The organism is Streptomyces sp. NPDC088707, assembly GCF_044752725.1.
In the GTDB taxonomy this organism is placed as follows: domain Bacteria; phylum Actinomycetota; class Actinomycetes; order Streptomycetales; family Streptomycetaceae; genus Streptomyces.
This window is the reverse complement of record NZ_JBIVLV010000011.1, coordinates 282,293-338,256: the sequence shown is the minus strand read 5'-3', so window position 1 is coordinate 338,256 and position 55,964 is coordinate 282,293. Positions and strand designations below refer to the sequence as shown.

Sequence of the window (55,964 nt, the reverse complement as noted above, 5' to 3'; positions counted from 1 at the left end):
CGTACGCGCTGGGCGACGAGGACCTGGTGGAGGGCGTGTCCCGGCTGCAGAAGCTCCTCGCCGAGGCGACGGACTGAGCGGGACCGGCAAGTAACGTTCCTAGGTGATGGCGGGCCCCCGGTTCTTCGGAGCCGGGGGCCCGCTTTTGCGTTCTAGCAAGGTCCCGATCGGGGAAACGGGGTGCCTTCGTCCATTCGGGTGCGGCAGGATCAGCCAATGGAGCACGTTTACCGCGATCTCACCCAGCTGCCCAAGGCCCATCTGCACCTGCACTTCACCGGTTCGATGCGGCCCACCACCCTGATCGAGCTGGCCGACAAGTACGGCGTGCATCTTCCCGAGGCGCTGAGCAGTGGTACGCCTCCGAAGCTGAGGGCGACCGACGAGCGCGGCTGGTTCCGCTTCCAGCGGCTGTACGACATCGCCCGCTCCTGCCTGCGCGCCCCCGAGGACATCCAGCGGCTCGTCCGCGAGGCGGCCCAGGAGGACGTCCGGGACGGGTCGGGCTGGCTGGAGATCCAGGTCGACCCCACCTCGTACGCCCCGCACCTCGGCGGGCTCATCCCGGCCCTGGAGATCATCCTCGACGCGGTCGACGCGGCATCGCGGGAGACCGGGCTCGGGATGCGGGTGCTCGTCGCGGCGAACCGGATGAAGCACCCCCTGGAGGCGCGGACGCTCGCCCGGCTCGCGGTGCGGTTCGCGGACCGGGGTGTGGTCGGCTTCGGGCTCTCCAACGACGAGCGGCGCGGCCTGGCCCGGGACTTCGACCGGGCCTTCGCCATCGCGCGCGACGGTGGCCTGCTCGCGGCCCCGCACGGCGGCGAACTGACGGGTCCGGCGTCCGTACGGGACTGCCTGGACGATCTGCGGGCGTCCCGGGTCGGCCACGGAGTCCGGTCCGCCGAGGACCCGCGGCTGCTGCGCAAGCTGGCGGAGCGCGGAGTGACCTGCGAGGTCTGCCCGGCGTCCAACGTGGCCCTCGGGGTGTACGAGAAGCACGAGGACGTCCCGCTGCGGACGCTCTTCGACGCGGGGGTGCCGATGGCCCTCGGTGCGGACGACCCGCTGCTCTTCGGCTCCCGCCTGGCGGCGCAGTACGAGATCGCCCGCAGGCACCACGGCTTCACGGACCCGGAACTGGCCGAACTGGCCCGGCAGTCGGTCCGCGGCTCGGCGGCGCCGGAGGACATCAGGGAGAAGCTGCTGGCCGGGATCGACGACTGGCTGGCCGTCCCGGCGGGGTGAAGCGGTGCAGCGGGGGCCGGGCCTGAAACCCGATGTCCACCTCGGTGCGGTCCCACCCGGACGCGGGCTGCTCCAGGAACGGGGTCAGCGAGGCGAGCAGGACGTCGTGGCCCTTGGGGGCCCGCTCGTGCAGCGGCCCGTGTCCGGCCGCCACGGCGAGCTCCCCCGCGGCGGCCGAGAGCACGTCGCGGTCGCCGAAGAGGAAGAGGGTGCGGGCGTGCACGGCGGGCCGGAGCCGTCCGGCGACCCGCTCGGGGGCCGCCTCCCAGGCGGCGGCGCGGTCGGCGGTGCGCCGCTCGTCGGTACGGAGGGTCAGCGGCCGCCCGTCGCGGAGCCGGCCGCGCAGCGCGGGCCAGGCGGAGGGGCGCAGGCCGCCGGTGTCCCGGTGGGCGAGGACGAGGTCGACGGGGGTGCCCGGCGCGTAGGCGCGCGGCAGGCTGTCGCGCAGCGGGACGTGGACGACCGTGTGCCGGGAGAACGCGGCGAAGGAGAAGAGCGCGGCGAGCCGGGAGAGGCCGTCGTGGTCGCCGACGAGGTAGCCCCAGCGGTCGTGGACGGGCGAGTTGACCGTGGTGTGCCGCAGCGGGGGCCACGGCCGGACGACTCGGTGTTCGCGCTCCCCCGCGCGGATCCGGTACTCCCGGGCCTTGAGGCGCATCCGGAAAGACTGCGGGTCCGCGCGGCTCCCGCGCAACCGCTTCAGAGGCTGACGCCGACCGTCACGGGCTCGTTGACCAGCGTGATGCCGAAGGCCTCGTGGACCCCGGCGACGACCTCACGGGCCAGTGCGAGGAGGTCCTCGGTGGTCGCCTCGCCCCGGTTGGTCAGCGCGAGCGTGTGCTTGGTGGAGATCCGCGCGGGCCCGGAGCCGTATCCCTTGGTGAACCCGGCCTTGTCGATCAGCCAGGCGGCGGAGGTCTTCACGGCGCCGTCCTCGCCCGCGGGGAAGGCCGGCGGGGTGACGTCCGCGCCGAGGCGCCCGGCCACGCGTGTGAGGAAGGTCTCGTACTCCCCCGCCGTGAGGATCGGGTTGGTGAAGAAGGAGCCGGCGGACCAGGTGTCGTGGTCCGCCGGGTCCAGGACCATGCCCTTGCCGGCGCGCAGCCGCAGGACGGTCTCGCGGGCCTGCGCGAGCGGCACCCGGTCGCCCGCCTCGACGCCGAGGGCGCGGGCGGTCTCCGCGTACTTGATCGGCGCGGAGAGGCCGTCCGCGTCCTCCAGCTCGAAGCGGACCCGGAGCACCACGTACCGCTCGGGGTGCTCCTTGAAGAGGCTGTGGCGGTACGAGAAGGCGCACTCGGCGTTGGTGAGGGTGACGGTCTCCTCGGCGCGCCGGTCGTAGGCGACGACTTCGGTCACGGTGGCGGAGACGTCCTGCCCGTACGCGCCGACGTTCTGGATCGGGGTCGCGCCGGCCGAGCCGGGGATGCCGGCCAGGCACTCGATGCCGGCGAGCCCGGCCTCGACGGTGCGGGCGACGGCGTCCGTCCAGACCTCGCCGGCGGCGAGCTCCAGCGTCGTCCCGTCGAGGGCGAAGCCCTCGGTCGCGATCCGCAGGGCGGTGCCGTCGAAGCCCTTGTCGCCGATGACGAGGTTGGATCCGCCGCCGATGATCAGCAGCGGCGTCCCCGTGGCGTCGGCCTCGCGTACGGCCGCGACCACCTCGTCGTCCGTGGTGGCGGTGACGAGCCGGGCCGCGGGACCGCCGAGCCGGAAGGTGGTCAGGGGCGCGAGGGGGGCGTCGAGAAGAGGCTGCACGGGCTCAAGAGTACGGGGCGGTGCTGATGGGGAGACGTTTCGTCTCCCCATCAGGACGGCGCGGGGCCGCTCAGGCGGCGACCAGGTCCTTCTCGCCGGCCTCCGCCTCGGCGGCCGCCTCCGCCTTCCGCCGGGCCTCCTGGCGCCGCGACGGCGCGAACAGCACCGCCACCGCGCCGAGGGCCACCGCCCCCGCGCCGACCCACAGGGCGGGCAGCAGGCCGTCGACGAAGCTCTGGCCGGTCGCGTAGCCGCCCTGGGCGGCGAAGATCGAGGCCATCACGGCGACGCCGAGCGCGCCGCCGACCTCACGCAGCGCGTTGTTGGCGCCGGAGGCCATGCCCTGCTCGGACGGCCGGACGCTGGACATCACGAGGTTGGCCGCCGGTGCGAAGTACAGGGCCATGCCGATGCCGCTCACCACGAGGGCGGGGAGCTGGGCGGCGTACGAGGCGTCGGGGGTCAGGACGAGCGCGAACCAGGCGAGGCCGACCGCCTGGAGGGCGAGGCCGGCGGCGACGACCGGGCGGCCGCCGATGCGGTCGGAGAGGGCGCCCGCGAGCGGCGCGACGATCATGGGCATTCCGGTCCAGGGAAGCATCCGCAGCCCGGCCTCGGTGGGCGAGTAGCCGAGGACGCCCTGCATGTACTGGCTGAGCAGGAAGATCGAGCCGAACATGCCGAGGAACATCAGCAGGCTGGCCGCGTTGATCCCGGCGAAGGCGCGGTTGCGGAAGAGCCGCATGGGCAGCATCGGCGCCTTGGCGCGTATGCCGTGGCGGATGAATCCGCCGATGAGCGCGGTGCCGGCGATCAGTCCGGTGAGGACGGTCAGGGAGGTCCAGCCGTCGATCGGGCCGCGGATCAGCGCGTACACGATGCCGAAGAGGCCGCCGCTGGCGAGGAGTGTGCCGGTGATGTCGAGGGGGGCGCCGGTGCCGTGCGACTCGGCGAGGCGCAGCCGGGCGAGCGGCAGCAGGGCGAGGCCGAGCGGGACGTTCAGCCAGAAGATCCACTGCCAGGAGAGGTGCTCGGTGAGGACGCCGCCGATGAGGGGGCCCGAGGCGACGGCGAGTCCCTGGACGGCGCCCCAGACGCCGAAGGCCGTACCGCGCTTGGCGGCCGGGACGGCCGCGGTGAGCAGGGTGAGCGTGAGCGGCATCATGATCGCGGCGCCGACGCCCTGGACGGCGCGGGCGGCGATCAGCGCGTCGATGCCGGGGGCGAGGGCGGCCGCGGCGGAGGCGCCGGTGAAGACGGTGAGTCCGACGAGGAAGAGGCGGCGCCGGCCGAAGCGGTCGCCGAGGGCGGCGCCGAACATGAGCAGGACGGCGAAGGTGAGGGTGTACGCGCTCACCGTCCATTCGAGGTCGTGCAGTGCTCCGCCGAGGTCCTCGCGGATCGAGGGGAGGGCGGTGGTGACGACGAGGTTGTCGAGGGCCGCCATGAAGCCCGCGGCGCTGGTGATGACGAGTGCCCAGGCGGCGGAACCGCGGCGGGCTGCTGGCTGGTTCATTACTGCCCCTCAGATCTCAGGTTAGTTATCACTGACTAACTTTCGCCCCCATGAAAGAGCGGGGACGGACGGGCGGGACCCGCGAAGGCGGGCGGTGGCGCTACTCCTCCGAACCGCCGGGGCGCCGGACGGAGGGGTAGAACCCCTCCCAGACCCGGTGCTCGGGCGGGAAGCCCATGGCGACGAGGGTGTTGATGAGCATCCCGTACGCCAGGAAGGTCGTGGTCTCGTCGGCGTCGGCGCCGAGCGCGAGGTGGACGGTCTCCCAGAGGGTCGTCCAGCCGGCCCGTACGGCCTCGCCGAACTCGTGGTCGCCGGCCGCCTCCGCGGCGGCGACGGTCACGTACACCTGCATCTGCATGAGGAGCCGGTCGGGGTCCTCGGTGATGATCCGGGTGTATGCGGAGGCCATGGCATGGAGGGCCTCCTGGCCGGTCAGCCCCTCCGAGGCCTCCTCGAAGACACGGATCGTGTCGCTGATGCAGCGCTCGGAGGCGGCGAGGAAGATCGCCTTCTTGCCGGGGAAGAGCCGGAAGAGGTACGGCTGCGAGACGCCGACGCGCTTGGCGATCGCCTCGGTGGACGTGCCGTAGTACCCGCCGCGGCTGAACTCGCTCATCGCCGCTCGAACGACGCTCTCGCGCCGCTCCTCCGCACTCATCCTGACCATGGACACCAAGTTAGTGCTCACTCACTAACTTGGCAAGCGGAAAGGCGGGCGGCCGCTCTCCGCGGCCGCCCGACCCTGCCCTGCTCTGCTCTGCCCTGCTCTGCTCTGCTCTGCGATCGAGGGGTTCGGCTACGCGAGCCGGACCACGGCACGGGACATGCCCAGGACCTTCTGGCCGGCGCACATCGCGGTCAGGTCGACCCGCACCTGCTGGTCGTCCAGCTTCGCGGCGACCTTGGCACTGACCTCGATCAGCGCGCCGGTCCCGTCGTTGGGCACGACGACCGGCTTGGTGAAGCGGACGCCGTACTCGACGACGGCGGCGGGGTCGCCGGCCCAGTCGGTGACGACGCGGATCGCCTCGGCCATGGTGAACATGCCGTGGGCGATGACGTCGGGGAGGCCGACCTCCACCGCGAACTTCTCGTTCCAGTGGATGGGGTTGAAGTCCCCGGAGGCGCCGGCGTACCGGACGAGTGTGGCGCGACTCACGGGAAACGTCTGCGCGGGCAGCTCGGTACCGACCTCGACCTCGTCGTAGGCGATCTTCGCGGTCATGGTCAGGCCCCCTCGGGTGCGCGGGAGACGAGCTTCGTCCAGGCGGTCACGACGTGCTCACCGGACTCGTCGTGGACCTCGCCGCGGATGTCCAGGATGTCGTTGCCCGCGAGGGACTTGATCGCCTCGATGGTGGAGGTGACCGAGAGCCGGTCCCCGGCGCGCACCGGCCGCGTGTAGACGAACTTCTGGTCGCCGTGGACGACCCGGCTGTAGTCGAGACCCAGCTGGGGGTCCTCGATGACCGCGCCGGCCGCCTTGAACGTGATGGCGAACACGAACGTCGGCGGAGCGATCACATCGGGGTGCCCGAGTTCCTTGGCCGCTTCCTGGTCGACGTAGGCGGGATTCCCGTCCCCGATCGCCTCGGCGAACTCGCGGATCTTCTCGCGGCCGACCTCGTAGGCCGGGGTGGGCGGATAGGTCCGGCCCACGAAGGACTGGTCGAGCGCCATGGACTCGATACCTCCTGGTTTTGTTGCCGACAAACGACACGAGGCCGCCCCCGAGTGGGGACGGCCTCGTGTACGAGCCTGGTTAGCGCGTCTCGCGGTGTGCAGTGTGCGAGTTGCAGCGGGGGCAGTGCTTCTTCATCTCAAGACGGTCCGGGTTGTTACGCCGGTTCTTCTTGGTGATGTAGTTCCGCTCCTTGCACTCCACGCAGGCCAGCGTGATCTTCGGGCGGACGTCGGTGGCAGCCACGTGAGTGCTCCTTGGACGGATGGGACGGATGAACGCATAAAAGAGTAGCCGATCGAAGGACCGACCCCACAATCGGCTACCGTGTGTAGCGGTGACCGGACTTGAACCGGTGACACAGCGATTATGAGCCGCTTGCTCTACCGACTGAGCTACACCGCTTTGATGATCCGGATCCGCCCGAAGGCGGTTCCTTCTCACCAGAGCCCCAATACGGAATCGAACCGTAGACCTTCTCCTTACCATGGAGACGCTCTACCGACTGAGCTATTGGGGCGAGCGAGGAAGACATTACACGGTCTCCGGCCCATCGCCCAAATCCGTTTCCCGGGGCCCTCGCGACGGCCCTCACCAGGCGTCCCGTACGCCACTCGTGGCCTCATCGGTACGACTATTGCGCTCCTCCTCGAAGCTCGGTCCGAGCGCCCCTAGGCTCTGCCCCACGCTTCGTGATCTTGATCTTGAGGAGCCTTGAGGAGCCCCGATGTCCGCCGAAAGCAAGCAGCCCCAGCCGCCCGAGGACGGGGCCGCCACCAGGGCCGACTCGACCTCGCTCCTGCTCTCCCACGCACGGCTCACCGACGGGCGGACCGTGGACGTACGGCTCGTCGGCGGCCGGATCGAGGCGGTCGGCACGGCCGGCAGCCTCACCGCCGTGGGCACGCGCGTGGACCTCGCCGGCTATCTGCTGCTCCCCGCCGCCGCCGAACCCCACGCCCACGCCGACACCGCGCTCTCCGCCGACTCCCCCGGGCCCGTCTCGTACGCCCCCGAGGAGGTGCAGCGCCGGGCCACCGAGGCGGCGCTGCTCCAGCTCGGCCACGGCGCGACCGCGCAGCGCGCGCACGTCCGGATCGGCGACGTCCACGGACTCGGCCCGCTCGAAGCCGTCCTCCAGACCCGGCGCTCGCTGCGCGGCCTCGTGGACCTCACCGCGGTCGCGGTGCCGAGGCTGCTCACCGGGGTGGCCGGCGCGGACGGGCTCGCGATGCTGCGGGACGCGGTGAAGATGGGCGCCGGGGTGGTGGGGGGCTGCCCGGACCTCGACCCGGACCCGGCGGGGTACGTGGAGGCGGTCCTGGAGGTCGCGGCCGAGCACGGCGTACCGGTCGACCTGCACACCGACGGGGACGACCCGGCCCGGCTCGCCCGGCTCGCGGCGATGGCCGGCGGGCTGCGGCCCGGCGTGACGACCGGACCGTGCGCGGGCCTCGGCCGGCTCCCCTCCGACGTGGCGCGGCGGGCGGCGGACGGGCTCGCGGCGGCCGGCGTGACCGTGGTGTGCCTGCCGCAGGGCGGCTGCGGGGGCACGGAGTCGCGCGGCGCGGCGCCGGTGCGGCTGCTGCGGGCGGCCGGAGTGCGGCTCGCGGCGGGCAGCGGGGCGATGCGGGACGTGGCCAACCCGGTGGGGCGCGGTGATCCGCTGGAGGCGGCGTACCTCCTCGCCTCGCTCGGCGGCCTGCCGGCGGAGGAGGCGTACGCGGCGGTGAGCGCGGAGGCGCGGGCGGCGATGGGGCTGCCGGAGGTGCGGGTCGAGGCCGGTTTCCCGGCGGAGCTGCTCGCGGTGCGCGGCGAGCGCCTGTCGGGCGTGCTGTCCCTCGCGTACAGCCGGATCGTGGTGCACCGGGGGCGGGTGGTGGCCCGGACGAGCGCGGTGCGCGAGTACTGCGACTCGGCGGCGGCGCTCGACCTGCCCCGCCAGGCCCGCCCGGAGCGGCCGCCCGAGCCGGGAAGCCCTCCGGCCGGTCCCGTCGTACGGTCGTGAGTATGCGCATCGTCATCGCTGGAGGACACGGACAGATCGCCCTGCGTCTGGAGAGGCTGCTCTCGGCGCACGGGCACGAGGTCGCGGGCATCATCCGCAGACCGGAACAGGCGGGGGACCTGCGGGACGCGGGGGCCGAGCCCGTCGTCCTCGACCTGGAGTCGGCGTCGGTCGAGATGGTCGCCGCCGTGCTCCAGGGCGCCGACGCGGCCGTCTTCGCGGCCGGCGCGGGCCCGGGCAGCGGCGTGGACCGCAAGGACACGGTCGACCGCGCGGCGGCGGTCCTGTTCGCCGACGCGGCCGAACGCGGGGGCGTGCGCCGGTACATCGTCATCTCGTCGATGGGCGCGGACGCCACGCACGAGGGTGACGGGGTCTTCGACGCCTACCTGCGCGCCAAGGGCGCGGCCGACGACGAGATCCGCTCCCGTACGGCCCTGGACTGGACGATCCTGCGCCCCGGGAGCCTCACGGACGACGCGGGCACGGGCCTGGTCCGCCTGGAGGCCCGCACGGGCCCCGGCACGGTCCCCCGCGACGACGTGGCGGCGACCATCGCCGAACTCCTGGACACCCCGGCGACGGCCGGCCTGACCCTGGAACTGATCTCGGGCTCGACCCCGGTCTCGGTCGCGGTGAAGGACGTGGCCGGAAACTGACGGGTCCTGCACCACCCGCGGAAACGAAGGAAGGTCCCCGGTGCAAGCACCGGGGACCTTCCGTTTCGCGTGGCGACGCCAGGATTCGAACCTGGGTAGGCTAAGCCGACGGATTTACAGTCCGCTCCCATTGGCCACTCGGGCACATCGCCATGAGATCGCTGCCGTGGAGCCGCTTTTCGGCGGTGTTCCGTGGCAACGACGTAAACGATACCTGATCCCGGGGGGTGGTTCGCCACCCGGTTGATCAGCGGTTCGGGCCGTGGCTCACCCCCTAGGCTTTGGGCTGTACCCAAGCATCCGAGCAAGGAGCCACGAGTCATGGCCGACTCCAGTTTCGACATCGTGTCCAAGGTCGAGCGGCAGGAGGTCGACAACGCCCTCAACCAGGCCGTGAAGGAGATCTCGCAGCGCTACGACTTCAAGGGAACCAACGCCTCGATCTCGTGGTCGGGCGAGAAGATCCTCATGCAGGCCAACGGCGAGGAGCGCGTCATGGCGATCCTCGACATCTTCCAGACCAAGCTGATCAAGCGGGGCATCTCGCTGAAGTCGCTGGACGTCGAGGGTGAGCCGCAGCTGTCCGGCAAGGAGTACAAGCTCTTCGCCTCGGTGACCGAGGGCATCTCCCAGGAGAACGCCAAGAAGGTCGCCAAGGCCATCCGCGACGAGGGCCCCAAGGGCGTCAAGGCGCAGGTCCAGGGTGACGAGCTGCGGGTCAGCTCGAAGAGCCGGGACGACCTGCAGGCCGTGCAGGCGCTGCTCAAGGGCAAGGACTTCGACTTCGCGATCCAGTTCGTGAACTACCGCTGACCCCGTAGCGGGTCGCGAGGCTCGTGTCCGAATACCGCCAGCCCGAGGCGCGGCGGCCCCCGCACACTGGACGTGGAAGACCCGTGCGGGGAGAGGAACCAGCCATGACCGTGTACGCGTACGTCGACGGCCCCCTGGGCGAGATGCTGCTTGTCGGACAGCTCGCCGGAGGGGGCCGTGCCGTGCTGCGCTCGCTGTCCCTGCCGGGGCAGAAGGGCGCCGTCGTGGTCGAGGCCGGCTGGACCCTGGCACCCGAGGCCTTCGCCGAGGTCGCGGCGCAGCTCGACGAGTACTTCGCCGGGCGGCGCGACCGGTTCGACCTGCCGCTCGACGGCGACGCCGGGACCGAGTTCCAGCGGCGCGTCTGGCGGGCCCTGGAGGAGATCCCGTACGGCACGACCGTCTCGTACGGGGAGATCGCCCGGCGGGTCGGTTCCCCGGGCGCCGGTGTACGGGCCGTGGGGACCGCGATCGGGCGCAATCCGCTGCTCGTGGTGCGGCCCTGCCACCGGGTGATCGGGGCCGACGGCGGTCTGCGCGGGTACGCCGCGGGGCTCGACCGCAAGGAGCGGCTCCTCGGCCTGGAGGGAGCCCCGGTGTGACCGAGGGGCTGTTCCCCCGCGAGCGGGCCACGATCGCGCCCGGCGCGGTGCACGTGCCCGCGTGGCTCCCGCCCGCGCGGCAGCGGGAGTTGGTGGACGTCTGCCGGGAGTGGGGCCGGGGCCCCGTGCCGTACCGGCAGACCGTGCTGCCCGGCGGCGGGGTCATGTCGGTGCGGTCGCTGTGCCTGGGCCGGCAGTGGGTGCCGTACCGCTATCTCGACTCCGTCGGCATTCCGTTGCCCGACTGGCTCGTGGACCTGGGCCGGGAGGCGCTCGTCGAGGCGTACGGGGACGACGGCGGGTTCACTCCCGACACCGCGCTCGTGAACTTCTACGCGCCGGGGGCGCGGATGGGCATGCACCAGGACCGCGAGGAGCGCTCGGGGGCGCCGGTGGTGTCGCTGAGCCTCGGGGACCGGTGCGTGTTCCGCTTCGGCAACGAGGAGAGCCGGGGACGTCCGTACCAGGACGTCGAGCTGGCCTCCGGTGACCTGTTCGTGTTCGGCGGGGCTTCGCGGCGGGTCCATCACGGGGTGCCGAAGGTCTGGCCCGGAACGGCCGACCCCGCACTCGGGCTTGCCGGACGACTCAACATCACCCTCAGGGAGACGGGGCTCTAGGCTGCGGCGCATGAGTGCTGAGCTGCGCCGGTCCCTGGGCGTGTTCGACGCGGTCGTGATCGGGCTCGGCGCCATGGTCGGGGCCGGGATCTTCGTCGCGCTCGGGCCCGCCGCGGGGGCCGCCGGGTCCGGGGGCGGGCTGCTCCTCGCGCTCGGGATCGCCGCCGTCGTCGCGTACTGCAACGCCATGGCCTCGGCTCGGCTCGCCGCCCGGTACCCCAGTTCGGGCGGCACCTATGTGTACGGTCGCGAATGCCTCGGATCGTTCTGGGGGTACCTCGCAGGCTGGGCGTTCGTGGTCGGCAAGACGGCCTCCTGCGCGGCGATGGCCCTGACCGTCGGCGCCTACGTGTGGCCGGAGCACGCGCACGTCGTGGCGGTGGCCGCCGTCGTGGCCCTGACAGCGGTCAACTACGGGGGAGTTCAGAAGTCGTCACTGGTCGCAAGAGTGGCCGTGGGCATCGTCCTCGCCGTCCTCGCCGCGGTCGTCGCGGTCGGCCTCGGGGCCGGCGGGACGACCCCGCTCTCGCTCGGCTCCGAGCTCACCACCGGCGGGGTGCTGCAGGCCGCGGGTTTGCTCTTCTTCGCATTCGCGGGGTACGCGCGCATCGCCACGCTCGGCGAGGAGGTCCGCGACCCGGCCCGGACGATCCCCCGGGCCGTACCCCTCGCCCTGGGCATCGCGCTCGCCGTCTACGCGCTCGTCGCGGTCAGCGTGCTCACCGTCCTCGGCCCCGAGGCACTCGCCGACTCCCCCGCGCCACTGACGGACACCGCCCGGACGGCGGGCGCCGCGTGGCTGGTGCCGGTGGTCGCGGTGGGCGCGGCCGTCGCGGCCCTCGGCTCGCTGCTCTCACTGATCCTCGGGGTGTCCCGTACGACCCTCGCGATGGCCAGGGACGCCTACCTGCCGACCGCGCTCGCGGCCGTCCACCCCCGCTTCCAGGTGCCGCACCGCGCCGAGCTCGCGGTGGGCGCGGTGGTCGCCGTCGTCGCGGCGACGGCGGACGTGCGGGGCGCGATCGGCTTCTCGTCCTTCGGGGTGCTCGTCTACTACGGCATCGCGAACGCCTCCGCCTGGACCCTGGGACCCGCGCGCCGGCCGCTCGCCGCGCTCGGGCTCGCCGGCTGCGCGGCGCTCGCCTTCGCGCTGCCGCTCGGCGCCGTCCTCGCGGGGTCCGGGGTGGTCGCCGCGGGCGTGGTGGCGTGGGCGATCAGTCGAGGACGAGCCGTACCCCCGCCTTCCTGAGGGCGTCGGCCAACTCCGGGAAGGTCGCGGGACGCCGTCCGCGCCACGGCTGGACACCCAGGCAGGCGCGGGCCACGTCGGCCCGGTGCCAGACGAGCGTGACACCCGCCCACTCCTCCCCGAACACGCCGGCCTCGGCACCGGACCCCCGGCCGGGGCCGTACACGGCCTCCCCGAGGGCGCACAGGAAGGACGTCTCGTCGACCACGTCCGTCCCGTCCAGGTCGTACGTGCCCTCCGGGATGATCTCCGGGGCGCCGCGCGGCCGGCGGGCCGCCTGTCTCAGCCACTCGCCGCGCGGCTCGCAGCCGCGGAGCTCGTAGCGCAAGGCACCGGCGCGGGCTCCCCGTACAGGCCGTCGACGTCCGTGCAGAGGGCGACGGCGTACGAGCCGGAGAGGAGCGCGTAGCGGGGGTTCTGCACTCAGCGGCCCGCGTAGCCGTAGGCCTGGTCGGTGGGGACGATCTCCTTGCCCAGCGGCAGCAGCGAGACCGGGATCATCTTGAAGTTCGCGATGCCGAGCGGGATGCCGATGATCGTGATGCAGAGGGCGATGCCGGTGGTGATGTGGCCGAGGGCGAGCCACCAGCCGGCCAGGATCAGCCACAGGACGTTGCCCACGAAGGAGGGCGCGCCCGCGTCGCGGCGGTCCACGACCGTGTGCCCGAAGGGCCACAGCGCGTAGATCCCGATCCGGAACGCGGCGAGTCCGAAGGGGATGCCGATGATCGTGATGCAGAGCAGGACGCCCGCGAGCATGTAGCCCAGGAACATCCAGAATCCGCAGAGGATCAGCCAGATGATGTTGAGGATCGTCTTCACGGGCGTCGTCCTGCCATCTGTTCGAGCCGGGCGATCCGCTCGGCCATCGGCGGGTGGGTGGAGAACATCTTGGACACGCCCCTTCCGGGCCCGAAGGGGTTCGCGATCATCATGTGGCTCGCGGTCTCGATCCGGGGCTCCGCGGGCAGCGGCAGCTGCTTGGTGCCGGCGTCCAGCTTCCGCAGCGCGCTGGCCAGGGCGAGCGGGTCGCCGGTGAGCTGGGCTCCGGAGGCGTCGGCCTCGTACTCGCGGGAGCGGGAGATGGCAAGCTGGATGATCGAGGCCGCGATCGGGCCGAGGATGAGGATCAGGAGGTAGCCGAGGATGCCCGGTCCGTCGTCGTCGCTGGAGCGGCCGACCGGGATCAGCCAGGCGAAGTTGACCAGGAACATGATCACGGAGGCGAGCGCCCCGGCGACCGAGGAGATGAGGATGTCCCGGTTGTAGACATGGCTCAGCTCGTGGCCGATGACCCCGCGCAGCTCGCGCTCGTCGAGGATCGCCAGGATGCCCTCGGTGCAGCAGACCGCGGCGTTGCGCGGGTTGCGGCCGGTCGCGAAGGCGTTGGGCGCCTGGGTCGGGGAGATGTAGAGCCGCGGCATGGGCTGACGCGCCTGCGTGGAGAGCTCCCGCACCATCCGGTAGAGCGCGGGGGCCTCGAACTCGCTGACCGGGCGGGCCCGCATGGCCCGCAGCGCCAGCTTGTCGCTGTTCCAGTACGCGTACGCGTTGGTGCCGAGCGCCACGAGCAGCGCGACGATCAGTCCCGTACGGCCGAAGAAGCTGCCGATGACGATGATGAGGGCGGAGAGCCCTCCGAGAAGTACGGCGGTCCTCAGCCCGTTGTGCCGGCGGTGCACGGTACGCCCTCCAAGTGGTGCGGCAGGGGAACCCTTTGCTTCGTGGTCATATCCACTCGTCCAGTGGACCCTTCCGTACTGGTCAACGCCAGGCGGGAGGTTCGGGTTCCCCCGGCCGTACCGGGGGCGCCGGGGGCGGGGTGTGGGCCGTTCGGGTGATCAGCGGGCGGCCGGGATCTTCTCCTCGACCAGGACGGTGGGCTCGACCTCGCTGGTGCAGTGGGCGCAGCGGGAGGCGATGGCCGGGATCTCCGTGAAGCAGCGGGGGCAGTCGCGCTTCTCGGACTTGGGGTCGGCCGCCTCCTCCTGCTTGAACCGCTCCTGGACCTTCGCCAGCGGGGCGACGATCAGGAAGTACAGGACCGCGGCGGTGATGACGAAGGCTATGGCGGCGGAGATGGCGAGGCCGTAGGGGAAGACGGTCCTGCCGACGTGGAACTGCGCGTCGTTGAAGTTGCCGACGGTGCCGGTCGCCAGACCGATGAGCGGGGTGATGAAGGCCTTGCTGAAGCCGGTGACGACCGCCGTGAACGCCGTTCCGACGGCCAGACCGATGGCCATCGAGATGACGTTCCCGCGAAGTATGAAGTCCTTGAATCCGTTCAGCACGGTGTTTCCCGCTCCTGGTGTCTCGTCGTGTGGGGGGTCAGAACAGGCTGTCCGTCGCGAAGCGGAGCGCGATCTGCGGGTAGCCCGACAGGACGACTCCGGCGGCGGCGGTCAGCACGATCGCCAGGGTGATCGGCGCGGGGACCGTGTGGGGGACGGGGCTCCCGGCGGACGGCTGCCGCACCGCGCCCTCCGGCGTGCGGAACAGCAGCGCCGTCCAGCGGAGGTAGTAGTACAGCCCGATCACGACGTTGACGCCCATGATCACGGCCAGCCAGCCGAGGCCCGCGTCGACGGCCGCCGAGAAGACGGTCACCTTGGCGAAGAGGCCGATGATACCCGGGGGCAAACCGGCCAGATTCAGGAGGAAGAAGGCGAGCGCGAGGGCGGCGGCGGGGCTCGTCGCGTACAGGCCCCGGTAGTCCGCGATCCGGTTCTCGGGGTGCCGGCGGGCGACGAGCGCGACGACCGCGAACGCGCCGAGGTTCACCACGGCGTACATCAGGGCGTACGCGACGGTGGCGCCGATCTGGTCGTCGCTGGAGTACGCGGCGGCCGCGATCGGCACGAGCAGGTAGCCCGCCTGGGCGACGGAGGACCAGGCGAGCAGCCGGACCGCGCTCCACGCGCGCGTGGACAGCTGCCGCAGCGCGGCGACGTTGCCGACGGTCATGGTCAGCGCGGCGAGGGCGGCGAGCGCCGGCCCCCACACGTCGGCGTACGAGGGGAAGGCGACGACGGTCACCAGGATGAGCCCGGTGAAGCCGACGGCCTTGCCGACCACCGACAGGTAGGCGGCGACGGGCAGCGGGGCGCCGACGTAGGTGTCCGGCACCCAGAAGTGGAAGGGGACGGCGGCCGTCTTGAAGGCGAAGCCGACGAGCGTGAGGGCCACGCCCGCCTCGGCGAGCGTCTGGAGCTGTCCGGGGACGTCGTCGAGGGACTGGGCGAGCTCCGTGAGGTGGAGGGTGCCGGTCGCCGCGTACACGAAGCTGACACCGAGCAGGGTGACGGCGGTCGCGGTCACGGAGGACAGGAAGAACTTCAGCGCGGCCTCGCCGGACATGCGGTCGCCGCGCTTGAGGCCGACGAGCGCGAAGGCGGGCAGCGAGGCCACCTCCAGGGCGACGACCAGGGTCGCGAGGTCCCGGGAGGCGGGCAGCAGGGCGGCTCCGGCGGCCGAGGAGAGCAGCAGGAACCAGTACTCGCCGGCGGGGAGCTTCTCGCGGGTCTCGGTGACGGAGAGCAGCGCCGTCAGGAGCGCGCCGCCGAGCACGAGCAGCTGGATGACCAGGGTGAAGTGGTCGGCCGTGTAGCTGCACGCGCCGACCCGGGTGTCCGCGGAGAGGCAGAAGGTGGATCGGTCGCCGGCCCGCAGCGGGACGAGGAGGGCCAGGGCGGCGGCCAGGCCGGCGATGGCGGTCCAGCCGAGGAGCCGCTTGCGCTCCTCGGGGACGAACAGGTCGGCGACGAGCACGACGAGGGCGACCAGGGCCGTGAGGGTGGGGGGCGCGATCGTGAGCCAGTCGACGGACTGGACGAGCGACTCGCCGGCGAACGCCGTCACTGGGGTCATCGGGTGCCTCCGGCGAGGAGCTTCTGGACGGCCGGGTCGGTGAGGCCGAGGAGGACCGCGGGCCAGAGGCCCGCGAGGACGGTGAGGGCGACGAGCGGGGTCCAGGCGGCGAACTCGTACCCCTGGACGTCGGCGATCGGTGTCTCCCCCGCGGGGCGGGGCCCGCCCATGCAGACGCGGCGGACGACGAGCAGGAGGTACGCGGCGGTGAGGAGGGTGCCGAAGGCGCCGATCGCCATGAAGGTGAGGAAGGCGGGGCGGCTGAGGCCCTCGGCGGGCTCGAAGGCGCCGAACAGGGCCAGCATCTCGCCCCAGAAGCCGGCCAGGCCGGGCAGGCCGAGGGAGGCGACGGCGGCGAAGGCGAGGAGGGCGCCGAGGCGCGGGGCACGGCCGTAGAGGGCGGCGCCGGTGGCTCCGGCGAGGGTGTCGAGGTCGGCGGTGCCGTACCGGTCCTTGACCGCGCCGACCAGGAAGAAGAGCAGGCCGGTGACGAGGCCGTGGGCGACGTTGGCGAAGAGGGCGCCGTTGACCCCGGTGGGGGTCATGGTGGCGATGCCGAGGAGCACGAAGCCCATGTGGCCGACGGAGGAGTACGCGATGAGGCGCTTGAGGTCGCCCTTGTTGCCGGGCCGCGCGAGGGCGAGGCAGGCGAGCGATCCGTAGATGATCCCGGCGACGGCGAAGGCGGCGAGGTAGGGGGCGAAGATCCGCATGCCGTCGGGGGCGATCGGCAGGACGATCCGGACGAAGCCGTACGTGCCCATCTTGAGCAGGACGCCCGCGAGGAGGACCGAGCCGACCGTCGGGGCGGCGGTGTGGGCGTCCGGCAGCCAGCTGTGCAGCGGCCACATCGGGGTCTTCACGGCGAGCCCGACGCCGATCGCGAGAACGGCGATGACCTGCACGGATGTGGTCAGTCCACGGCCGTTGTCAGTGGCCAGTGCCACCATGTCGAAAGTGCCCGCCTTCACACCGATGAGGAGCAGGCCGAGCAGCATGACGACGGAGCCGAGCAGCGTGTAGAGGATGAACTTCCAGGCCGCGGCCTGCTTGCCCTCGCCGCCCCAGCGGGCGATGAGGAAGTACATCGGGATGAGGACCATCTCGAAGGCCAGGAAGAACAGGACCAGGTCGAGGACGGCGAAGGTGGCGAGGGTGCCGGACTCCAGGACGAGGAGCAGCGCGACGAAGCCCTTGGGGGAAGGGCCGCTCGGCATCTTGAAGTAGGAGTACAGCGCGCAGAGGAAGCTCAGGAGCGCGGTCAGGACCAGGAGGGGGAGGGAAATGCCGTCGACACCGAGGTGGATCCGCACGTCGAGTGCCTGGATCCAGCTGATGTCCGTCGTGGCCTGCATCCTCGACGGCTGGTCGTGGTCGAAGCCGAGCGCGAGGACGAGCGCGGCCAGCAGGATCACACCGGTGACGGTGACGCCGTGGCGGAGCACGGCCTGGTCGGGCGACTTCCCCTTCAGTCCCGGCGGGGCGGGGAGAAGGGCGGCGACCGCGCCGAGGAGCGGTCCGGCGACGATCAACGCCAGAAGGAACTGCATCACGGATTCGCTGATATCGATCACGGCTCACGCTCCGGCGGCGGCGTTGGCGAGGGCGACGGCGACGATCGCCAGGACGACGGAGCCGGCGAGCAGGGCGCTGAGGTAGGTCTGCACGTTGCCGGTCTGGGCGCGGCGGACGAGCCAGCCGAGCCCCTTGGCGGAGGTGCCCGCGGCGCGGACGTAGGTGTCGACGACCTCGCGGTCCAGGAAGCGGACCAGCGAGGCGGCGCCGAGGACGGGGCGGACGAACGCCGTCCGGTAGACGGCGTCCAGGTGGAAGCCGTCGGCGGCGGGACCGTGCAGCGGGCCGAGGAGGGCACGGCCGGGGTCAGCCGGGTCCTCGGCGGGGTGCGGCAGGCGCAGCGCCTCGGCCTCGACGAGACCGGCGTCGGCGTCCGGGTGGGCCACGTGGGGGGCGGGCGCCTGGGCGGCGGCCGCCGTCACCGGGGTCCTGGCGGCGAGGGTGCGCCAGATCGCATACGTGATCACGGCGCCCGCGGCGGCGAGGCCGGTGCCGAGGACGGCCGTGGTGACGGTCGGGGTGAGCGCGTTCCCGTCGAACCAGTCGTCGAGGTACGTGACCGTCAGACCGAAACCCAGGGAGGGGATCGCGAGCACCCACAGGACGGACGTCATGGCGATCGGCTGCCGACCGTGGTCCGGGGCCTCGGCGCCTCGCCCACGGAAGGTCCGCAGCCAGAGGCGGAGCGCGTACGCGGCGGTGAGGAAGGCGGTCAGCAGCCCGGCGACGAGGACGGTCCAGCCGGCCCCGGCGGGGGCGACGGTCCGCTCTCCGAGCGCGGTGTGCTCGGCGGCCACCAGGACGGCCTCCTTGGAGAAGAAGCCGGCGAAGGGCGGGATCGCGGCGAGCGCGAGCAGGGCGACGGTCATCGTCCAGTACGCGTCCGGGATGCGCTTCGCGAGGCCGCTCATCCGGGACATGGCGGTCAGCGAGTTCGTACCGGCGGCGTGGATGACGGTACCGGCGGCGAGGAACAGCAGGGCCTTGAAGGCGCCGTGCGAGAGGAGGTGGAAGACGGCGGACCCGCGGTCGCCGACGGCCAGGGCGCCGGCCATGTAGCCGAGCTGACCGATCGTCGAGTAGGCGAGGACCCGCTTGATGTCGTCCTGGGCGAGCGCGGCGAGCGCCGAGCCGACCATCGTGATCGCGGCCATCACGGCGAGCACCGTCATCGCGGCGGCGGAGGCGGCGAAGACGGGCAGCAGCCGGGCCGTGAAGTAGATACCGGCGGCGACCATCGTCGCCGCGTGGATGAGCGCGGAGACGGGGGTGGGACCGGCCATGGCGTCCGGGAGCCAGGTGTGCAGGGGGAACTGGGCCGACTTGCCCGCCACACCGGCGAGCAGCAGCAGCGCGATCACGGTGGGGTGGTCGAGCTCGCCGCGCGCGACGGCGCCGAGGACGCCCGTGATCCGGAACGTGCCCGCGTCGGTGGCGAGCGCGAAGAGACCGATGAGGAAGGGGACGTCACCGAGCTTGGTGACGAGGAAGGCCTTCAGGGAGGCAGCCCGCGCCTCGGGGGTCTCCCAGTAGTGGCCGACGAGGAAGTACGAGCAGATGCCCATGATCTCCCAGCCGACCAGGAGGACCATCAGGTCGCCCGAGTAGACGACGAGCAGCATCGCGGAGGTGAAGAGGGAGACGAGCGCGGCGTACGAGGGGTAGCGCGGGTCCTCGCGGAGGTAGCCGGTCGAGTAGATCTGCACGCAGGTCGCGACGACGCCGACGAGGACGGCGACGAGGGCCGCGAAGCCGTCGATGTACAGGGCCAGGTCGATGGGGACCGAGCCGGTGGGAGTGAGCTGGGTCGCGGCGTCGATCGGCTTCCCGCCGCCCTGCCGTACGGCGACGACCACGGCCAGGACCGCGGCGGCGACGGTGGGCAGCACGGCCAGCGGGCGGACGTAGCCGGGGGCGGTGCGGCCGATCAGGAGTCCGGCGACGGAGCCGAGGAAGGGGAGGAGGGGGACGAGGACCGCGAGGGTCGTGGTGGTCACGCGGTGGCCTCGGCCTTCTCGCCGGTGGGCGTGTCGTCGGTGGTCGTGCCGTCCTCGGTCGCGGTGTCCCAGGGCTGCGGCGGCTCCGCCGTGTCACGGAGCCGGTCGATGTCCGAGGTGCCCTTGTTGCGGTGGACCATCAGGACGATCGCGAGACCGATGCCGATCTCCGCGGCGGCGATGGCGATGGTGAAGAGGGTGAGGGCCTGACCGGCGTGCAGGGTGTCACGGAGCCAGACGTCGAAGGCGACCAGGTTGAGGTTGACGGCGTTGAGCATCAGCTCGACGGACATCAGGACCAGGATCGCGTTGCGGCGCGCGAGGACGCCGTACACGCCGATGGCGAAGAGGAGGGCGGCGAGGACGGCCGGGTAGGCGAGGTGCATCAGCGCTGCTCCTCCTTCTTCCTGCGGGACAGCACGATGGCGCCGACCAGGGCGGCGAGCAGCAGCACGGACAGCGCCTCGAACGGCAGCACCCAGTGCCGGAAGAGGATCTGGCCGGACACCTCGGTGGAGCCCTGCACGGCTCCGTCGAGGTCGATCCAGGTCGTACGGAACGCGTCGACGACCACCCAGACGAGCGCGCCCGCTGCGGCGAGCGCGACGGCCGCGGCGACCGGTCTGTTGCGGGAGTCGGCGTCCGGTGAGTGGCCGATGGGGGCCTTGGTGAGCATGAGCCCGAAGAGAAGCAGGACGACGACGGAACCGACGTAGATCAGGACCTGGACCCAGGCGATGAACTCGGCCGTCAGGAGCAGGTACTCGACGGCGAGGCCCCCGAGCGCCACGACCAGCCAGAGCGCGGCGTGGACGAGCTGGCGGGTGGTGACGGTGACGAGGGCGGCGCCGAGGGTGACGAGACCGACGAGGAGGAAGGCGATCTCGACGCCGGTGGGCGAGAGGAAGCCGTGGGTCTGCTGGTTCAGGACGGGCTGCTGGGCGGCCTGCTGGGCGACGTGAGCGGCGGCGAGGATCACGGCTGGTCCCCCTCGGCCTGGGCTTCGGCCTGGGCTTCGGACTGGGCTTCGGCTGCTGCTGCGGCTTCGGCCTGGGCCGCTGCTTCGGCTTCGGCCTGGGCTGCGGCGGCGGCCTTCTCGGCTGCCTTGCGGGCGGCCGCGATCTCCTTCGGCTCCTCCGCGCTCGGGTCGAGGGCGGGCGGCTCGGGAACCGTCCACATCCACTCGCGGAGCTTGTCGCGCTCGTGGGTCAGCTCGTGGATGTCGGTCTCCGCGTACTCGAACTCGGGCGACCAGAACAGCGCGTCGAACGGGCACACCTCGATGCAGATACCGCAGTACATGCAGAGGGAGAAGTCGATGGCGAAGCGGTCGAGGACGTTCCGGCTGCGCTCGCGACCACCCGGGGCGGCCGCCGGCACCGTCTCCTTGTGGGAGTCGATGTAGATGCACCAGTCGGGGCACTCACGGGCGCAGAGCATGCAGACCGTGCAGTTCTCCTCGAACAGCCCGATGACCCCGCGGGTGCGGGGCGGCAGCTCGGGCTGCACGTCCGGGTACTGCGCGGTGACGGTCTTCCTCGTCATCGTGCGGAGAGTGACGGCGAGGCCCTTGGCGAGGCCCGAGCCGGGGATGCCGGGCCGGGAGGGAGGGAGAAGAGGGGCCATTACTGGATCGCCACCTTCACGATGCCGGTGAGCGCGATCTGCGCGAGCGCGAGCGGGACGAGGGTCGTCCAGGCGAGCTTCTGGAGCTGGTCCTCGCGGAGGCGCGGGTAGCTGACCCGCAGCCAGATCACGACGAAGGCGAGGACGGCGGTCTTGAGCAGGGTCCACACCCAGCCGAGACCGTCACCGCCGAAGGGGCCGTGCCAGCCTCCGAGGAACAGGACGGTGGTGAGGCCGCACAGGACGACGATGCCGGCGTACTCGGCGAGCAGGAACAGCGCGAAGCGGAGACCGGTGTACTCGGTGTACGCGCCGAAGATGATCTCCGAGTCGGCGACGGGCATGTCGAACGGAGGCCGCTGGAGCTCGGCCAGGCCCGCCACGAAGAACACGACGGCGCCGACGATCTGCCAGGGCAGCCACCACCACTCGAAGGCGTCGAGGATGCCGGGGAGCGAGACGGTGCCGGCGGCCATCGCGACCGACGCGGCGGCGAGGAGCATGGGGAGCTCGTACGCGAGGAGCTGGGCGGCGGTACGGAGCCCGCCGAGCAGCGAGAACTTGTTCGCGGACGCCCAGCCGGCCATCAGACTGCCGAGGACCCCGACGCCCATCACGGCCAGCACGAAGAAGATGCCGGCGTCGACGACCTGCCCGACGGCGCCCTCGCCCGGGCCGATCGGGATCGCGACAAGAACGAGCAGGTACGGGAGAAGGGCGACGGCCGGAGCGAGCTGGAAGACCCGCCGGTCGGCGTCCTTGGGGACGATGTCCTCCTTCTGCGCGAACTTCACCCCGTCGGCGACGAGCTGCGCCCAGCCGTGGAACCCACCGGCGTACATGGGACCGAGGCGGCCCTGCATGTGGGCCATGACCTTGTGCTCGGTCTGGCCGACGACGAGCGGCAGGACGAGGAAGACGGCGAAGACGACGAGGAGCCGGAGGGCGACGTCGAGTACGTCGTTCACGCGGGATCGCCTCCGGCGGGGGTGGTGGGGTCGGCGGGGCCGGTGGGCCCGGTGGGACTCGTGGGGTCGGCGGGGCCGGTGGGGCTGGTGGAGCCTGTGCCGTCGGGAGGGCCGGTGGGGCTGGTGGGCCCGGTGGGCCCGTCCTTGGGCGGGGCGCCGGACTCGGTCCCGGGCGCGGGCTCGGGCGCGGCGCCAGGCGCCGGCGCGGCCTGGGGCTCGGGCTTGGACGCCGGCTCGGGCTCGGCCTCGGGCTCGCCCTTGGGTCCGGCCTCGGGCCTGGACGCCGGCCCAGGCTCGGGCTCGGGCCCGGACGCCGGCTCAGGCTGGGGTCCGGGCTCGGGCTTGGGTACGGGCTCGGGTTCCGGCGCCGCCGGGGCTGCCGGCTCCCCCGCGGGCGGCGGAGGGGTGGGCTGCTCCTTGTCGAAAGCCGGGCTGGCGTGGTGCCAAGGAGCGTCCGAGCTGCGGGTACGCGGGGGCGCGGCCTCCGCGCGTGGCGTGGGGCCGTCGGGGGTCGCCTGGCTCGCCGAGCCGTCCGCCGCCGAACGGGTACGGCGCGGTGGACGCCCCGCCGCGGGCGGAGTGTCCGCCGAGGACTCAGGAGCCGGCACCGCCTGGCTCGCCGAGCCCTCCGAGACCGAGCGCGTGCGGCGCGGTGGCGTGCCCGCGGCCGGGGTGTCGGTCGGCTCCGGCGGCGCCGCCTGGCTCGCCGAGCCCTCCGAGACCGAGCGCGTGCGGCGCGGCGGGCGGGTGGTGTCCGGGGCTTCCGGCCGGCTCGCCGAGCCCTCCGTGACCGAGCGGGTCCGGCGGACGGGGCGGTCGCCCGCAGCCGCTCGGGCCGGGCGCGCCGGCGCCGGGGGCAGCTGGCCCTTCAGGGGCCCCCACTCGTTGGGGTCCGGGACGCCCGGGGGAAGCATCTGGCGGCGCTTCGGGCCGCCCTCGTGCGACTCGCCCGGTTCCTTCGCGCCCGGCCACGCCTTCGCGACCCGGGCCGCGAGGACGAAGTCCTTGCGCAGCGGGTGGCCCTCGAAGTTCTCCGGGAGGAGCAGCGGCACCAGGTGCGGGTGGCCCGTGAAGTCCACGCCGAACATCTCGTGGGTCTCGCGCTCGTGCCAGCCCGCGCCCGCGTACACGCCGATCGCCGTGGGCAGGACGGGAGCGGCGTGCGGGACCGTCGTCCGGAGCAGCAGGCGGCGCGGGCGCCCCTCCCCCACCGCGGCCACGTGCGCGCAGACCCGGAAGCCCGTGCCCGGCTCGTCGACCGCGCTCAGCCAGTCGAAGTAGGTGCATCCGAGCGTGTCCCGGGCCGTTTCGAGCGCCGTGATCCACGAGCCCGGCGGGACGTCGACGGTCAGCAGGTCGTACGCCTGCTCCGCCGTCGCCTCCTCGCCGAAGATCTCCGTCACGGAGTCGGGGAGGGAGTCGTACGCCGTCATGCCCCGGCTCCCGGTCGCTCCACCAGCGGGCTCGTCAGCTGCGCGACCGACGCGCCGCCGGTGGTCGCGTACCGCTCGGCCAGGCTCTCCCGCGCGATCTTCTCCTGGAGCTTGAGGATGCCCTGGAGCAGCGCCTCGGGGCGCGGCGGGCAGCCCGGCACGTACACGTCGACCGGGATGATCTGGTCGACGCCCTTGGTGACCGAGTACGAGTCCCAGTAGGGGCCACCGCAGTTGGAGCAGGCGCCGAAGGAGATGACGTACTTCGGTTCCGGCATCTGCTCGTACAGCCGCTTCACCGCCGGCGCCATCTTGTCCGTCACCGTGCCCGAGACGATCATCAGGTCGGCCTGGCGCGGGCCCGGCGCGAAGGGGATCACGCCGAGCCGGATGAAGTCGTGCCGGGCCATCGACGCGGCGATGAACTCGATCGCGCAGCACGCGAGGCCGAAGTTGAAGACCCAGAGGCTGTAGCGGCGGCCCCAGTTCAGGACCACCTTCATCGGCTCGGGGGCCAGGCGGGCCAGCGGGCCCAGCTTCGGAGCGGGCAGGGGTGTGGGCAGGGGTGTTACGTCCATGCCAGGACGCCCTTCTTGTACGCGTAGAGCAGCCCCACGGCCAGGAAGCCGAGGAAGACGAACATCTCGACCAGGGTCGTGGCGCCGTAGCCGGGCGCGGCGAAGACCGTCGCCCAGGGGAAGAGGAAGATCGAGTCGACGGCGAAGATGACGTAGAGGAAGGCGTACACGTAGTAGCGGACCTGGGTGTGCGCCCAGCCCTCCCCCACGGGGTCGACACCGCACTCGTACGTGAGGAGCTTCTCGGGCGTCGGCACGACGGGCCTCAGCAGTCGGCCCGCGCCGAACGCCACGGCGACGAAGAGCACCCCGACGACGGCGAGCAGCCCGACGACGGAGTACGTCTGGAAGTAGTCCGCCGCGCCCGTCGCGTCGGCCGCGACAACGGTCTGTTCCCGCACGTCCGTCCGCCCCTCGGTCTCGGTGTCTCATGAGTCACTTCTGTACGCACGCGAGTCTAGGCCCTGCTAAAGGGGCTGTAAGCAGTCGCGTGAGCACGGTCCTCGTACGGTCCTCGTACGGTGCTCACGCAGCGCTCGCGCACACCACACAGGGGCAGGGCGAGGGGCTGGTGGGGGGCCTGGTGGGGATATCCCCCCTGCTGCTCACCGACCTCCCCCATGGCGTCGCGCGGTCCCCGACCGGCAGGCTGGAGAGCATGACCGCCGATCTTGATCCCGCCGCGTCCTCCGCGGCCGCCGTCGCCCCGTCCCCGCGACCACGTCCGCCCAAGCGCACCGCCTACGGCAAGGAGACCTGGAAGGAGATCGCCTTCCTCCTCTCCAACCTCTTCACCGCGCTGGTCGGTTTCGTCTACGCGGTCGTCAGCGTGCTCCTCGGCGTGGGCCTCTCCGTCACCGTCATCGGGCTCCCGCTGCTCGCCCTCGGGCTCGGCGGCGCGCGCCTCATCGGCCGGTCGGAGCGGGCGCGGGCCCGTGCGCTGCTCGGGGTCGAGATCGCCGAACCGTCCCCGTTGCCGTTGCGCGGCGGCTTCTTCGGCTGGCTGTGGGGAACCTTGAAGGACCCGGTTGCCTGGCGGACGCAGCTGTACGGGCTGATCCGGCTGCCCTGGGGGATCGTGACGTTCACGATCGCGCTGGTCTCCCTGATCGTTCTCTGGCCCGTGCTGCCCTTCCTGTCCCGGGGCATGGCCAACGCCGACCGGGGCATGGTCCGGGGTCTCCTCTCCCCCTCCGACGAACTGGAGCGGCGGATCGCCGAGCTGGAGTCGGACCGTGGTGTCGTCGTCGACACCGCGGCGGCGGACCTGCGGCGCATCGAGCGGGACCTGCACGACGGGGCGCAGGCGCGGCTCGTGGCGCTCGCGATGGGGCTCGGCCTCGCGAAGGAGAAGCTCCTCGACGACCCCGAGACGGCCGCGGCGATGGTCGACGAGGCGCACGGCGAGGTGAAGCTCGCGCTCCAGGAACTGCGGGACCTCGCCCGGGGCATCCACCCGGCCGTCCTCACCGACCGGGGGCTGAGCGCCGCGCTGTCGTCGGTGTCGGCGCGCTGCACGGTACCGGTGAAGGTGACGGTGGACCTGTCCGAGCGGCCGGCGGAGGCGATCGAGGGCATCGCGTACTTCACGGTGTCGGAGCTGCTCCAGAACGTCTCGAAGCACGCGCGGGCGCGGTCGGCGTCCGTGGAGGTGTGGCGGGCGAAGGACCGGCTGCTGCTCCAGGTGCGGGACGACGGGGCGGGCGGCGCCCGCTTCGACGGCGGCACGGGCCTCGCGGGCCTCGCGGAACGGCTCGGGGCGGTGGACGGCCTGCTCGTCCTGGACTCCCCCGAGGGCGGGCCGACGACGGTGACGGCGGAACTGCCGTGGCGGTCGCGGCCGAGGACGTGACGGTGTAGCCGGGGCACGGGCACGGCCGGACCGACGGGGGGAGCGAACGACGTTCGCTCCCCCCGTCGGCGTGCTGCCCTGCGGTCGCTGGGCCGCAGGGCCACCGGACCGTCCGGCCGCTTGACCGCAGGGCCACCGGACCGTCCGGCCGCTTGACCGCAGGGCCCGGCACCCGTACCCGGCACCCGCACCCCGTACCCCGTACCCCGCACCCCGCACCCCGCACCCCGCACCCCCGAGGTAGGGAAAACCCCCGCCCCCAGACGCCCACCCGCCTCATGGTCCCGGGAGGTCCGACGCGGAACCCTGGGATACGTACCGCCCGCCCCCTCCCTGAGCAGAGAAGGACCCCAGCGATGGCCTCCCACCTCCCCGCCGCGATCCGCGCGCCGTTCGAGGGCCGCACGTGGCGTGCGCTGCTCTACGTGCTGATCGGGCTGCCGCTGAGCGTCTGCTGGTTCGCGCTCTCCATCGCCTTCGTCTCGGCCGGCGCCGGGCTGCTCATCACCTTCCTCGGCGTGCCGATCCTCGCCGGGGCCCTCGCCATGTGCCGGGGCTTCGGGTTCGTCGAGCGGGCCCGGGCGCGTGCCCTGCTCGACGTCGACGTGCGGGCGCCCGAACCGGTACGGGGTCGGACCGGCGGAGCCTTCTCCTGGATGGGTGCCATGTTGAAGAGCGGGGCTTCCTGGCGGCACCTGCTGTACGCGATCGTGCACATGCCGTGGGCGGTCTTCTCCTTCTCCGTGACCGTGGCCTTCTGGGCCTGGGGCTGGAGCCTCTTCACGTATCCGCTGTGGCAGTGGGTCTTCCCGGCGTACGTCGGGCAGGACGGCATTCAGCTGTACGGCGACGGGTCCCACGACCTCTACCTCGACTCCCCCTTCGAGATCGCCGTCACCAGCCTCGTCGGGCTGCTCTTCGTGATGGTCGGCCCGTGGCTCCTGCGCGGTTTCGTCGCCGTCGACCGCTTCCTCGTCTCCGGGCTGCTCGGGCCCTCCCGGCTCGCCTCCCGTGTCACCGAGCTGGAGTCGGACCGGGGCGTCGTCGTCGACACCGCGGCTGCGGACCTGCGGCGCATCGAACGCGATCTGCACGACGGGGCGCAGGCCCGGCTCGCCGCGCTCGCCATGGACCTCGGGCTCGCGAAGGAGAAGCTGGCGGAGGATCCGCAGGCCGCGGCGGTGCTCGTCGACGAGGCGCACGGCGAGGTGAAGCTCGCGCTCCAGGAGCTGCGGGACCTCGCCCGGGGCATCCACCCGGCGGTCCTCACGGACCGGGGGCTGGACGCGGCGCTTTCGGCGGTGGCCTCGCGGTGCGCGGTCCCGGTGTCGGTGGACGTCGACCTGCCGGCGCGGCCGGTGGCGGCGATCGAGGGCATCGCGTACTTCACCGTCTCGGAGCTGCTGCGGAACGTCACGGCGCACGCGCGGGCGCGGCGGGCCTGGGTGGACGTGTGGCGCACGGGTGACCGGCTGATGCTTCAGGTGCGGGACGACGGGGTCGGCGGGGCGCACGTCGTCACCGGACGGAGCCTGTCCTCGCTCACCGAGCGGGTGGGGGCGGTGGACGGGGTGCTCGCGGTGGATTCGCCGGAGGGCGGGCCCACGACGGTGACGGTGGAGCTGCCCTGGCGGGCGTGACCGGGCGCGACCGGACACGACCGGACGCGACCACGCATCGCCGTACACAACCGGACACGACCGGACGCGACCAGGCGCCACCGGGCGTGACCAGGGCGCGACATCGCGCGGGCGGCGCCCCGGGGTCCTCGGCCCTCGGGGCGCCGCCCCGCGCGGTGGCGCCGCCCCGTCGCGGCCCCCGAGGGCGCCCGCACGGCATGCGGGCCCGGGCGCCCGGACATCCGGTGGCGGGCACTCCTCCCGGGAATGAGCACAACACGAGGCGACCCTGCGATGCTGGCCGAGTCGTAGGAAGTACTCGGGCAAGAAGGCATGGGGGCTGTGGGGCGTGGCTGTGGATCAAGGGGTCGGGCGTGTGCGGGTGGTCATCGCGGAGGATTCCGTGTTGCTGCGGGAGGGACTGACCCGGCTTCTCACCGATCTCGGGCATGACGTGGTCGCCGGCGTGGGGGACGGTGAGGCGCTCGTCGAGACCGTTGCCGGGCTCGCCACGCAGGGCGCCCTGCCGGACGTCGTCGTCGCCGACGTGCGGATGCCGCCGACGCACACGGACGAGGGGGTCCGCGCGGCCGTGCGGCTGCGCAAGGAGCATCCGGGACTCGGCGTGCTCGTGCTGTCGCAGTACGTGGAGGAGCAGTACGCGACCGAACTCCTGGCCGGTTCCAGTCGTGGAGTCGGCTATCTGCTGAAGGACCGGGTCGCCGAGGTCCGGGAGTTCGTGGACGCCGTGGTGCGGGTCGCCGGCGGCGGTACGGCGCTGGACCCCGAGGTCGTGCAGCAGCTGCTGGGCCGGAGCCGTCAGCAGGACGTGCTGGCGAACCTCACGCCGCGCGAGCGGGAGGTCCTCGGTCTGATGGCGGAGGGGCGGACGAACTCGGCGATCGCGAAGGCGCTGGTGGTGAGCGACGGCGCGGTGGAGAAGCACATCAGCAACATCTTTCTGAAGCTGGGGCTCTCACCGAGTGACGGCGATCACCGTCGGGTACTGGCGGTGTTGACGTATCTGAAATCCTGATCATCTGACACCCTGTCAGATATCGGGAGAAGCCGCCCTCCGGGAGTCACCACCCGCGTGACCACCCGGAAGGCGGCCTGTCGAGGGGTCCCCAGGGGCCCTAGGTCCAAAGAATGAGGCGGAATCCGGCTTTCCGGAACACTCCGGGTGGCGACAGAACGTGACAATTCAGGGCAAGAGGGCGTCTCAAAAAGAGGTCCATGATGCGAGAAGTCCCGGGAAGGCCCTCCTTACCGACGTAGGGTGGGCCTCGGGACGGACGGTGATCGGCCGACCGCATCCCGAGCCTTCTCCCGCCTCCGGCGGAGAGTCCCCTTGCCGCGAGGGAGGTCCAGTTCAGTGACCAGCCAGGTCAGTAGCGAGGCCGGTGAGGCATTGCTCGGGGAGCAGCGCAGTGCCCCGGCGAAGCCGCACCACGGCACCGAGAAGGAAGTGCGCCGTCTCGATCGGGTGATCATCCGCTTCGCGGGTGACTCCGGTGACGGCATGCAGCTGACAGGTGACCGCTTCACCTCGGAGACGGCGTCCTTCGGGAACGACCTCTCCACGCTGCCGAACTTCCCGGCCGAGATCCGGGCACCCGCCGGAACCCTGCCGGGCGTCTCGTCCTTCCAGCTGCACTTCGCCGACCACGACATCCTGACTCCGGGCGACGCCCCGAACGTGCTGGTCGCGATGAACCCCGCCGCCCTCAAGGCCAACATCGGGGACGTGCCGCGCGGTGGCGAGATCATCGTCAACACCGACGAATTCGCCAAGCGCGCCATGGCCAAGGTCGGCTACGCGACCTCGCCCCTCGAGGACGGCTCGCTGGACGGCTACCGGGTCCACCCCGTGCCGCTGACCACCCTGACCGTCGAGGCGCTCAAGGAGTTCGGCCTGTCCCGGAAGGAGGCCGAGCGCTCCAAGAACATGTTCGCGCTCGGACTGCTCTCCTGGATGTACCACCGGCCGACCGAGGGCACCGAGACCTTCCTGCGGCAGAAGTTCGCGAAGAAGCCGCAGATCGCCGAGGCGAACGTCGCCGCCTTCCGGGCCGGCTGGAACTTCGGCGAGACCACCGAGGACTTCGCCGTCTCGTACGAGGTCGCCCCCGCGACCCGGGCCTTCCCCACCGGCACGTACCGGAACATCTCGGGGAACCTGGCCCTCTCGTACGGCCTGGTCGCCGCCTCACGCCAGGCGGACCTGCCGCTGTACCTGGGCTCGTACCCCATCACCCCGGCCTCGGACATCCTCCACGAGCTCAGCAGGCACAAGAACTTCGGTGTCCGCACCTTCCAGGCCGAGGACGAGATCGCCGGCATCGGCGCCGCCCTCGGGGCCGCCTTCGGCGGCGCGCTCGGCGTGACGACCACGTCCGGCCCCGGTGTCGCGCTCAAGTCCGAGACGATCGGGCTCGCGGTCTCCCTGGAGCTGCCGCTGCTGATCGTCGACATCCAGCGCGGCGGCCCGTCCACCGGTCTGCCCACCAAGACCGAGCAGGCCGACCTCCTCCAGGCGATGTACGGCCGCAACGGCGAGGCGCCGGTCCCGATCGTCGCCCCGAAGACGCCCGCCGACTGCTTCGACGCGGCGATCGAGGCGGCCCGGATCGCCCTCACCTACCGCACACCGGTCTTCCTGCTCTCCGACGGCTACCTCGCCAACGGCTCCGAGCCCTGGCGCATCCCGGACGTCGACGAACTCCCGGACCTGCGGACGCGGTTCGCCACCGGCCCGAACCACGAGCTGGCCGACGGCACCGAGGTCTTCTGGCCGTACAAGCGCGACCCGGAGACCCTGGCCCGCCCGTGGGCCGTGCCCGGCACCCCCGGCCTCGAACACCGCATCGGCGGCATCGAGAAGCAGGACGGCACCGGCAACATCTCGTACGACCCCGCCAACCACGAGTTCATGGTCCGCACCCGGCAGGCCAAGGTCGACGGCATCGACGTCCCCGACATCGAGGTCGACGACCCGGACGGCGCACGGACCCTGGTCCTCGGCTGGGGCTCCACCTACGGGCCGATCACAGCGGCCGTCCGCCGCATCCGCCGGGAGAACGGCCACATCGCCCAGGCCCATCTGCGGCACCTCAACCCCTTCCCGAAGAACCTCGGCGAGGTCCTCAAGCGGTACGAGAAGGTCGTCGTGCCCGAGATGAACCTCGGCCAGCTCGCCACCCTCGTCCGGGCGAAGTACCTCGTCGACGCCCGCAGCCACACCCAGGTCAACGGCATGCCGTTCAAGGCCGAGCAGCTCGCCGCCGCTCTCAAGGAGGCCATCGATGAGTGAGCCCCTCCTCCACCTGGTCCCCCGGGCCGAGGCGCAGCAGTCCATGAAGGACTTCAAGTCCGACCAGGAGGTGCGGTGGTGCCCCGGCTGCGGTGATTACGCGGTGCTGGCCGCCGTCCAGGGCTTCATGCCGGAGCTGGGCCTGGCGAAGGAGAACATCGTCTTCGTCTCCGGCATCGGCTGCTCCTCCCGCTTCCCGTACTACATGAACACCTACGGGATGCACTCGATCCACGGCCGCGCCCCGGCCATCGCCACCGGCCTCGCCACCTCCCGCCGCGACCTGTCCGTGTGGGTCGTCACGGGCGACGGCGACGCGCTGTCCATCGGCGGCAACCACCTCATCCACGCCCTCCGGCGCAACGTCAACCTCAAGATCCTCCTGTTCAACAACCGGATCTACGGGCTGACCAAGGGCCAGTACAGCCCCACCTCCGAGGTCGGCAAGATCACCAAGTCGACGCCGATGGGCTCCCTCGACTCGCCCTTCAACCCGGTTTCGCTCGCCCTCGGCGCGGAGGCCTCCTTCGTGGCCCGCACGGTCGACTCCGACCGCAAGCACCTCACCGAGGTCCTGCGGCAGGCCGCCGACCACAACGGCACGGCGCTCGTCGAGATCTACCAGAACTGCAACATCTTCAACGACGGCGCCTTCGAGGTCCTCAAGGACAAGGACCAGGCCAAGGAGGCGGTCATCCGCCTCGAACACGGGCAGCCGATCCGCTTCGGCACCGAGGACGAGAAGGGCGTCGTCCGCGACCCGGCCACCGGCGACCTCCAGGTCGTCACGGTCACCCCTTCGAACGAGTCGCGGATCCTGATCCACGACGCCCACGCGGCCACCCCCACCACGGCCTTCGCGCTCTCCCGCCTGGCGGACCCGGACACCCTCCACCAGACCCCCATCGGGGTGTTCCGGTCGGTGGAACGCCCGGTGTACGACACCCTGATGGCGGACCAGCTGGAGACGGCCCTGGAACAGCACGGCAAGGGCGACCTGGGCCGGCTGCTGGCGGGGAACGACACGTGGACGGTGGTGGGCTGACCGGTGCGGAGGGGCCCGGTCCGCGCTTGCGGACCGGGCCCCTCCGTGCGCTCCGGCCGGGTCACGTTCCCGTACGTGCCGCCTCGTCGAACACCCCGAGGAAGCGAGGGACCCCGCTCTTCACCTGCCAGAGGTACAGGCCCAGCAGGGCGAGCTTCGTGTTCTTGCCCGCCTGGGCCGTGTACGTCTTCGCCACCCCCGCGTACGGAGTCTGCAGCAGGTCGTTGCGGACGCCCGAGGGCACCGACTCGGCATGGTTGGCGGCCGCCGTGCGCAAGGCCTGGAGAGCCCAGTTGGCGAGGTCGTACGCCTCCGTGGCGAACCGGTCGACCGGTGTCGTACCGGCGAGACCCCAGCGCTTCCGGTACGCGGTGACGAACCCCTTCGCCTTCGGGAGGCCGTCGGGGTCGACGTAGCCGGTGCCGAAGTACCAGCCTTCGGCGGCCGCACCGGCGGCGGCCAGGAACTCAGGCTGGAGCACGTGCTCGACGCTGCCGCAGGGCCCCCGGTACCCCTGGTCGCGCAGCGCCCTGGCGCACAGCGCGGCCCGGAGCGGCGACGTCCCCACGTACATCACGCCCTGCGGGTCGGTCGCGAGGGCTTCCCGCACGGCGGGGCCGAAGTCCTCACTGCCCGCCTCGACGGGATGGGCGGTCACGACCCCGCCCTTCTCCCTCGACGGCGGGTACTCCTTCATGGTCTTGACGGCGAACCAGGTGTACTCGCCCCCGGCCCGGTCCTCCACGACGGCGGTCCGGACCGCCCCGTGTTCGGAGAGGTAGCGGCTGAAGGCCACCACCATCATGTCCTGGATGGTGCGCGGCTGGATGTACGTGGTCTTCGTCTCCTGACCCTTGATCTGCCCGGCCGGCACATCGGCGACCACGCTCGCCAACGGCATTCCGTGGAGCACCAGTTCGTCCCCGGCCGCGACGGCGGTCGAGGTAAGGGTCGGCCCCAGGATCCCGACGAGACCGGGGACCTTCAGCAGGGCGAGGGCCGCGGCCCTGGCGCGCTCCGGCCTGCCACCGTCGTCCTCGACCCGCAGGCGCACGTCGAAGGGGCGGTCGCGGCGGGCGTTGAACTCCTCCACGGCAAGCCGGATTCCGCGCTCCTGCCCTCGACCGTCCGCCTTGGTGGGGCCGCTCAGATCGGTGAGGACGCCGATCGTGTAGGTGTCGAGCGGGGCGCCGGTGCCGCCCGTCCCCGTGCCGGTCCCGCCCGGTGTGCGGCTCAGCAGCCAGGCGGTCAGACCACCGGCTCCCGCGACGGCCACCGCGGAGCCCCCCACCAGGAACCTGCGCCGTGACGTCCCCTTCGGCGGCTCGGAGTCGACCAGCATCGTCGGCTCGGCCACCGGCAGGTCCAGGACCCGTGAGGAGCGCTGGGCGATCAGCGCGGGCAGGCCCGGCGGCAGCCAGTCCCCCGCCGGCCCGTCGGCGTCCCCCAGCGCCGCCCGCACCTCAAGGGCCGTCGGCCGGTCCGCGGCGTCCTTCGCCAGACAGGCCCTGACCAGCGGGAGGACCGTGTCCGGCACCTCGGTGAGGTCGGGCTCCTCGTGGACCGTCCGGTAGACGACCGCCGCCACCCCGCCCGTACCGAACGGCCTCTCCCCCGTCAGGGCGTACGCGAGGACGCAGCCGAGCGAGAAGACGTCGCTCGCCGGGCCGACCTCGCCCGCCCCCGCGGCCCGGGCCTGCTCGGGGGCGAGGAACCCGGGGGTGCCGATCATGGCGTCGGTGGCCGTCAGGGCGGTCGCCCCGGCGGACCGGGCGATGCCGAAGTCGATGAGGCGCGGCCCGTCGAGCGCGAGGAGGACGTTCCCCGGCTTCACGTCCCGGTGCACCAGCCCGGCCTCGTGCATGTCGCCGAGCGCGGACGCCAGCCGGGCACCCAGGGCCCGTACGGCCGGCTCGGGGAGGGCGCCGTGCAGGGCGACGGCCTCGGCGAGCGAGGGGCCCGGCACGAACTCGGTCGCCAGCCACGGCTCCCGGGCCTCCGGGTCGGCGTCCAGCACCCGCACGACCCAGCGGCCGGTGATCCGCCCGGCGGCAGCGGCCTCGCGACGGAACCGCTCCCGGAAGCCCGGGTCGGCGGCGTGCTCGGCCCGGATGAGCTTGAGCGCGGCGAGCGCCCCGCCGCCGGAGCGGGCGAGGTAGACCACGCCCATGCCTCCCGCGCCGAGACGGCCGAGGAGCCGGTAACCGGCGATCGTCGACGGGTCGGCCTTGCGCAGCGGTTGCACGGGCTCAGGCCTTCTCGTCGTTCTTCCCGGGCTTGCGCGGCAGCAGGGGGGCGGAGCCGATCGGCTTGTACGCGCCGTTCTGCACCGCGAAGACGAAGGTGCCCCCCATGTTCAGATCGCCCGATTCAGTGAAGGCGTAACCACCCATCGCACCCTTGTAGTTCTGCTTGCGCAGCGCTGCCCACAGACCCTTCCGCGCCGGCTTGCCGCCGGACTTCGCCCGGGCCGTCAGCTGCTGGATCGTCATCGTGACCACGTCGTACGACTCACCCGCGTAGTACGCGGGGGCGGCGCCGTACCGCTTGCGATGGGCGGCGACGAAGGACGCGGCCGTCTTCTGCGTGGCCGGGTCGGCGACGGGCGCGCACACGAACCAGCCCTCGGCGGCGGTCCCCGCCTGCCGGACGAACTCCTGGCCGAAGACGGCCTGACCGGTGAACCTCGGTCCGGTGAAGCCGAGTTCAGCGAGCGCGCGGGCGGCGAGGACGGCGGTCTCGGTGACACCGCAGTGGACGTAGGCGTCGATGCCCGCGTCGATCATCTCGCCGAGCACCCGGCGGTACACCCGCGCGTGGGCCGGGACGACCCGGAAGTGCGGGGTGATGCCGGCCTGCCCGAAGCCGAAGCGCACACCGCCGGTGACCTGCCAGCTGTAGTGGTCGTCGGTCCGGTCCTCCAGCACCCCGGGACGGCGGATCTGGGGCAGCAGCGTGGCCGCGAAAGCGAGGTGGGTGCCCGCGCTGATGTGGTTCGGGATGGCGCGCAGGACCGTCTCGTTCCGCGCGACACCCGTGCGCAGCGTGAGCAGGTTGTATCCGGCCGAGACCGTGATCAGCGGGATCTCGGCCTCCTCGAAGGCGGGAACGACGGCCTGGGCGACGGCGTCGGTGGTGGGGCCGAGTACGGCGAGGACCCCGGGGTCGGTGGTGAGGGCCTTGGCGGCCACCAGGGCCCTGGACGCGTCGCCCCGGTCGTCGACCACCTTGAGGGTGAGAGTGAAGGGCTTGTCCTTCCGCGCGTTGAACTGCTCGACGGCCAGGCGCGCGCCGCGTTCCTGGGCCCGGCCGATGTCCTTGGCGGGCCCGGACAGGTCGGCGAGGACGCCGATGGCCCAGCTGGTGCGGGGCGGGACGGCCTTCTTCCCGTCGTCCTTGCCGTCCTTCCCGTCCTCGCCGAGCCCCGCCCAGACGGCCGCCGCACCGCCGCCGACGGCCAGGACGGCGGCGCCCGAGGCGAGCAGCAGGAAGCCGCGTCTGCTCCGCTCCGGCGCGGCCGGGCCGGTGCTGCCGCCCGACTCGGTGACGTCGATCTCCGGCAGGGCGAGCATCCGGGCGGAGCGTTCGGCGATGGTCCGGACGACCGGGGCGGGCAGCCAGTCGGCGTCGTTGCCGGGGTTGTCCTCCACGAGCCTGACGCCGATGTCGGCGGCGGTGGGCCGGGCGGCCGGGTCCTTGGCCAGGCAGGCCCGGACGAGGTCCAGCAGCCCGTCGGGGACGCCGGTGAGGTCGGGCTCGTCGTGGACGGTCCGGTACATCAGGGCGTCCACGGCGCCGGTTCCGAAGGGCGGGCGGCCGGTGGACGCGTAGGCGAGGAGGCAGCCGAGCGCGAAGACGTCGGCGGCCGGGCCGATCGCGTCGACACGGGCCTCGGCCTGCTCGGGGGCGAGGAAGCCGGGGGTGCCGACGACCATGTCGGTGGCGGTGAGCGCGGTCTCTCCGGTCGCGCGGGCGATGCCGAAGTCGATGAGGCGCGGGCCGTCGACGGCGAGCAGGACGTTGCCGGGTTTGACGTCCCGGTGGACGAGCCCGGCCGCGTGTACGGCGGCGAGGGCGCGGGCGACGGACCAGCCGAGGAGGCGGACGCTCCGCTCGGGCAGCGGGCCGTGCGCGGTGACGGCCTCGCCGAGGGAGGGTCCTGCGACGAAGGCGGTGGCCATCCACGGTTCGGGGGCGTCCGGATCGGCGCCGGTGACGGGCACGGCCCAGGGGCTGGAGACCCGGCGGGCGGCCTCGACCTCGCGGCGGAACCGGGCCCGGAAGTCGGGCTGGTCCGCCTGGTCGGCGTGGGTGACCTTGACGGCGGCGAGTTCACCGGCGGCCGTACGGCCGAGGTAGACGACGCCCATGCCGCCGGCGCCGAGGCGGCCGAGGAGCCGGTATCCGGCGATCGCCGACGGATCGGAGGGCAGCAGCGGCTGGAGGGCGCCGGGTCCGGGCTGCGGGGCGGTGGGCTCGGGCTGCGGGGCGGTGGGGTTCACGACTGGCCCTCCAGCTCATCCTTGGCGCGGTCGAGCATGGTGACGAGTGCCCGCACCTGCGCCTGGCTCGTGCCGGTCATCGTGCCGTCGTTCATCTCGCTGTAGCCGGGGGCTCCCTTGACGACGGTGGCCACGGTGACCTGTCCGATCCGGGACTGGTACCAGCTGTAGAACTGCTTCCCCTTCACCGCGTCGTTGATGTAGGAGCCGCCTTCGCGGAGGGCGTCGTCGGCGGTGGCGTTTCCTCCGACGCCGAAGGGGTTGCCGAGCGACATGAGCTCGGTGATCCGCTCACCGTCGCGCAGTTTCTGGTCGGGGCAGCGCAGCGCCTCTTCGAGGGTCGACGCCATCTCCCAGTCGGCGTCGGACTCGGTGCGGTGCACGGTGACGGTGGCGGCGACCCGCAGGGCGCCCTTGCCGCCGACAGCGGGGAGCTCGCTGTAGGCGGTGACGCTGGCGAGGACGTCGGCCGGCCGGGTTCCGGTCTCCCAGGAGCAGGTGGCGCCGAGGACGGGCCAGTAGTCCGGGTCACTGAGATACGGGGTGCGTTTGACGTAGCCCGAGGCCCAGGCGTCGGGACCGGCGACGACGGCGAGGGCGAGGCGTCGGGCCGCCGCCTCGGTCTTCGGCGCGCGCTTCGGGTCGGGGGTGAAGTCGAGCGCGGTCGGTGCGGTCGTCGGGGCCGGCGCGGTGGTCGGGGGCTTGGTCGGGGCCGCCGTCGTGCCCGTACTCCCCTTGCCGTCGGGTTTCTCGCCGCCGCTGGTGCAGCCGGCGGCCATCACCCCGCCCACCAGTACGACACAGCAGGCACGCCACAGTCTTCGGTCCCCGTACGCCACAGCTCCCCCACGGTCCCTCACGGTTTCCCCACGAACGGTGAGCAGATCGTACGGCCCGGCGCCGACAACTCGCCCTGGTTACAACATCATTGGGACGGATTCGTGGCCCTCTCGCGACGCGCGTCGTCGTACCGCTGACGGGCCCCCTCCACCGCGGCGACCTGTCGCTCCGACCAGCGGGCCAGTTCCCAGACCTGGCGGGCCGCGTCGGTGCCCGGTTCGGTGAGGCTGTAGTCGACGCGGGGCGGGATGACGGGCTTGGCGTCGCGGTGGACGAAGCCGTCGCGCTCCAGGGTCTGGAGGGTCTGGGCGAGCATCTTCTCGCTGACGCCGCCGATGTGCCGGCGCAGCTCGCTGAAGCGGTACGGGCGCTCCAGGAGGGCGGCCAGGACCAGGACGCCCCAGCGGCTGGTGACGTGCTCCAGGACGAGCCGCGAGGGGCACATCTGCTGGTTCACGTCGGGCTTCTCGGACCGCTCACTTACTCCCATGCCAGTACCTTACTTCAAAGTGGGTACTTTCCTCTAGTTAGCGCCCGACGTACGGTAAGTGCATCGCAAGCCGCACAGCACCCCCTCGCACCCCACGGGAAAAGGACGCACCATGAGCCTCGTCGTCACCGGAGCCACCGGCCAGCTCGGCCGTCTCGTCATCGACGCCCTCCTCTCCAGCCCCACCGTCCCCGCCGAGTCCGTCGTCGCCGTCGTCCGCGACAAGGCGAAGGCCGCCGACCTCGCGGAGCGCGGCGTCGAGCTGCGGATCGCGGACTACAGCAAGCCGGAGACCCTGGCCGGAGCCTTCGAGGCCGGCGACCGGGTGCTCCTCGTCTCGGGCAGCGAGGTCGGGCAGCGCGTCGCCCAGCACTCCGCCGTGATCGACGCCGCCAAGGCCGCCGGCGTGGCCCAGCTCGCGTACACCGGCGTCCTCGGCGGCGACGAGGCCGACTTCGACCTGGCCGCCGAGCACAAGGTCACCGAGCGGCTGATCCTCGACTCCGGACTGCCGTACACCTTCCTCCGCAACGGCTGGTACACCGAGAACTACACCGCGAACCTCGCCCCCGTCCTGGCCCACGGCGCCGTCGTCGCCAACGCCGGCGAGGGCCGGGTCGCCTCCGCCACCCGCGCCGACTACGCGGCCGCCGCGGCCGCCGTCCTGACCGGCCCCGTCGAGGAGCACCTGAACAGGGCGTACGAGCTGAGCGGCGACACCGCCTGGTCCTTCGCCGAGTACGCGGCCGAGATCGCCGCCCAGTCCGGCCGGGAGATCACGTACAGCAACGTGCCCGCCGAGGCCCACCTCGCGATCCTCACCGGCGCCGGCGTCCCGGCCCCCTTCGCCGAGATCCTGGTCGACGTCGACCGGGCCGTCGAGCACGGCGCGCTCGCCCGGCAGACGGGCGACCTGGCCCGCCTGATCGGCCGCCCGACCACCCCGATCGCCGTGACGATCAAGGAAGCCCTCGCCGGCTCCTGACCCCCACCCCCTCCGGTCATGACCGTATTGCGGTACGGGCATGACAACCCGCCCCGTGCGGCGCTACCGTCGACACGACAGCGCGGCACAGGGCGGGAGGTCCGGTGAAGACGGAGAACGAGGAACGAGCAGGATTGCTCTACGGGATCGGCGCCTACGGCATGTGGGGTCTGGTCCCGCTCTTCTGGCCCCTCCTCAAGCCCGCCGGATCGGTCGAGATCCTCGCCCACCGCATGGTGTGGTCCCTGGTCTTCGTCGGCGTCGCCCTGCTCGCGGTCCGCCGCTGGGGCTGGATGCGCGAGCTCGTCCGCAGCCCGCGCAAGCTCGGCCTGATCACCGTCGCCGCCACCGTCATCACGGTGAACTGGGGCCTCTACATCTGGTCCGTCAACACCGGCCACGTCGTCGAGGCCTCCCTCGGCTACTTCATCAACCCGCTCGTCACCATCGCCCTCGGCGTCCTCGTCCTCCAGGAACGGCTGCGCCCCGCGCAGTGGGCCGCGGTCGGCATCGGCTTCGCCGCCGTCCTCGTCCTGGCGATCGGATACGGGCAGCCGCCCTGGATCTCCCTGACCCTCGCCTTCTCCTTCGCCGTCTACGGCCTGGTGAAGAAGAAGGTCAACATCGGCGGCCTGGAGTCGCTCGCCGCCGAGACCGCCATCCAGTTCCTGCCGGCCCTCGGCTATCTCGTCTGGCTCGGCACCCAGGGCACCCTCGCCTTCGGCTCCCACGGCGCGGGCCACACGGCCCTGCTCGCCGCCACCGGCATCGTCACGGCGGTGCCGCTCGTCTGCTTCGGGGCGGCCGCGATCCGCGTACCGCTGTCGACGCTCGGCCTCCTCCAGTACCTGGCGCCGACCTTCCAGTTCCTGCTCGGGGTCCTCTACTTCCACGAGGAGATGCCGCCGGAGCGCTGGGCGGGCTTCTCCCTCGTCTGGCTGGCCCTGACGATCCTCACCTGGGACGCCCTGCGCACGGCCCGCCGGAGCCGGGCGGCGATGGAGGCGGCGAAGGCGACGGCCACGGCCGCAGCCGAGGCCGAGGAGGCTGCAGGTGCCGAGGGGGCAGCCGGGGCCACCGCAGGGGCGACTCAGGCACCGGCACCCGCGGCGCCCGCCCGACAGGCACCCTGACCTCACGCGTCCAGCAGGTCGTACTCCCGGATCAGCCAGCAGACCGCCGTCAGGCGGAGGGTCGCGAAGTCGTGGCCGACGGGCTCGGTCCAGTCGGCCCCGGTCAGCCAGTCGGTGAACCCGAGGACGTAGTCGGCGAGCTCCTCGCGCCGGACGGTCCGGCCCCGCGGCCCCCGCTGGGCCGGGATCAGCGCGTCGCGCACGGCGGCGGCGTGCTGGTCGACGGCAGCCGCGAGCCCCGGCTCGGAGGTCATCTCCGAGAGCCGGGGCATGTACGTGGCGGCGACGCCGATCAGCGGGCAGCCGGGCGAATCGTTCATCCCTCCACGTTAGGTGCGTACCGGGGCACTGAGGCCGTGACCTTGGTCGCAGCGCCGGGAGCGGCTACCGACACGAGGGACGGTTACCGATCCGGGGGGGTACCGATCCGAGGGGGGGTACCGATCCGGCGGGGTACCGATCCGGGGGACGGTTCCCTCTTGTAACCGTAGGCGCCCTGCGGGATCATCCTGTGCCATGGAACTCACTGCGAAGGTGCCCACCGCGAAGGTTCCGAGCCACTGCACGGGAACCTACGGGGACGCCGGCGACCCCGACCCCTTCCAGTGGGACACCCGTGAGGACTGCGAGGTACGGCAGATCCTCGACCGGGTCGCCGACAAGTGGTCGCTCCTCGTCATCGCCCTCCTCGACCGCCGGGTGATGCGCTTCACGGAGCTCAAGCGCGAGATCGACGGCGTCAGCCAGCGCATGCTGACCGTGACCCTGCGCCAGCTGGAGCGCGACGGCCTGGTGAAGCGCACGGTCCACCCCGTCGTCCCACCCCGCGTCGAGTACGAACTGACGCCCCTGGGCGGCACGTTGCACACCACGATCCGCTCCCTCGTCACCTGGACCGAGCAGCACCAGAACGAGATCGCGGCGGCACGCGAGGAGTACGACGCACGGGAGGCGACGACGGCGGCCTGACAGGCCCACCCGCCCGCGAGCGACGCGGATAACCGGTGGCCCCGGCCCCCGACTTCACCCATCCTCATGGGCATGGAAGAAACGAAGTCGGCCATCGACGAGCCGAAGTACCGCATCCGCGCGCTCCACACCGACCGTACGGTCACCGTCTACCAGGCGTACCGGCCCGAGATCGGCCTGCCCGCCGCCCGCGAGGGACGGTTTCCGGCCGCCTGGAAGCGGGACCGGATGACGTGGATCAAGCCGTCGTTCCTGTGGATGATGTACCGCTCCGGCTGGGGGAAGAAGGAGGGCCAGGAGACCGTCCTCGCCGTGGAGATCACCCGCGAGGGCTTCGAGTGGGCCCTGCGGAACGCCTGCCTCTCCCACTACAAGCGCGGATTCCACCCCGACCAGGCCACCTGGAAGCGGGAGTTGAGCCAGGCGCCCGCACGTGTCCAGTGGGACCCGGAGCGCGATCCTCAGCTCCGGGAACTCCCGTACCGCTCGCTCCAGCTCGGCCTTTCGGGCGAGGCATCCCGCCGGTACGCGGACGAGTGGACGGTCTCCGTACGCGACGTGACCCCGCTCGCACACCGGATCCACGAACTGGTCCGCTCGGGTGACCTCGCGGCGGCCCGGCCGCTGCTCCCGCGCGAGGAGCCGTACCCGGAGCCCGCGGGGCTTCTCGACCACCTGCGCGGTCAGGGAGCGCAGGAGCTCAGGCGGCCGACGTCGGCGCCGTGACGACGGAGAAGTTGAAGTCGCCGGTGCCGAACTTCCCGTAGAGCCGCAGCCACAGCTGTACGAGCTGCTCGGTGGCGCGGGCGCTCGTCAGGTCACCGAGGTCGAGGATCCGGTCGGGGGCCCAGCCGAAGGATTCGAGCAGGCCGGCGACGACGGCCTTGGCGTCCTCGTCGTCGCCGCTGAGGAAGACGTTGTGGTGCCCCGGGACACGGCCGGGCTCGACCATGACCGTGTTGGTCATGGTGTTGAGCGACTTCACGACCCGGGCCTCCGGGAAGGCCCGCTGGAGCTGCTCGGCGATGCTGACGCCGTCGGGGGTGACGACCTTGGGCGGGAAGCCCCCGGAGAAGTCGAGCCCGTTGGACACATCGAGCAGGACCTTGCCGCGCAGCCCGTCCGCGCCGACGGACTGCAGGACGGCGAGGGAGACGAGACCGCCGGTCGCGTTGACGACGAGCTCGGCGGGCCCTGCGACGTCCGCGAAGGTCCCGTGCCCGCCGCGCTCGCCGCCGTACTCGTCGGCCCACTTGACGGCCTCGGCGTTGTCGGCGGTACGGGAGCCGACGGCGACCTCGTGACCGAGGGAGACGAGCTTGGTGGCGAGTCGGCGGCCGACTTCGCCCGTGCCGAGTACGGCGATCTTCATGAGGTGCGCTCCTTCGGGGGAGACGGCGGCCGGGATGCCGACCCTACGCCGGACCGCACCCGGCCGCCGCTCCATCCACACCCTGGGGAACGTCAGCCGCCGGACGGGACGCGGGGCGCGCGCCGCATGGCCCAGAGGGTGGGGCCGCCGCCGGGCAAGGAGGCCTCGCCGAGGACGACGAAGCCGAAGTGCTCGTAGACGGGGAGGTTGTCCGGCTTGGAGGACTCCAGGTAGACGGGCATGCCGGCGGCATCGGCCTGGGCGAGACCGGAACGCAGCAGCGCGGAGCCGTGGCCCTGACCACGGGCGGCCGGGTCGGCGCCGATGACGGCGAGGTACCAGTGGGGCTCGGGAGGCGTGTGCTCGGCGGCCGCCTCGACGGCCCGGCGGAAGAGGTCGGCGCGGTCACCGAGGATCTCCTGGAGCTCCTGGACGGTGGCGGCGTCGGGAACGGCCTTGTCCTGCCCTTCGGGCGCCACCCAGAAGGCGGCGGCCGAGTCGGTGCGCTCGCACACCCCGTGCAGACCGTACTGCCGGGTGAAGAGGGTGGTGAAGTACCGCCCGAGCCCGGCCTCGCGCGAGGCGTCGTCGGGGAAGAACCAGCGCATCATCGGGTCGTCGCCGAAGGCGCGCGCCAGGACGCCGCTGACCATCGGGGCGTCGTCGATTATTGCCGTTTTCGGAGTGTTCGACAGAGGCATACGGTTCATTCTGCACCCCTGATGATCTTGGTCGGCGCGGGGGGTGTCCCTCCCCGGACAGCACGAAGCGGCCCCCGCCGCAGGGGCGGAGGCCGCTTCGTGTGTCACCTCTGGAGACAGCGGGCGGGCGTCTAGAACAGCACGTTGTACGTCTGCCAGCCGGCACCGATCCGCGCGCGGACGGCGTACGGCTGCGTCGCCTTGCCCGTGCCCTGGTAGTACCAGAGGGCACCCGAGCCGTCGCGGGCCACGAGGTCCGCCTTGCCGTCGGCGTTCAGGTCGCCGGGCGCCACCATCGAGTTGTAGACGTGCCAGCCGGTGCCGATCTGCGTCCGGCCGCCGAACGGCCGGGTCGACACACCCGTGCCCTGGTAGAGCCACTGCCGGCCCGTCGCGTCACGAGCGACCAGGTCGGCCTTGCCGTCACCGGTCACGTCGGTGCCGCCGACGAGCGAGTCGTACCCGCCCCAGCCGCCGCCGATCCGCACGCGCGCACCGAACGGCGCCGCGGTGTTACCCGTGCCCGGGTACATCCACAGGACGCCCGCGGTGTCCCGCGCGAGGAGGTCCGCCTTGTGGTCACTGGTCAGGTCCGAGGCACCGGCCAGGATGTCGAAGGCGTTCCAGCCGGCGCCGACGCGCAGCCGGTCCTTGTAGATGCCGCCGTCCCCGGACATCCGGTAGAACCACAGCACGCCGTTCCTGTCCCGCGCGACAGCGCCGGGACCGGTGCTCTGGACGGTCACCGGACCGAGCCGGGTGAGCGCCGAGTACTGGTTCCAGTTCAGGGTGCCGCCGACGAGTTCGGGCGAGCCGAAGGGACGCGAGGCCTTGCCCGTACCCCTGTAGTCGAGCAGGTCACCGCTCGCGGAACGACCCACGAGCCGGTAGCGCTCGGTGACCCGGATCGGGCTGGAGATCACGAAGTCGGAGACCTTCTCCGGGTTGCCGGTACCGAAGGAGTACACCTCGTACGTCAGGGTGTTCCGCAGCCGCCAGGCGGGCGTGGTGGCCCCGGCCTTGAGTCCGTAGGTGACCGTGTAGTCGCCGGGGGCCTTGATGTCGCAGCGGACCTCGCCGCCGTGGCCCACCTCGCCGAGCGAGTGGTCGCACTCGGCACCGGCGGCGCCGCCCGCGGTGACGCCGTCGACGCTGACCTTCAGCTCGCCCTCGTCCCAGGGCCGGACGCCGGGCCCCGGGCCCAGGCTCATGACGAGCCGGCCCTTGTCGACCGCGTGCAGCTTCACCGTGTGCTTGGCCGTGCCGCCGGCGGGCAGCATGGGCGTCGACGGCGTCATGGTGTTCTTGGCGACCTGGGCCTTGGTCTTGGCGACGATCGCCGCGTGCGCCCGGCGCGGGCCGACAGCCTTGGAACCGGCGGTCTGCGCCTCCTTGACGCCGGCGTCGACACTGGCGCCGCGGGGCACGTAGACGAGGCCGTAGTAGGCCTTGGTGCCGTTGGCGGCGGTGCTCGTGGCGGAGACCTCGGGGCCCGGGTTGCCCCAGTCCTTGACGTCGCACAGGTAGACGCCGGCGGCCCCGGCCTTGGCCTTGCAGCCGTCCGCCCGGTCCACACGGAGCCCGGCGGGCAGACCGCCGCCGGACCAGGTGGCATCGGTGAGCGGCTTCTTGCTCAGTGCGTAGATGTACGTGCCGTCCGGCCGGCCGTCGTTCTGCCCGCCGGTGGAGGCGGGGGACAGCTCGCCCCAGCCCTCACCCGGCATCAGGACGAGGTCGTCGACGCCGTCGAACGAGAACGTCGGGTCCCCGGCCGCAACGGCCGTCCCCGCCCCCATGATGCCGCCGGTGGCAAGAAGCACCGCCGCGACACCGGACCCCAGAAGCTTGCGCAAAATGACCCCCTGTAATGAATCAACCGGCGGACGGTAACACGGCCCACGGACAGCTGAAGGCGCAGGTCACTGGGGGCGGGGGGGGGGCCGGGGTGTAGGGGTGCGGGTCTTGGGGTTCTTGGGGTGGGCCGGGTGTGTGGGCTTCTGGTGGGACCGCCCTCTTTCCGAGAGTCGCTCCTTCCGGTGGTGCGTCAAGGGCGCTCCTTCGTCGCGTCGCTGCGCGATGGCCTTCGGCCACCCTTGACCCACCACCTCCAGGAGCGAAAACACTCTCGGAGGGCGGTCCAGGGGACCGGGTCCACGCCGGGCTTCGGGCAGTAGTGCTCGCCACGTGCGTGTGCCGGTCGGTGGGTGGGGGCTTGGTTTGTGGCGGGGGCCGGTGGGCTTCTGTCGGTGGGTTCGGGGTGCGCGGTTGTTGAATGGGGCGGTCGGGGTCCGGCTCAGCGTCGAAATGCCGGCGGGGGTGGGGCTTCAGGCCCCGCTGGTCACTCCCGGTGGGTGGTAGGCGTGGACAACTGCGCGCTACTCCGAGTAACACCCCCCAGAATAAGCCCGATAAGGGGCGAATCACCCTTATCGGGCGATGAAAGTGCAAGAAACTCACGCCGACCGCTCCTCACCACCCACCGGGAGTGACCAGCGGGGCCTGAGTCCCAGCCCGAGGACGGCGGTCGGCCGCCAAGCCGAGCCGGGCCGCCCCATTCAACGACCGCGCACCCAGAACCCACCGACGGAAGCCCACCCCGCCCCGCCACAAACCAAGCCCCCACCCACCGACCAGCAGACGCCCACGAGGCCCGGCCATTACCCGAAGCCCCGCGTGGCCACGCCCCCCGGCCGCCCTCCGAGTGTGAAAAGGCGGCCTCCGCCGCCGGGTCAAGGGTGGGCGCAGCCCATCGCGCAGCGACGCGACGCAGGAGCGCCCTTGACGCGGTGGTGGAGGCCGCCACACTCGGAAAGAGGGCGGCCGCACCCGAGGCTTATCCGACACCCCCGCCCCCAGGACCCCCACCCCCACGACCTCCGCACCCTCCGGTCCCCTGCTCCTCCGTGACGTCCCCGCCCACCAACCCCCGCTGGTCCAAGCCGCGTTCGACCCAGTCGACCCTTTGCCCCCCGCCCTTCTCCCCCCGCCCCTCTCCCCCCGCCTGCAACTCGGTCGAGGATCGCCCCCGGGCCTCCTACGATCATGCTCATGGCGACCTTCGTCCACCTCACCCCCGCCGTCCACTCCGCTCGCGTCCGTCGCGCCGGTCTCAAGGCTGCCGGGTGCGATCAGTGGCGCGGTGTGTTCCTCTTCCCCGTGCTCCCCTCGTACACCCTCACCCACCAGTGGCTGCGTGAGCTCGCCCGCCGCCCCGGTCCTCGTGGGCTCGTTGCCGTCCACGTACGGCTGCCCGACGACGAGCCCGTGACCGTCGGGCGGTACAGCGACCACCGGCCCCCGCGGGTGTCGGCCGCCGAGGCCGTGCGGCGGGTCGCCGACGCCGACGACTGCCGGGGCTGGGAGGTGTTCCTGCCTCGCTCCGTCGCCCCCGCCGAGGTCCGGCACATCCGGCCCGTACGCCAGGTCCACGGGTGGCGCTACCGCCCCGACGCCCACGGCAGACCGCCCTGCCTCTGTTTCGGCTGCCGGGACCGCGGCGGCTACGGCGCCCGCCGGCTGCGGGAGCGGCGGCCCCATCCGCTCGACGGCCCGCCGCCCGCGCCCCGCGTCCTGCTCGCCCGGGTCGAGGCGGCCGAGGCCCGCGGCGACACGGCGGCGCTCCGCGAGGCCCTCCGCTGGTACGGGATGCGGCGGCGTGCTCCGCTGGCGCGGCTCTCCCGGCTCGCCCGGCACGACGACCCGACCGTGCGGATCGCCTTCGTCGAGGCCGCCTCCGCCTGGTCGACGCCCGGAGTCGACCTGGTGCTCGGGGAGTTGGCGGAAGATCCCGATCCGGGGGTGCGAGAGGCCGTCGCTGACGCGCTTGTTCGGTGAGCGAACGTACGTGACCGGTTTCCGCTCTTGACGCGGAGTCAAAATCTCACTGAACATTCAGCACGCACAACAGAACATCTGAACACCCAGACAACTGAACACAGCGCACTCGCACAGCTCCAGCGCCTCGTGGCACTCAAGCCCGAGGCGTCTCGCACGTTCCGTCCCATCCCCGTTCGGAATCCGGAGCCCCCACAGATGAACATCTCCGTGCCCAGACGTGTCACCCAAGCCACCGCGCTCGCCGCTCTCGCGGCGCTCGCCCTCTCCGGGCTCACCGGCACCACCGCCTCGGCCAACCCGGCCGGGGCCGCGGCCGCGCCCGACATCCCGCTGGCCAACGTCAAGCAGCACTTGACGGACCTCCAGTCGATCGCCACCGCCAACGGCGGCAACCGCGCCCACGGCCGTACCGGCTACAAGGCGTCGATCGACTTCGTGAAGGCGAAGCTGGACGCCGCCGGATACACCACCACCGTCCAGCAGTTCACCTCCGGCGGATCCACCGGCTACAACCTGATAGCCGACTGGCCCGGCGGCGACCCGAACCAGGTCCTGATGGCCGGTTCGCACCTGGACTCCGTGACCTCGGGTCCCGGCATCAACGACAACGGCTCCGGCTCCGCGGCCGTCCTCGAGACCGCCCTGGCCGTCGCCCGCTCCGGTTACCAGCCCACCAAGCACCTGCGTTTCGGCTGGTGGGGCGCAGAGGAGCTCGGTCTCGTCGGCTCGAAGTACTACGTGTCGCAGTTGCCCACCGCCGAGCGCGCCAAGCTCTCCGGCTACCTCAACTTCGACATGATCGGGTCGCCGAACCCGGGGTACTTCGTCTACGACGACGACCCGACGATCGAGACGACCTTCAAGAACTACTTCGCCGGTCTCGGCGTCCCGACGGAGATCGAGACGGAGGGCGACGGCCGCTCCGACCACGCCTCCTTCAAGAACGTCGGCGTCCCCGTCGGTGGTCTCTTCACGGGCGCCAGCCGGGTCAAGTCCAGTGCCCAGGTGCAGAAGTGGGGCGGTACGGCCACGGCCTTCGACCGCTGCTACCACTCGTCCTGCGACACGACGTCGAACATCAACGACACCGCTCTGGACCGCAACAGTGACGCGATCGCGCACGCGATCTGGACGCTGTCGGCCGGTACGACCACGCCGCCCGGCACGGTCTTCGAGAACACGGCCGACGTCTCGATCCCGGACAACGGCGCCGCGGTGACCTCGACGGTCAACGTCACGGGTGTCGCGGGCAACGCCCCGAGCAGCCTCGCCGTCGGCGTGGACATCGTCCACACGTACCGCGGTGACCTGGTCGTCGACCTCGTCGCCCCGGACGGCTCCGTCTACAGCCTGTCGAACCGGGCGGGCGGCAGCGCCGACAACATCGTCCAGACCTTCACCGTGAACGCCTCCTCCGAGGTCGCCAACGGTGCCTGGAAGCTCCGCGTCCAGGACAAGGCCTCGGTCGACACCGGCTACATCAGCGGCTTCAAGCTGACGTTCCCGTAAGGCCGTAGGAGCAGGCACACAAGAACGCCCGGGCGGGTCGGTGAACATCGCCCCCGACCCGCCCGGGGTCCCAACTCTCCTGCTTGCAGCTCTACTTGCCGGCGTTCGCCGCAGCCACCAGCGCGTCCTTCGTCACCGCGCCGACGTAGACCTTGCCGTCGTCGGTGAGGAGCGCGTTCACGATCTTCGTCTTGAAGAGGGTGCCCGAGCCGAACGGTCCGGTGACCTTGTCGCCGAAGGAGTCCAGGAGCCCCTGGAACTCCTTCGGCGCCTCGTCCGCCTTGGGCACCGGCGCACCGCCGTCGATCTTCGCGATCGTCGTCCAGCCCTCGCCGATGACGTTCACGCCGCCCTTGCCGGAGTCGAGACCGGGGCCGAAGCCGCCGAACGCGTCCTCAAGACCCTCGGGCAGCGGTCCGCCGAACGGGTCGCCCTTCTCGCCGGCCCCCTTCTCGCCGGCCGCCTTCTCCGCCCCGCCCTCGGTCACCTTCGCGCCCTCCGGCGCCTTGAAGGTGAAGTCGGAGGCCGCCGGCTTCGAGAAGTCGATCTTCGTGAAGCCCGCGTCGACGACGGGCTTGCCGCCCTCGACCGAGGAGAGGGTGAACTTCAGCGGGGTGCCGTTCGCCGCGTCCACCGCGATCTTCACGGACTCGACCGTCGAACCGGACTGCTTCGGCTTGATCACCAGCTGGTACGCGTCCCGGCCGGCCACCTTCGCCGTCCCGTCGACGGTGATCGACGTGGTGTCACCCGCCGCCTTCAGGACCTCGTCCGCGAGCTGCTTGGGCGTGCCCGGGAGCTCCTGGTCCTTCGGGCCTTCGTGGGCGCCGGGGGCGTCCGCGTCCGCCGGGGCCTTCTCGTGGAAGACCTCCTTGGACTTGCTGTCGTAGGCCCAGACGTCGTCGCCGTTGTGGATCAGGCTGTACTCGTCGGAGCCGTCGAGCAGGGTCAGCTTCTGGCGCTCGGGGCCGTCCGCCGCCACCCGCAGGGTGTGGCTGCCGGAGACGAGCTGGGTCAGCCGCTCCGAGGGGTCGGCGGACGAGCCGCCTCCGGCGCCGCCGCCCATGCCGCCGGCGAGGCCGCCGAGGCCGGACGTCAGGCCCTCCAGGGGCAGCCCCAGGTCGGTGGAGATCCGGAAGGTGCCGGACAGGGTCTGGGTGTCGGATGCGGCGATCTTCTCGATGAGCTGCTGAGCGGTGATCTCCGGCAGATCGGGGTCGCCGGACGCCGCCAGCGCCGGGACGAGGCCGATGGTCGCCGCGGCAACTCCTGCCACCGCGACCGGGACGATGTACCGGCTCGCCTTACGGGACTCTGCCATGGTCTCCCCTACCTCCGTGCCCTCACGGGCCCTCTTGGTCGATGTCTCCATCTCACCAAAGGGGAGGGGCGGAAGCGTCAGCCCCGGGGATCAACCTCACGTACTGCTTCGGGATGACCCGACCCTGAGACGGGCCGCCGTGCGGCGGACGGCGTCGGACCCGTCCGCAGACCGTCCCCAGGGGCGGTACGTCGTTCCCGGAGGCCGCCGGACCCGTAGGTACGTCGTTCCCGGAGGCCGCCGGACCCGTAGGTACGCCGTTCCCGGAGGCCGCCGGACCCGTCCGTACACCGTTCCCGTACGCCGACGGACCCGGCCGTACGCCGTTCCCGTACGCCCTTCCCGGAGGCCTCAGCCCGCCCGGTGCACCACCGCGTCGCACATCTCCGCGAGGGCCGCCTTCGCGTATCCGTCCGGCAGCGGTGCGAGCATCGCGCGCGCCTCCTCGGCGTACCGCACGGTGTCCCGGCGGGCCTGCTCGAGGGCGGGGTGGGCGCGGAGCCGGCGCAGGACCTCGGCGTGCCGGGCGTCGTCGGTCAGGTCTCCGTCGACGAGCTCGACGAGCTCCAGGTCCTCGGGGCGCCCGTGTGCAACGGCCGCGGCCCGCAGGTGCAGGACGGGCAGGGTCGGGATGCCCTCGCGGAGGTCGGTGCCGGGGGTCTTGCCGGACTCGTGGGAGTCGGATGCGATGTCGAGGACGTCGTCGGCGAGCTGGAAGGCGACGCCGAGCCGTTCGCCGTACTGGGTGAGGATGTCGACGACGCTCTCGTCGGCGCCGGACATCATGGCGCCGAAGCGGCAGGAGACGGCCACGAGGGAGCCGGTCTTGCCGCCGAGGACGTCGAGGTAGTGGTCGACCGGGTCGCGGTCCTCCTGCGGACCGGCGGTCTCCAGGATCTGTCCGGTGACGAGCCGTTCGAACGCCTCGGACTGGATGCGCACGGCCTCGGGACCGAGGTCCGCGAGCGTGTGCGAGGCGCGGGCGAAGAGGAAGTCACCCGTGAGGACGGCGATCGAGTTGCCCCAGCGGGTGTTGGCGCTGTCGACGCCGCGCCGGACGTCGGCCTCGTCCATGACGTCGTCGTGGTACAGCGTGGCCAGGTGGGTGAGTTCGACGACGACGGCGGAGGGCACGACACCGGGCGCGTAGGGGTCGCCGAACTGGGCGGCGAGCATCACGAGCAGGGGGCGGAACCGCTTGCCACCGGCCAGGACGAGGTGCTGGGCGGCCTCCGTGATGAAGGGGACATCGCTCTTGGTGGCGTCGAGGAGGCCCGCCTCCACTGCCGCCAACCCGGTCTGGACATCGGCCTCAAGAGCCTGGTCCCGCACGCTAAGACCGAACGGCCCGACGACGGTCACGAGGGGGTCTCCTGTCTGCTGACGCCTGCTGATGTTCCCACGAATCGTTCACACGGATTGCGGGCGATCACGCTGACGATCACATGGATTGTCGATGTGTCGCTCGATTCACTCAAGCCAGCGTATCCGGTCACCTTTCGATCACCGTGGGCGCCTTCCCGTCACCCCCGGTATGTTCGGGATCAGCTCATACGACCAGGAGTATGCCCTTTGTCCCGAACAGCGATCGACACCGATACGAACGGCGAGCAGCCTCCCCCCGAGGACGACCACGCCTTCTTCGGGCACCCCCGGGGTCTGCTCACCCTCTCGGGCCTGGAGGTCTGGGAGCGGTTCTCCTTCCTCGGCATGCAGGCGATCCTCGTCCTCTACTTCGCCGCGGCCGTCTCCGACGGCGGTCTCGGCATGTCGTCGGGCACCGCGGCCTCGGTCTCCGCGGCGTACGGCACGCTCGTCTACCTGGTCTCGGTGGCCGGTGGCTGGCTCGCGGACCGCATCCTCGGTTCGTACCGGGCGGTCCTCTGGGGCGGCATCCTGATCGCCTGCGGCCACTACGCGATGGCCGTGCCGACGGCCGCCATGACCTGGGTGGGCCTCGGCCTGATCAGCGCGGGCACAGGACTGCTCAAGCCGAACGTGGCGACCATGGTCGGCAAGCTGTACCGGACGGACGACGACCGCCGGGACGCCGGTTTCGCGCTCTACTACATGGCGATCAACATCGGCGCGTTCGCCGGTCCGCTGATCACCGGCTGGCTCGCCGACCACCAGGGCTACCACTGGGGGTTCTCGGCCGCCGCGCTCGGCATGACGCTCGGCCTCGTCCAGTACGTGGCGGGCCGCCGTCACCTGGCCGGGCGCAGGCACTCCGCCGAGTTCGCGCTGGCCCCCGAGGCCATGCGGCGGGCGGTCCGGCTGATGATCGCCGGCGCGGTCGTCGTGGCCGTCGCCGGCACCGCCCTCGCGCTCGCGGGCTGGCTGACGATGGACCGCTTCGTGGACGTGCTGACCGTGATCTCGGTGATCGCGCCGGTCGTCTACTTCTGGGTGATGTTCACGAGCCCCCGGGTCACCGCGGAGGAGCGCGGCCGCCTCAGGCCGTACGTCGTGCTGTTCCTGGCCTCGGTCGTCTTCAACTTCATCCTCTTCCAGGCGTACTCGACGATGATCCTGCTGGCGTCGACCAACGCCCGTACGACCATCCTCGGCTTCGACTTCCCGGCGAGCTGGTACGCCTCCGCCCTCGGCGCCTTCGAGGTGGCCCTGGCGCCCGTCGTGGCCGCCGTCTGGGCCCGGATGGGGCACCGGCAGCCGCACGCCTCCAACAAGATCGCCTTCGGTGTGATCCTCGGCGGTCTGTCGTTCCTCCTGATGGTCCTGCCGACCTCCGGGCACGCCGACGACACGTACCGGATGGCCGCCTGGTGGATCGTGGGCTCGTACCTGCTGCTCGGCCTCGGTGACGTGCTCCTGGAGACCTCCGGGATGTCGGCCACCAGCAAGCTCGCCCCGAAGGCCTTCTCCAGCCAGACCATGTCGCTCTGGTTCCTCTCGCTCGCGCTGGCCAACGGCATCCAGGCGCAGACCGTGAAGCTCTACGACGACGTCTCCAAGCCCGTCTACTTCGGAGTGAACGGCGCCGTGGCCGTGATCGTCGGCCTCGTCGTGATCGCCCTTGCGCCCTGGCTGCGCCGCACCATGCACCCCGTCCGCTGAGGACCGCCCGTCCATTGAGGTGACGTGATGACGAAGATCCGTACCGACTTCCCGTACGAGACCCGCCACGAGGACCTCCGCATCCCGCTGCCGGACGGAACACGGCTGTACGCGCGCGTGTGGCGGCCGCTCACCGACGAGCCCGTGCCGGCGCTCCTGGAGTACCTGCCGTACCGGCTCACCGACTGGACGGCGCCCCGGGACTGGCAGCGCCACCCCTGGTACGCGGGCCACGGCTACGCCTCCGTACGCGTCGACGTCCGCGGCCACGGCAACAGCGAGGGCCTGCCCGGCGACGAGTACGACCCGGTCGAGCTCGCCGACGGCGTGGCCGTCGTGAACTGGCTCGCCGAGCAGCCCTGGTGCACCGGCAAGGTCGGCATGTTCGGCATCTCCTGGGGCGGCTTCAACTCGCTCCAGATCGCCGCGCTCGCCCCGGAGCCGCTCAAGGCGATCGTCACCGTCTGCTCCACCGACGACCGCTACGACAACGACGTCCACTACATGGGCGGCTCGGTCCTCGCCGTCGACATGCACGCCTGGGCCGCCACCATGCTCGCCTTCGTCTGCCGCCCGCCCGACCCGCAGCACGTGGGCGAGGAGTGGCGCGACATGTGGCTGAAGCGCCTGGAGGCCGTGGAACCGTTCCTGCACACCTGGCTCTCCCACCAGACCCGCGACGCGTACTGGCGGCACGGCAGCGTCTGCGAGGACTACGGCGCGATCCGGGCCGCCGTCCTCGCCGTCGGCGGCTGGCACGACCCGTACCGCGACACCGTCCTGCGGCTCGCCCAGCACCTCCCCCAGGACCGGGTGCGCGGCATCATCGGCCCCTGGTCGCACCAGTACCCGGACCGCGGCCTGCCGCCCGGTCCGGCCATCGGCTTCCTCCAGGAGACCCTGCGCTGGTGGGACCACCACCTGAAGGACGCCGACAACGACGTGATGGCCGAGCCGCTGCTCCGCTCCTGGATCAGCGACTCGCACCTGCCGGCGACCGTGTACGAGGAGCTGCCGGGGCGCTGGGTCACCGACCCCGCCTGGCCCTCCCCGAACGTCACCCCCGTGACCTACGCCTTCCAGGGCGCGCCGGTCGTCGTCGACTCGCCCCAGCAGACCGGGCTCGACGCGGGCCGCTTCTTCCCCTTCGGCAACGACGCCGACCTGCCGCCCGACCAGCGCGACGAGGACGCCCACTCGGCCTGCTTCGACTTCCCCGTCCCGGCGGACGGCGGCCCCGTGGAGATCCTCGGCCGCCCGTCGGTGAGCCTCGCGCTGCGCACGGCCGCCCCGACCGGGCAGGTCGTCGCCCGGCTCTGCGACATCGCCCCCGACGGCTCCTCCACCCTGGTCACCCGGGGCGTGCTGAACTTCTCCGCCCGCTACGGCCGCGACCGGGCCGTGGAGGCGCAGATCGGCGAGACGGAGAGCTTCGTCTTCGAGCTGAACGGCATCGGCCACGCCTTCGCGCCCGGCCACCGGGTGCGCCTCGCGGTCTCGTCCACGTACTGGCCGTGGATCTGGCCGCAGCCGGACGCGGCGGGCTTCACCCTCGACCCGGCGGGCTCCTCCCTGACCCTGCCGGTCCGCCGCCCCACCCAGGACGCCGTCGAATGGGAGGAGCCCGAGCAGTCGGAGCCGCTCGGCGTGGTGTTCCCGCGCACCCTGGAGGAACCGCGCCCGGAGCGGGTGGTGGTCAGGGACGTGGCGAAGGGCGAGTGGACCCTGGAGGTCGACCCGAGGTACGGCGGCACGCGCGTGTACCCGGACGGCCTGGAGTTCACCGAGGACGCGGTGGAGACGTACACGATCGACGAGAGCGGCCCGCTGTCCGCCCGTACGCGGTCGGAGTGGGCGATCCGGCTCCACCGCCCGGAGCTGGCGTGGGACGTGACGGTCGACTCCCGCTCGGAGATCGCCTGCGACGCGGACGCGTTCTTCACCACGAACGAGGTGGTGTGCAAGGAGGGCGGGGAGGTCGTCTTCCACCGGACGTGGGAGAAGACGATCCCCCGTACGGCGGGCTGAGGGCACGCCGTACGGGGGACCGGGTGGAGCGGGCTCCGGTTACGCCTTCGTGCCGGCCTTGCGGCGGCGGGCGATCACCAGGGCGCCGGCGCCGAGGGCGACGGTCGCGGCGGCCGCGAGGCCGAGCTGGGTGAGGTTCTCGTTCGCGCCGGTGGCGGCCAGGCTGCCGTTCACCGGGGTGTTCGAGGAGCCGCCCTGCTGGGTGGTGGTGTTGTTGCCACCGCTGGTGGGCGCCGGGGTGGGCGTCGCGGTGGTCTCCGACGGGGTCGGCTCGGGCGTCGGCTTCGGCTTGTCGGTCTTGGCCGCGAGGATGTCGAACTCGGTCTGGGCGAACTGCTCGCCGATGCCGCAGTCACCGTCGTTGTTGTCGTACTCGCCCACGCTGAAGGCGACACCCTTGCCCGCGGTGGCGTCGGCGGGGACGGTGAGACGGAGCTTCACGTCGTAGTGGCCGCCCTTGACGAGCTTGCCGACCTCGATGGAGTCGAACTCCTCGGTGAAGGGGGTCCACTCCAGGTTGTCGGCGGAGGACCACTCGACGGGGATGACCCGCTTGCTGAAGTCCGTCTCGTCGTCGATGAGCTCGCCGGGCTCGGGGAGCCGCACGGCGTCGACGTAGGCCTCGACGTTCTCCAGGGTCCGCTCGGAGGTGTTGCTCACGCGCAGCGAGAAGGAGGCGCTCTGGCCGGCGGTGACCGTCTTCGGGCCGCTCAGCGCGACCTTGATGGAGTCGTCCTCCTCGCACTCGCCGAAGCCGCCCTCCTCGAACTCCTCCAGGGCCTTCTCGGCGGCGGCGAGCTCCTGCTCGGCAACCTTGATCCGGCCCTTGAGGAGCTCGGTCTTCCGGGTCATCTCGACGAGCTCGTCGTCACGAGCGGTGTCGGCCTTCTCCAGGCGGGCGTCTGCGGCGGCCTTGGCCGTGACGGCCTCGGCGACCTTCGCCTCCGCCGCCGTGACGGCCTCGGTCGCGGCGGTCTTCTGCTCGGGGGTGGCGGCCGGGTCGGTTTCCAGCTTCGCCAGGGCGTCCTTGGCGGCGGCGAGCGCGGTGTCGGCGGTGGCCTTGGCGGCCGTGGCGTCCTCGACGGCCTTCTTCGCGGCGTCGTACTCGGCCTTCACGGCGGGTGAGACGTTGTGCGCCAGGATGTCGTCGACCAGCGCATCGCGCTCGG

General features: G+C 72.0%; 53 protein-coding genes and 3 tRNA genes (2 of these 56 running past the window's edge). 21 read left to right on the top strand and 35 right to left on the bottom strand.

The window, feature by feature from the left end; all coding sequences use genetic code 11:
* Positions 1–77, top strand: the end of a protein-coding gene (locus ACIP84_RS30685) for a pyridoxal phosphate-dependent aminotransferase (protein ID WP_401802198.1). Its footprint begins 1,150 nt before the window's first position; 77 of the gene's 1,227 nt are visible here — the last part of the coding sequence; its start codon lies beyond the left edge, outside the window; it ends in the stop codon at positions 75–77.
* Positions 78–216: 139 nt separating this feature from the next.
* Positions 217–1,248 (top strand): adenosine deaminase, encoded by a 1,032-nt coding sequence (locus ACIP84_RS30680; RefSeq protein WP_401802197.1) that lies wholly within the window; start codon positions 217–219, stop codon positions 1,246–1,248.
* On the opposite strand, the gene ACIP84_RS30675 is transcribed toward ACIP84_RS30680, so the two are convergent.
* The 9 genes from ACIP84_RS30675 to ACIP84_RS30635 all read right to left on the bottom strand — a co-directional run bounded on the left by ACIP84_RS30675 (position 1,193) and on the right by ACIP84_RS30635 (position 6,726).
* On the bottom strand, positions 1,193–1,906 hold the full coding sequence (locus ACIP84_RS30675) for a hypothetical protein (RefSeq protein WP_401802195.1): 714 nt from the start codon (positions 1,904–1,906) through the stop codon (positions 1,193–1,195). The genes ACIP84_RS30680 and ACIP84_RS30675 overlap by 56 nt on opposite strands.
* Before the next feature lie 41 nt (positions 1,907–1,947).
* Positions 1,948–3,057 carry a UDP-N-acetylmuramate dehydrogenase gene (locus ACIP84_RS30670; protein ID WP_355967013.1) on the bottom strand — a complete coding sequence of 370 codons (1,110 nt, stop codon included), beginning with the start codon at positions 3,055–3,057 and terminating at the stop codon, positions 1,948–1,950.
* Positions 3,058–3,076: 19 nt separating this feature from the next.
* Positions 3,077–4,522: an MFS transporter gene (locus tag ACIP84_RS30665; protein ID WP_401802192.1), complete on the bottom strand. Its 1,446-nt coding sequence runs from the start codon at positions 4,520–4,522 to the stop codon at positions 3,077–3,079.
* A 100-nt stretch (positions 4,523–4,622) separates the two neighbouring features.
* Entirely contained in the window at positions 4,623–5,192 is a 570-nt protein-coding gene (locus ACIP84_RS30660; RefSeq protein WP_401802189.1) for a TetR/AcrR family transcriptional regulator, read from the bottom strand.
* Between the two features lie 129 nt (positions 5,193–5,321).
* The gene (locus tag ACIP84_RS30655) at positions 5,322–5,750 is read right to left on the bottom strand and encodes a MaoC family dehydratase (protein WP_355967004.1); all 429 of its coding nucleotides are present in this window, start codon (positions 5,748–5,750) and stop codon (positions 5,322–5,324) included.
* Positions 5,751–5,752: 2 nt separating this feature from the next.
* Positions 5,753–6,205 carry a MaoC family dehydratase N-terminal domain-containing protein gene (locus ACIP84_RS30650; RefSeq protein ID WP_355967001.1) on the bottom strand — a complete coding sequence of 151 codons (453 nt, stop codon included), beginning with the start codon at positions 6,203–6,205 and terminating at the stop codon, positions 5,753–5,755.
* 82 nt (positions 6,206–6,287) lie between these two features.
* Entirely contained in the window at positions 6,288–6,452 is a 165-nt protein-coding gene (gene rpmG, locus ACIP84_RS30645; protein WP_003956487.1) for a 50S ribosomal protein L33, read from the bottom strand.
* Positions 6,453–6,538: 86 nt separating this feature from the next.
* Positions 6,539–6,611: transfer RNA gene (locus tag ACIP84_RS30640), tRNA-Met, on the bottom strand.
* 42 nt (positions 6,612–6,653) lie between these two features.
* Positions 6,654–6,726: transfer RNA gene (locus tag ACIP84_RS30635), tRNA-Thr, on the bottom strand.
* Positions 6,727–6,933: 207 nt separating this feature from the next.
* Here ACIP84_RS30635 and ACIP84_RS30630 point away from each other — a divergent pair.
* Together ACIP84_RS30630 and ACIP84_RS30625 are read left to right on the top strand one after the other, a co-directional pair.
* Positions 6,934–8,214 (top strand): amidohydrolase family protein, encoded by a 1,281-nt coding sequence (locus ACIP84_RS30630; RefSeq protein WP_401802185.1) that lies wholly within the window; start codon positions 6,934–6,936, stop codon positions 8,212–8,214.
* A gap of 2 nt (positions 8,215–8,216) precedes the next feature.
* Positions 8,217–8,873 (top strand): NAD(P)H-binding protein, encoded by a 657-nt coding sequence (locus ACIP84_RS30625; RefSeq protein ID WP_401802182.1) that lies wholly within the window; start codon positions 8,217–8,219, stop codon positions 8,871–8,873.
* Between the two features lie 70 nt (positions 8,874–8,943).
* On the opposite strand, the gene ACIP84_RS30620 is transcribed toward ACIP84_RS30625, so the two are convergent.
* Positions 8,944–9,025: transfer RNA gene (locus tag ACIP84_RS30620), tRNA-Tyr, on the bottom strand.
* A gap of 169 nt (positions 9,026–9,194) precedes the next feature.
* Here ACIP84_RS30620 and ACIP84_RS30615 point away from each other — a divergent pair.
* From ACIP84_RS30615 to ACIP84_RS30600, 4 genes are all read left to right on the top strand, one after another.
* Positions 9,195–9,686, top strand: a complete 492-nt coding sequence (locus tag ACIP84_RS30615) for a YajQ family cyclic di-GMP-binding protein (protein ID WP_015035522.1) — start codon at positions 9,195–9,197, stop codon at positions 9,684–9,686.
* Positions 9,687–9,790: 104 nt separating this feature from the next.
* Positions 9,791–10,288, top strand: coding sequence for a methylated-DNA--[protein]-cysteine S-methyltransferase (locus ACIP84_RS30610; protein WP_355966993.1), 498 nt, complete (start codon positions 9,791–9,793; stop codon positions 10,286–10,288).
* The gene (locus ACIP84_RS30605; RefSeq protein ID WP_355966991.1) at positions 10,285–10,908 is read left to right on the top strand and encodes an alpha-ketoglutarate-dependent dioxygenase AlkB; all 624 of its coding nucleotides are present in this window, start codon (positions 10,285–10,287) and stop codon (positions 10,906–10,908) included. The genes ACIP84_RS30610 and ACIP84_RS30605 overlap by 4 nt, the downstream gene beginning before the upstream one ends.
* Before the next feature lie 10 nt (positions 10,909–10,918).
* Complete coding sequence (locus tag ACIP84_RS30600) at positions 10,919–12,157, top strand: APC family permease (protein ID WP_401802177.1); 1,239 nt, start codon at positions 10,919–10,921, stop codon at positions 12,155–12,157.
* Here ACIP84_RS30600 and ACIP84_RS30595 read toward each other — a convergent pair.
* The 14 genes from ACIP84_RS30595 to ACIP84_RS30530 form a co-directional block, all read right to left on the bottom strand.
* Positions 12,123–12,485, bottom strand: coding sequence for a hypothetical protein (locus ACIP84_RS30595; protein WP_401802175.1), 363 nt, complete (start codon positions 12,483–12,485; stop codon positions 12,123–12,125). The two genes, ACIP84_RS30600 and ACIP84_RS30595, sit on opposite strands and share 35 nt — an antisense overlap.
* A gap of 95 nt (positions 12,486–12,580) precedes the next feature.
* The gene (locus ACIP84_RS30590; protein ID WP_266968240.1) at positions 12,581–12,979 is read right to left on the bottom strand and encodes a YccF domain-containing protein; all 399 of its coding nucleotides are present in this window, start codon (positions 12,977–12,979) and stop codon (positions 12,581–12,583) included.
* Positions 12,976–13,839 carry a zinc metalloprotease HtpX gene (gene htpX / locus ACIP84_RS30585; RefSeq protein WP_209496327.1) on the bottom strand — a complete coding sequence of 288 codons (864 nt, stop codon included), beginning with the start codon at positions 13,837–13,839 and terminating at the stop codon, positions 12,976–12,978. Before htpX ends, ACIP84_RS30590 begins: the two co-directional genes overlap by 4 nt.
* Before the next feature lie 159 nt (positions 13,840–13,998).
* Positions 13,999–14,448 (bottom strand): large conductance mechanosensitive channel protein MscL, encoded by a 450-nt coding sequence (mscL, locus tag ACIP84_RS30580; protein WP_401802172.1) that lies wholly within the window; start codon positions 14,446–14,448, stop codon positions 13,999–14,001.
* 37 nt (positions 14,449–14,485) lie between these two features.
* Positions 14,486–16,024, bottom strand: coding sequence for an NADH-quinone oxidoreductase subunit N (locus ACIP84_RS30575; protein WP_401802171.1), 1,539 nt, complete (start codon positions 16,022–16,024; stop codon positions 14,486–14,488).
* Positions 16,021–17,574, bottom strand: coding sequence for an NADH-quinone oxidoreductase subunit M (locus ACIP84_RS30570; protein WP_355967096.1), 1,554 nt, complete (start codon positions 17,572–17,574; stop codon positions 16,021–16,023). Before ACIP84_RS30570 ends, ACIP84_RS30575 begins: the two co-directional genes overlap by 4 nt.
* Positions 17,575–17,601: 27 nt before the next feature.
* Positions 17,602–19,596 (bottom strand): NADH-quinone oxidoreductase subunit L, encoded by a 1,995-nt coding sequence (locus ACIP84_RS30565; protein ID WP_401802169.1) that lies wholly within the window; start codon positions 19,594–19,596, stop codon positions 17,602–17,604.
* The gene (gene nuoK, locus ACIP84_RS30560; RefSeq protein WP_355966974.1) at positions 19,593–19,982 is read right to left on the bottom strand and encodes an NADH-quinone oxidoreductase subunit NuoK; all 390 of its coding nucleotides are present in this window, start codon (positions 19,980–19,982) and stop codon (positions 19,593–19,595) included. The genes ACIP84_RS30565 and nuoK overlap by 4 nt, the downstream gene beginning before the upstream one ends.
* Positions 19,982–20,524 (bottom strand): NADH-quinone oxidoreductase subunit J, encoded by a 543-nt coding sequence (locus ACIP84_RS30555; RefSeq protein ID WP_355967094.1) that lies wholly within the window; start codon positions 20,522–20,524, stop codon positions 19,982–19,984. The genes nuoK and ACIP84_RS30555 overlap by 1 nt, the downstream gene beginning before the upstream one ends.
* Positions 20,525–20,571: 47 nt before the next feature.
* Positions 20,572–21,222, bottom strand: coding sequence for a NuoI/complex I 23 kDa subunit family protein (locus ACIP84_RS30550; protein WP_401802166.1), 651 nt, complete (start codon positions 21,220–21,222; stop codon positions 20,572–20,574).
* Positions 21,222–22,190 (bottom strand): NADH-quinone oxidoreductase subunit H, encoded by a 969-nt coding sequence (locus ACIP84_RS30545; protein WP_401802163.1) that lies wholly within the window; start codon positions 22,188–22,190, stop codon positions 21,222–21,224. Before ACIP84_RS30545 ends, ACIP84_RS30550 begins: the two co-directional genes overlap by 1 nt.
* Positions 22,187–23,623, bottom strand: a complete 1,437-nt coding sequence (locus ACIP84_RS30540; RefSeq protein WP_401802162.1) for an NADH-quinone oxidoreductase subunit C — start codon at positions 23,621–23,623, stop codon at positions 22,187–22,189. The genes ACIP84_RS30545 and ACIP84_RS30540 overlap by 4 nt, the downstream gene beginning before the upstream one ends.
* Positions 23,620–24,201 carry an NADH-quinone oxidoreductase subunit B family protein gene (locus ACIP84_RS30535; protein WP_355966963.1) on the bottom strand — a complete coding sequence of 194 codons (582 nt, stop codon included), beginning with the start codon at positions 24,199–24,201 and terminating at the stop codon, positions 23,620–23,622. Before ACIP84_RS30535 ends, ACIP84_RS30540 begins: the two co-directional genes overlap by 4 nt.
* Positions 24,192–24,602, bottom strand: a complete 411-nt coding sequence (locus ACIP84_RS30530) for an NADH-quinone oxidoreductase subunit A (RefSeq protein ID WP_055600797.1) — start codon at positions 24,600–24,602, stop codon at positions 24,192–24,194. The genes ACIP84_RS30535 and ACIP84_RS30530 overlap by 10 nt, the downstream gene beginning before the upstream one ends.
* 257 nt (positions 24,603–24,859) lie before the next feature.
* Between ACIP84_RS30530 and ACIP84_RS30525 the strand changes: the two genes are divergently transcribed.
* From ACIP84_RS30525 to ACIP84_RS30505, 5 genes are all read left to right on the top strand, one after another.
* A complete protein-coding gene (locus tag ACIP84_RS30525) occupies positions 24,860–26,053 on the top strand; it encodes a sensor histidine kinase (protein ID WP_401802253.1) in 1,194 nt (397 codons plus the stop codon).
* Between the two features lie 356 nt (positions 26,054–26,409).
* Positions 26,410–27,693 (top strand): sensor domain-containing protein, encoded by a 1,284-nt coding sequence (locus ACIP84_RS30520; protein WP_355966957.1) that lies wholly within the window; start codon positions 26,410–26,412, stop codon positions 27,691–27,693.
* Positions 27,694–28,048: 355 nt separating this feature from the next.
* Complete coding sequence (locus tag ACIP84_RS30515) at positions 28,049–28,708, top strand: response regulator transcription factor (protein ID WP_073910937.1); 660 nt, start codon at positions 28,049–28,051, stop codon at positions 28,706–28,708.
* A 339-nt stretch (positions 28,709–29,047) separates the two neighbouring features.
* A complete protein-coding gene (locus ACIP84_RS30510) occupies positions 29,048–30,985 on the top strand; it encodes a 2-oxoacid:acceptor oxidoreductase subunit alpha (RefSeq protein ID WP_355969875.1) in 1,938 nt (645 codons plus the stop codon).
* On the top strand, positions 30,978–32,030 hold the full coding sequence (locus ACIP84_RS30505; RefSeq protein ID WP_355969878.1) for a 2-oxoacid:ferredoxin oxidoreductase subunit beta: 1,053 nt from the start codon (positions 30,978–30,980) through the stop codon (positions 32,028–32,030). The genes ACIP84_RS30510 and ACIP84_RS30505 overlap by 8 nt, the downstream gene beginning before the upstream one ends.
* Before the next feature lie 61 nt (positions 32,031–32,091).
* Here ACIP84_RS30505 and ACIP84_RS30500 read toward each other — a convergent pair whose 3' ends face one another.
* The 4 genes from ACIP84_RS30500 to ACIP84_RS30485 form a co-directional block, all read right to left on the bottom strand.
* Positions 32,092–34,275, bottom strand: coding sequence for a bifunctional serine/threonine-protein kinase/ABC transporter substrate-binding protein (locus tag ACIP84_RS30500; RefSeq protein WP_401802156.1), 2,184 nt, complete (start codon positions 34,273–34,275; stop codon positions 32,092–32,094).
* A 4-nt stretch (positions 34,276–34,279) separates the two neighbouring features.
* Complete coding sequence (locus ACIP84_RS30495; protein WP_401802154.1) at positions 34,280–36,532, bottom strand: bifunctional serine/threonine-protein kinase/ABC transporter substrate-binding protein; 2,253 nt, start codon at positions 36,530–36,532, stop codon at positions 34,280–34,282.
* The gene (locus ACIP84_RS30490; protein ID WP_401802151.1) at positions 36,529–37,371 is read right to left on the bottom strand and encodes a hypothetical protein; all 843 of its coding nucleotides are present in this window, start codon (positions 37,369–37,371) and stop codon (positions 36,529–36,531) included. The genes ACIP84_RS30495 and ACIP84_RS30490 overlap by 4 nt, the downstream gene beginning before the upstream one ends.
* An 86-nt stretch (positions 37,372–37,457) precedes the next feature.
* A complete protein-coding gene (locus tag ACIP84_RS30485) occupies positions 37,458–37,862 on the bottom strand; it encodes a helix-turn-helix domain-containing protein (RefSeq protein ID WP_355969889.1) in 405 nt (134 codons plus the stop codon).
* Positions 37,863–37,974: 112 nt separating this feature from the next.
* Between ACIP84_RS30485 and ACIP84_RS30480 the strand changes: the two genes are divergently transcribed.
* Together ACIP84_RS30480 and rarD are read left to right on the top strand one after the other, a co-directional pair.
* Positions 37,975–38,847 (top strand): SDR family oxidoreductase, encoded by an 873-nt coding sequence (locus ACIP84_RS30480; protein WP_401802148.1) that lies wholly within the window; start codon positions 37,975–37,977, stop codon positions 38,845–38,847.
* Between the two features lie 104 nt (positions 38,848–38,951).
* Positions 38,952–39,980, top strand: coding sequence for an EamA family transporter RarD (gene rarD, locus ACIP84_RS30475; RefSeq protein ID WP_401802145.1), 1,029 nt, complete (start codon positions 38,952–38,954; stop codon positions 39,978–39,980).
* 2 nt (positions 39,981–39,982) lie between these two features.
* Here the strand turns inward: rarD and ACIP84_RS30470 are convergent, their stop codons facing one another.
* Positions 39,983–40,300, bottom strand: a complete 318-nt coding sequence (locus ACIP84_RS30470; protein ID WP_055602176.1) for a DUF6401 family natural product biosynthesis protein — start codon at positions 40,298–40,300, stop codon at positions 39,983–39,985.
* A 196-nt stretch (positions 40,301–40,496) separates the two neighbouring features.
* On the opposite strand from ACIP84_RS30470, the gene ACIP84_RS30465 reads away from it, so the two are divergent.
* On the top strand, positions 40,497–40,949 hold the full coding sequence (locus ACIP84_RS30465; RefSeq protein ID WP_401802143.1) for a winged helix-turn-helix transcriptional regulator: 453 nt from the start codon (positions 40,497–40,499) through the stop codon (positions 40,947–40,949).
* 72 nt (positions 40,950–41,021) lie between these two features.
* Positions 41,022–41,675, top strand: a complete 654-nt coding sequence (locus ACIP84_RS30460) for a DUF4291 domain-containing protein (protein WP_401802141.1) — start codon at positions 41,022–41,024, stop codon at positions 41,673–41,675.
* Here ACIP84_RS30460 and ACIP84_RS30455 read toward each other — a convergent pair.
* From ACIP84_RS30455 to ACIP84_RS30445, 3 genes are all read right to left on the bottom strand, one after another.
* The gene (locus tag ACIP84_RS30455) at positions 41,650–42,321 is read right to left on the bottom strand and encodes an NADPH-dependent F420 reductase (RefSeq protein WP_401802139.1); all 672 of its coding nucleotides are present in this window, start codon (positions 42,319–42,321) and stop codon (positions 41,650–41,652) included. The genes ACIP84_RS30460 and ACIP84_RS30455 overlap by 26 nt on opposite strands.
* A 92-nt stretch (positions 42,322–42,413) precedes the next feature.
* Positions 42,414–43,031 carry a GNAT family N-acetyltransferase gene (locus tag ACIP84_RS30450; protein WP_355969906.1) on the bottom strand — a complete coding sequence of 206 codons (618 nt, stop codon included), beginning with the start codon at positions 43,029–43,031 and terminating at the stop codon, positions 42,414–42,416.
* Between the two features lie 122 nt (positions 43,032–43,153).
* Positions 43,154–44,875 (bottom strand): FG-GAP repeat domain-containing protein, encoded by a 1,722-nt coding sequence (locus tag ACIP84_RS30445; protein WP_401802136.1) that lies wholly within the window; start codon positions 44,873–44,875, stop codon positions 43,154–43,156.
* A gap of 1,195 nt (positions 44,876–46,070) precedes the next feature.
* Between ACIP84_RS30445 and ACIP84_RS30440 the strand changes: the two genes are divergently transcribed.
* Positions 46,071–46,856, top strand: a complete 786-nt coding sequence (locus ACIP84_RS30440) for a HEAT repeat domain-containing protein (protein WP_355968180.1) — start codon at positions 46,071–46,073, stop codon at positions 46,854–46,856.
* A gap of 198 nt (positions 46,857–47,054) precedes the next feature.
* Positions 47,055–48,368 carry a M28 family peptidase gene (locus tag ACIP84_RS30435; RefSeq protein ID WP_355968178.1) on the top strand — a complete coding sequence of 438 codons (1,314 nt, stop codon included), beginning with the start codon at positions 47,055–47,057 and terminating at the stop codon, positions 48,366–48,368.
* Between the two features lie 91 nt (positions 48,369–48,459).
* Here ACIP84_RS30435 and ACIP84_RS30430 read toward each other — a convergent pair whose 3' ends face one another.
* The gene (locus ACIP84_RS30430; protein WP_401802132.1) at positions 48,460–49,689 is read right to left on the bottom strand and encodes an outer membrane lipoprotein carrier protein LolA; all 1,230 of its coding nucleotides are present in this window, start codon (positions 49,687–49,689) and stop codon (positions 48,460–48,462) included.
* Positions 49,690–50,040: 351 nt separating this feature from the next.
* Positions 50,041–51,051 carry a polyprenyl synthetase family protein gene (locus ACIP84_RS30425; RefSeq protein ID WP_401802130.1) on the bottom strand — a complete coding sequence of 337 codons (1,011 nt, stop codon included), beginning with the start codon at positions 51,049–51,051 and terminating at the stop codon, positions 50,041–50,043.
* 210 nt (positions 51,052–51,261) lie between these two features.
* Between ACIP84_RS30425 and ACIP84_RS30420 the strand changes: the two genes are divergently transcribed.
* The gene (locus ACIP84_RS30420) at positions 51,262–52,767 is read left to right on the top strand and encodes a peptide MFS transporter (protein ID WP_401802123.1); all 1,506 of its coding nucleotides are present in this window, start codon (positions 51,262–51,264) and stop codon (positions 52,765–52,767) included.
* Between the two features lie 27 nt (positions 52,768–52,794).
* Positions 52,795–54,795, top strand: a complete 2,001-nt coding sequence (locus ACIP84_RS30415) for a CocE/NonD family hydrolase (protein ID WP_401802120.1) — start codon at positions 52,795–52,797, stop codon at positions 54,793–54,795.
* Positions 54,796–54,834: 39 nt separating this feature from the next.
* On the opposite strand, the gene ACIP84_RS30410 is transcribed toward ACIP84_RS30415, so the two are convergent.
* Positions 54,835–55,964: the 3' portion of a hypothetical protein gene (locus ACIP84_RS30410; protein ID WP_401802117.1), read on the bottom strand. The gene runs 220 nt beyond the window's last position; the window shows 1,130 of its 1,350 coding nt (coding positions 221–1,350); its start codon lies off the right edge, out of view; it ends in the stop codon at positions 54,835–54,837.

Bases quoted from the DNA above. Each gene is read 5' to 3' on its own strand.
- ACIP84_RS30680 (WP_401802197.1), top strand. From the start codon at position 217: ATGGAGCACGTTTACCGCGATCTCACCCAGCTGCCCAAGGCCCATCTG.
- ACIP84_RS30675 (WP_401802195.1), bottom strand. From the start codon at position 1,906: ATGCGCCTCAAGGCCCGGGAGTACCGGATCCGCGCGGGGGAGCGCGAA.
- ACIP84_RS30670 (WP_355967013.1), bottom strand. From the start codon at position 3,057: ATGGGGAGACGAAACGTCTCCCCATCAGCACCGCCCCGTACTCTTGAG.
- ACIP84_RS30665 (WP_401802192.1), bottom strand. From the start codon at position 4,522: ATGAACCAGCCAGCAGCCCGCCGCGGTTCCGCCGCCTGGGCACTCGTC.
- ACIP84_RS30660 (WP_401802189.1), bottom strand. From the start codon at position 5,192: ATGGTCAGGATGAGTGCGGAGGAGCGGCGCGAGAGCGTCGTTCGAGCG.
- ACIP84_RS30655 (WP_355967004.1), bottom strand. From the start codon at position 5,750: ATGACCGCGAAGATCGCCTACGACGAGGTCGAGGTCGGTACCGAGCTG.
- ACIP84_RS30650 (WP_355967001.1), bottom strand. From the start codon at position 6,205: ATGGCGCTCGACCAGTCCTTCGTGGGCCGGACCTATCCGCCCACCCCG.
- ACIP84_RS30630 (WP_401802185.1), top strand. From the start codon at position 6,934: ATGTCCGCCGAAAGCAAGCAGCCCCAGCCGCCCGAGGACGGGGCCGCC.
- ACIP84_RS30625 (WP_401802182.1), top strand. From the start codon at position 8,217: ATGCGCATCGTCATCGCTGGAGGACACGGACAGATCGCCCTGCGTCTG.
- ACIP84_RS30615 (WP_015035522.1), top strand. From the start codon at position 9,195: ATGGCCGACTCCAGTTTCGACATCGTGTCCAAGGTCGAGCGGCAGGAG.
- ACIP84_RS30610 (WP_355966993.1), top strand. From the start codon at position 9,791: ATGACCGTGTACGCGTACGTCGACGGCCCCCTGGGCGAGATGCTGCTT.
- ACIP84_RS30600 (WP_401802177.1), top strand. From the start codon at position 10,919: ATGAGTGCTGAGCTGCGCCGGTCCCTGGGCGTGTTCGACGCGGTCGTG.
- ACIP84_RS30575 (WP_401802171.1), bottom strand. From the start codon at position 16,024: ATGACCCCAGTGACGGCGTTCGCCGGCGAGTCGCTCGTCCAGTCCGTC.
- ACIP84_RS30570 (WP_355967096.1), bottom strand. From the start codon at position 17,574: ATGCAGTTCCTTCTGGCGTTGATCGTCGCCGGACCGCTCCTCGGCGCG.
- nuoK (WP_355966974.1), bottom strand. From the start codon at position 19,982: ATGCACCTCGCCTACCCGGCCGTCCTCGCCGCCCTCCTCTTCGCCATC.
- ACIP84_RS30550 (WP_401802166.1), bottom strand. From the start codon at position 21,222: ATGGCCCCTCTTCTCCCTCCCTCCCGGCCCGGCATCCCCGGCTCGGGC.
- ACIP84_RS30540 (WP_401802162.1), bottom strand. From the start codon at position 23,623: ATGACGGCGTACGACTCCCTCCCCGACTCCGTGACGGAGATCTTCGGC.
- ACIP84_RS30535 (WP_355966963.1), bottom strand. From the start codon at position 24,201: ATGGACGTAACACCCCTGCCCACACCCCTGCCCGCTCCGAAGCTGGGC.
- ACIP84_RS30525 (WP_401802253.1), top strand. From the start codon at position 24,860: ATGACCGCCGATCTTGATCCCGCCGCGTCCTCCGCGGCCGCCGTCGCC.
- ACIP84_RS30520 (WP_355966957.1), top strand. From the start codon at position 26,410: ATGGCCTCCCACCTCCCCGCCGCGATCCGCGCGCCGTTCGAGGGCCGC.
- ACIP84_RS30505 (WP_355969878.1), top strand. From the start codon at position 30,978: ATGAGTGAGCCCCTCCTCCACCTGGTCCCCCGGGCCGAGGCGCAGCAG.
- ACIP84_RS30485 (WP_355969889.1), bottom strand. From the start codon at position 37,862: ATGGGAGTAAGTGAGCGGTCCGAGAAGCCCGACGTGAACCAGCAGATG.
- ACIP84_RS30480 (WP_401802148.1), top strand. From the start codon at position 37,975: ATGAGCCTCGTCGTCACCGGAGCCACCGGCCAGCTCGGCCGTCTCGTC.
- ACIP84_RS30470 (WP_055602176.1), bottom strand. From the start codon at position 40,300: ATGAACGATTCGCCCGGCTGCCCGCTGATCGGCGTCGCCGCCACGTAC.
- ACIP84_RS30465 (WP_401802143.1), top strand. From the start codon at position 40,497: ATGGAACTCACTGCGAAGGTGCCCACCGCGAAGGTTCCGAGCCACTGC.
- ACIP84_RS30460 (WP_401802141.1), top strand. From the start codon at position 41,022: ATGGAAGAAACGAAGTCGGCCATCGACGAGCCGAAGTACCGCATCCGC.
- ACIP84_RS30455 (WP_401802139.1), bottom strand. From the start codon at position 42,321: ATGAAGATCGCCGTACTCGGCACGGGCGAAGTCGGCCGCCGACTCGCC.
- ACIP84_RS30450 (WP_355969906.1), bottom strand. From the start codon at position 43,031: ATGAACCGTATGCCTCTGTCGAACACTCCGAAAACGGCAATAATCGAC.
- ACIP84_RS30440 (WP_355968180.1), top strand. From the start codon at position 46,071: ATGGCGACCTTCGTCCACCTCACCCCCGCCGTCCACTCCGCTCGCGTC.
- ACIP84_RS30435 (WP_355968178.1), top strand. From the start codon at position 47,055: ATGAACATCTCCGTGCCCAGACGTGTCACCCAAGCCACCGCGCTCGCC.
- ACIP84_RS30430 (WP_401802132.1), bottom strand. From the start codon at position 49,689: ATGGCAGAGTCCCGTAAGGCGAGCCGGTACATCGTCCCGGTCGCGGTG.
- ACIP84_RS30415 (WP_401802120.1), top strand. From the start codon at position 52,795: ATGACGAAGATCCGTACCGACTTCCCGTACGAGACCCGCCACGAGGAC.